Source organism: Rathayibacter sp. AY1H3, from assembly GCF_002932015.1.
On record NZ_PSUU01000021.1, the window covers coordinates 1 to 55,666 of the forward strand.

The window sequence follows — 55,666 nt, forward strand, 5'->3', positions numbered from 1 at the left end:
GGGAGGCCCCGCCCTCGTCGCGAAAGCCCTCCGCCGTGTCCGCTCCCGCCCTCCCGTCTCCCGGCGCCCCCGCGCAGAAGCGCCCGAGCACGCTGCAGACCCTGCTGCGCCTCGTCCCCTTCGTCGGCGACTCCCTGCCCCGGCTGGTCGGCGGCATCGCGGTCGCGCTCGTGGCGAGCCTGGTGTCGCTGGTCATCCCGATCGTCCTGCAGCAGCTCGTCGACGGGCCGCTGGGGGACGGAGCGGCCTCCGCCGGCTCCGGCGACCTCGGGCCGCTGATCGGCCCGGTCGCCGTCATCCTCGTGCTCGGCGTCGTCGAGGCCGGTGCCATCGCGCTGCGCCGCCGGATGGTCCTCACCCCCAGCACGCGGATCGAGGCGCGCATGCGCTCGGCGCTCTACAGCCGCCTGCAGGACCTCCCCGTCTCGTTCCACGACCGCTGGCAGAGCGGGCAGCTCCTGTCGCGGGCGATGAGCGACCTCAGCCTCATCCGCCGCTGGATAGCCTTCGGCTTCGTCCTGCTCGTGGTCAACGCGCTGACGATCGTCGTCGGCTTCGGCGTCCTCGTCTACTGGAACCCGATCCTCGGCGTGCTCTTCGTCGTGTGCTCGATCCCGGTCTGGATCTACGGGTTCGCGTTCGAGAAGCGCTACTCGAGCATCGCGCGCCGCAGCCAGGACCAGGCGGGCGACCTCGCCACGACCGTCGAGCAGTCGGTGCACGGCATCCGCGTCCTCAAGGCCTTCGGCCGCCACCAGCACGCGCTGGAGAACTTCGCCGGCCAGGCCGAGAAGCTCCGCGGCACCGAGATCGACAAGGCCCGCGCCATCGCCGGGATCTGGCTCGTCCTGCTGCTGGTGCCGGACATCGCGTTCGCGCTCTGCCTGCTCGGCGGGGTCTGGCTCGCCGCGGCCGGCCAGCTGAGCGTCGGCGAGCTGTTCGCCTTCTTCGCCACCGCGACCGTGCTGCGCTGGCCGGTGGAGTCGATCGGCTTCCTCCTCTCGATGACCTTCGATACCCGCACGGCGGTCGACCGCTACTTCGAGGTGATGGACAGCCGGAACACCATCACCGACCCGGAGGACCCCGAGACGATCCTCGAGCCGCGCGGTCGGGTCCGCTTCCGCGACGTCCACTTCCGCTACCAGGACGCCCCCGAGCGCTACCGCGACCTCCTCGACGGCGTCGACCTCGAGGTCGAGCCGGGCGAGACGATGGCACTGGTCGGCATCACCGGCTCCGGGAAGACGACGCTCACCGCGCTGCTCCCGCGCCTCTACGACGTGACCGGCGGAGCCATCGAGCTCGACGGCGTCGACATCCGCCGGCTCCGCCGCGACGAGCTGCGCACGCACATCGGCATGGCGTTCGAGGACGCGACGCTCTTCTCCACGAGCGTGCGCGAGAACGTCCTCCTCGGCCGACCCGACGCGACCGAGGAGGAGCTGCTCGAGGCCCTCGAGATCGCGCAGGCCGACTTCGTCCACCGCCTCCCCGAGGGCCTGGACACGAAGGTGGGCGAGGAGGGGATGAGTCTCTCCGGCGGCCAGCGCCAGCGCCTGGCCCTCGCCCGCGCGGTGGCCGCGCGTCCGGCGGTGCTCGTCCTCGACGACCCGCTCTCGGCGCTCGACGTCGACACGGAGGCGCGCGTCGAGGCGGGGCTGCGCCGCGTGCTCGGCGACACCACGGCGATCATCGTCGCCCACCGCCCCTCGACGGTGGCGCTCGCCGATCGCGTGGCACTGATGGAGGAGGGCCGCATCACCGCGGTCGGCACCCATAGCGAGCTGCTCGCGAGCAGCCCGCACTACCGCTTCGTCATCTCGAGCCTCGAGGAGGACGAGCTGACCCGGCCCGCCGGGACCGAGCGCATCGGCTCCCGCCCCACGACGACCCACCAGGAGACGCGATCATGAGCACGCTCGGTTCCTCCGAGGAGCGCGACGACCTCAGCAGAGCGGAGTCGGCGGCCCTGCGCCGGCGCTCGCTGCGGCTGCTCGGCTCCCTGCTGCGGCCGCTCCGGCTGCGGCTGGTGCTCACCGCGGTCGTGGTCGTCGTCGCGACCGCTGCCCAGGTCGCGGGACCGGCGCTGATCGCGGCGGGCATCGACAACGGTCTGCCCGCGGTCCTCGCGGGGAACGCGGTCCCGCTGGCGGTCACGGTCGGCGCCTACATCCTCACCGGACTCGTCGGCGCGCTCCTGGTCGCCTGGTACACCGTGCTCTCCGCGAGGGTGAGCCAGGCGATCCTGATCGACCTGCGCAAGCGGGTCTTCCTGCACACCCAGAAGCTGAGCCTGGAGTTCCACGAGAACTACACCTCCGGCCGGATCATCTCGCGCCAGACCAGCGACCTCGACTCCATCCGCGAGCTGCTCGACTCCGGCATCAACCAGCTGGTGCAGGGTGCGCTCTACATGGGCTTCGTCGCGATCGCCCTGGTCTCCCTGGACGGCGTGAGCGGCATCGTGCTCGCCTGCGCCCTGGTGCCGCTCGCGCTGCTCACCCGCTGGTTCCAGAAACGGTCGCAGGCGCTGTTCCGCGGCACTCGCGTCGCCTCGTCGCGGCTCATCGTGCAGTTCGTGGAGTCGATGACCGGCATCCGCGCCGTGCAGACCTTCCGCACGCAGAAGCGCAACGAGTCCGTGTTCGGCGGGGTCGTCGAGCAGTACCGGCTCGCCTACAAGCGCGTCTTCGGAGTGTTCGGCACCTTCGACCCCGGGCTCGTGCTGATCGGCAACGTCACCGTCGCCGTGGTGCTGTTCATCGGCGGCGTCCGCGTGCTCGACGGCGGGCTCGAGATCGGCGCGCTGCTGGCGGTCCTGCTCTACACACGGCGCTTCTTCGACCCGGTGCAGGAGATGGCGATGTTCTACAACTCCTACCAGTCGGCGGCCGCCGCGCTCGAGAAGATCTCGGGCGTGCTGGCCGAGGAGCCGAGCGTCCCGGATCCGGCCCGCCCGGTCGACCTGCGCCAGGCGCGGGGCCGCCTCGGCTTCGAGGGCGTCCGCTTCGCCTACACCGCCGACCGCGAGGTGCTGCCGCGCTTCGACCTCGACATCCCCGCCGGGCAGACCATCGCCCTCGTCGGGTCCACGGGCGCCGGCAAGACGACGCTCGCCAAGCTGATCTCGCGCTTCTACGACCCGAGCGACGGCGTGGTGACCCTCGACGGCGTGGACCTGCGGCAGCTGCACCCGAAGGACCTGCGGCGCGCGATCGTGATGGTCACCCAGGAGGCGTACCTCTTCTCCGGATCCGTCGCCGACAACATCGCGATCGGGCGGCCGACCGCGTCCTACGACGAGATCGTCCGGGCCGCGCAGGCGGTCGGCGCGCACGAGTTCATCCAGGCGCTTCCGGACGGCTACGACACCGACGTGAACAAGCGCGGCGGCCGCGTCTCGGCCGGTCAGCGCCAGCTGATCTCGTTCGCCCGCGCGTTCCTGGCCGACCCGGCGGTGCTGATCCTGGACGAGGCGACCTCCTCCCTCGACATCCCGAGCGAGCGCCTGGTGCAGCAGGGCCTGCAGACGCTGCTGGCGGACCGCACGGCGGTCATCATCGCGCACCGCCTCTCGACGGTCGCGATCGCCGACCGGGTGCTGGTGATGGAGCACGGCCGCATCGTCGAGGACGGCACCCCGGAGGCGCTCATCGCCGGCGAGGGCCGCTTCGCCACCCTGCACGCGGCCTGGCGGGGCTCGCTCGTCTGATCGGCTGCTGCTCGCGACTCACGTCCCGGAGCCGCTCCCGGCTCAGGGGCGCCAGCGGGCGCTTCGCACGTCGACGCGCCAGCCGCCCGGCGTGACGACGAGGGGCGTGCCCTCGCGCTCGTACTCCCGGCGGGCGCGCTCCTCGTGGCCGACCGGGGGCGCTCCTCCCGCGCGGACGACGCGCCACCAGGCGGTGTCGGAGCCGTAGCGGGCCATCACCGTGCCGACCGCGCGTGCCGCACGCGTGCCGAGGACCGCGGCGATCTCGCCGTAGGCCATCACGCGGCCGGGCGGGATCGAGGCGACCACCTCGAGGACGGCGGAGACGAAGTCGGCCGGCTCCGCTGCCTCCGGCGCCGCGCTCAGAGCGTCAGCGCCCCGATGTTCTCGCCGTACTGCGTCTCGCCGACGACCTCGAAGCCGATCCAGCGGAAGAACTGCTCCGGGCCGTCCTCGCCGGACTCCCAGATCACCGTGAGGGTGTCGAAGCCGCGGGCGCGCGCTTCGTCGGCGGTGGCGCGGACGGCGAAGGTGCCCACGCCGCGGCCCTGCTTCGCCGCGTCGATGTTGATGCGCCAGATGCAGCTGCGGAACTCCTCCGCCGCCTCCGGGTCGAAGTGCGCGTGGATGAAGCCGACCAGCTCGTCGCCGTCCATCACGGCCCGCTGCCAGGAGGCGCCCGGGTCGATCACCGCGGCGGCGGCGGAGTAGGAGACCGGCGCGATGAACTGCTCCTGGCCGGGTTTGAGGCTCAGACCGTTCACGGCGGAGATGTTCGAGGCGGACAGCTCTTCCAGGCGGAGGTCACTCATGCCGTCACTGTACCGGCGGCGCAGGACGGCGGGCATCCTCCTGTCGGGCGACGTGCGCCGGCCCCGGCGCGGACGATCGAGAACTGTCTCGACATCGAGACAGTTCGGGCCTCGGGTAGGCTGGCGGAGGCCATCCGGAGCGGTGCAGAGCCGCCCGTCCCGCACAGGTGCGGGGTCATCGACACCATGGGAGAGCAATGTCCAAGATCAAGGTTGAGGGAACGGTCGTCGAGCTCGACGGCGACGAGATGACGCGCATCATCTGGCAGAAGATCAAGGACACCCTCATCCACCCGTACCTCGACGTGAACCTCGAGTACTACGACCTCGGCATCGAGTACCGCGACGAGACGGACGACCAGGTCACGATCGACGCGGCGCACGCCATCCAGAAGCACGGCGTCGGCGTGAAGTGCGCGACCATCACCCCCGACGAGGCCCGCGTCGAGGAGTTCGGCCTCAAGAAGATGTGGAAGTCGCCCAACGGCACGATCCGCAACATCCTCGGCGGCGTGATCTTCCGCGAGCCGATCATCATCTCGAACATCCCGCGCCTGGTCCCCGGCTGGAACAAGCCGATCATCATCGGCCGCCACGCGTTCGGCGACCAGTACCGCGCCACCGACTTCGTCTTCAAGGGCAAGGGCACGCTGACCGTCGAGTTCACGCCCGAGGACGGCTCCGAGCCGATGAGGTTCGAGGTCTACAAGGCCCCGGACGACGGCATCGCGCAGGTCCAGTACAACCAGGACGCGTCGATCCGCGACTTCGCCCGCTCGTCGCTGAACTACGGCCTCTCGCGCAACTACCCGGTCTACCTCTCCACCAAGAACACGATCCTCAAGGCCTACGACGGCCGCTTCAAGGACATCTTCGAGGAGATCTTCGAGACCGAGTTCAAGGAGCGCTTCGACGCCGCGGGCCTCACCTACGAGCACCGCCTCATCGACGACATGGTCGCCTCGGCCATGAAGTGGGAGGGCGGCTACGTCTGGGCCTGCAAGAACTACGACGGCGACGTCCAGTCCGACACCGTCGCGCAGGGCTTCGGCTCGCTGGGCCTGATGACCTCCGTGCTCTCCACGCCCGACGGCAGCGTCGTCGAGGCGGAGGCGGCGCACGGCACCGTCACGCGCCACTACCGCCAGCACCAGGCAGGCAAGCCCACCTCGACGAACCCGATCGCCTCGATCTACGCCTGGACGCGCGGCCTCGCGCACCGCGGCAAGCTCGACGGCAACCAGGAGCTCATCGACTTCTCGCTCACCCTGGAGGACGTGGTCATCAAGACGGTCGAGTCCGGGAAGATGACGAAGGACCTCGCCCTGCTCGTCGGCCCCGAGCAGGGCTGGCAGACGACCGAGGAGTTCCTCGCGACCCTCGATGAGAACCTGAAGGCCCGCATGTCGGCCTGATCACCGGCTTCAGCAGACGCGTCCGGCCCGCACGATCCTCGGATCCTGCGGGCCGGACGCGTCTCCGGGCCCGGTGGGACGCGCCCGGGCCGAGCGCCTCAGAGCGCCCGGGCGAGCTCCTCCATCGCGCGGAGCGGATCGGGCCCCGACGGCATCAGCACGACGCTCGACGCACCGGCCTCGTGCAGCAGGCCGATGCGGCGACGAGCGTCCTCGGGAGTGCCCACGACGGCCAGCTGGTCGACCCAGGCGTCGGGCAGGTCGCGGACGAAGGCGGCGCGGTCGGCGCTCTCGGCCCGCAGGCGGGCGAAGTCCTCGGCGAAGGGGAGCGGCTCGATGTGCGGCGCCCAGTCCGGCTCGCCGATCCACTCGAGTCCCGGCCGGACCGCGTCGCGCGCGGCGGCCGCATCGTCGTCCACGGCGGCCACGTTGTAGGCGACGATCCGTCCGGTGCCGCCCAGGTGGCCGCGGGCCGCCGCGAGGTACTCCGGAGTGACGGGCTCGGCCAGGACGACCCCGTCGGCGATCCGGCCCGCGAGCGCCAGCGACTTCGGTCCGCGGACGCCGGCCAGCAGCGGCGGCACGACGGCGGGCGGCGACTCCAGGACGAGGCCGTCCACGTGCACGTAGCGGCCGGAGCGGTCGGTGCGCTCGCCGGAGAGCAGCGAGCGGATCGCGTCGAACTGCTCCTCGAGCAGGGTGAGCGGGCTGCGCGGCCAGACGCCGAGGCCGCGCATCCAGTGCGGCATCCCGTGCCCGATGCCGGCGTGGACACGGCCGGGGAACAGTTCGCCGAGAGTGCCGAGCTCCATCGCGGTGAAGGCCGCCGTGCGCACGGCGGCGGGCAGGATGCCGATGCCGACGACGATCCGCTCGGTGGCGGCGAGCACCGCGCCGGCCTGGGCGATGCCGCCGCGGAAGCCGAGGTCCTCGACCACCCAGAGCTCGTCGAAGCCGAGCTCCTCGGCGCGGCGGGCGTAGACGAGCACCTCGGAGGCGGGGAGATCGCGGGGGAGCAGGACGCCGACAGCGGTGTCGGAGGAGGAGGCGCGCATCCGGCCAGCGTAGGGCGTGCGGACACGCGGAGGGCCCGCCCGCACGATCGCGGACGGGCCCTCGCTCGTCGTCCTACTCGGCGGCCGCCTCGCCGATCCGCACCTGCTCGGGGCGGGCGGTCGAGACGACCTCGATGCGGCGGGGGCGCGCCTTCTCGCTGACCGGGATGGTCACCGAGAGCACGCCGTTGTCGTAGGACGCGGCGATGCGCTCGGTGTCGACGCCCTGGCCGAGGCTCAGCTGGCGGACGAAGGTCGCCGACTGGCGCTCCCGGGTGATCCAGGTGACGTCGTCGCCGCCCGCGACGGTGCGCTGGGCGCGGATGGTGAGGAGCTGCCCGTCCACGTCGACGTCGACCGACCCGGGGTCGATGCCGGGGAGGTCGGCGGTGAGGACGTAGTGGTCGCCGTCCCGGTACAGGTCGATCGGCATCCGGCGGGGCCCCTGGCCGGAGCCGAGGAGGGCGGTGGCGAGGCGGTCCAGCTCGCGGACGGGGTCGTAGGTGACAGCCATGAGATCACTCCATTCAGTCGTGCAACGAAGAGTTCCAAGAGTTGAGCCGACCCGGCTCAACGCGATTAAATTAGCACTCGGGGAGGGGGAGTGCCAACGGATCGGCCCCCTTCAGCGTCGACTTCGTTACCTGTTCGTAACAAAGCTGGGCAATCGAGTTCGTAGGGTCGTTTCTGTGTGGAAACCGATCCGGTTCCCAGCGAATGTGAGTAAGGACATCGATTGCCGATCCACCTGTCCCACCGACCACCCGTCCGCCGCGCTGAGAGGCGCATCCTCGCGGGCCTCGCCGTCCTCGGAGTCGCCGCGACCGCGGCCTTCGCCACCACCGGCGCCAGTGCCGCCCCTCTCGCCGGCAGTGCCTCGCTCGTCGGCGGGCTCTCCGTCGGCCAGAGCTTCGACGACGGCGACTACGTCGTCACCCTCGTCGAGCCCTCCGCGGCCACCTACCAGGGCAGCGATGCCCGTTTCGCCCGCACCGCGCCCGTCGACGGTGCGCAGCTGCAGGCCGCCTCTGCTCCGGTGGAGGACTACTCCGCCCACCTCGAGCAGCGCCAGGAGGACGTCGCCTCCGCGGTCGACGCCGCCATCGGCTACCACTACACCGTCGCCCTCAACGGCTTCTCCGCGACCCTCTCGGGCGAGCAGGCGGGCGAGCTCGCGAGCCGCCGCGACGTCGCCCAGGTCCGCAAGGTCGAGAACCTGAAGGTCGACCGCGCCGCGCAGGCCTCGCCGCTCGCCGCGGCCGCCGCCGGTACCCCCGTGCCCGACACCGGACAGCAGCGCTCCACCGACTTCCTCGGCCTCGAGGGCGAGGCCGGCGTCTGGCAGAAGCTGGGCGGCATCGACAAGGCGGGCGAGGGCGTCGTCGTCGGCGTCATCGACTCCGGCATCGCGCCCGAGAACCCCTCCTTCGCAGGCGCGCCCCTGGCGACCTCGCCCGGAGCGGCCCCCTACACGGACGGCACCACCACCTCCTTCGTGAAGTCGGACGGCGGCACCTTCGTCGGCTCCTGCTCGCCGGGGCTCCCCGCCTCCGAGCAGTGGGACGGCGACGAGTGCAACCAGAAGCTCATCGGCGCACGCTGGTTCCTCGCGGACGAGGAGGTCGGCTCGACGGACAACCCCGAGTACCGCTCCCCGCGCGACGCCGACGGACACGGCTCGCACACCGCGAGCACGGCAGCCGGCAACAACGGCGTCGAGGCGAGCGTCGACGGCTACGACTACGGGAAGATCTCCGGAGTCGCCCCGGCCGCCAAGGTCGCCGCGTACAAGGTCTGCTGGAACGGACCCGACGAGGGCACCGACGACGACGACTTCTGCTCCGGAGCGGGCATCCTCGCGGCCATCGACGCCGCGACCAAGGACGGCGTCGACGTCATCAACTTCTCGATCGGCGGCGGCTCGGCCACCTCGACCCTGACCGCGATCGACGAGGCGTTCCTCAACGCCGCCGCCGCCGGCGTCTTCGTCGCGGCCTCGGCCGGCAACTCGGGTGCGGGCGCCTCCACGCTCGACCACGCGTCGCCCTGGTACACCACGGTCGCCGCGTCCTCCATCCCGACCTACACCGCGACCGCCGCTCTCGGCGACGGCCAGAAGTTCGTCGGAGGATCCATCTCGGTCCACGAGGACGTCACGGGACCGCTGGTGAACAGCGCCGACGTCGTCCGCTCGGGCGCCGAGAACCCCGCCATCTGCGAGACCGGCACCCTCGACCCCGACAAGGTGAAGGGCACGATCGTCGCCTGCACCGCGGGCGTCACCGCGCGCGTCTCCAAGTCGGCCGAGGTCGAGCGGGCCGGCGGCATCGGCATGCTGCTGCTCAACCCGACCCCGAACGCCCTGCACGTCGACGACCACTCGGTCCCGAGCATCCAGATCGACTCGCAGGCCTACCAGGCGATCACGACCTACGCCGGCACCGCCGGTGCGACCGTGACCCTCTCCGAGGGCAACTCGTCCGGAGCCTCCATCCCCGTCCCGCAGGTCGCCGGCTTCTCGTCGCGCGGACCCGCTGAGGCGGACGGCGCCGACGTGCTGAAGCCCGACCTCACGGCGCCCGGCGTCGCGATCCTCGCCGACAGCTTCAACGCCGAGGGTGACGACCCCGCCTTCGCGTTCGAGTCCGGCACCTCGATGTCGTCGCCGCACGTGGCGGGCCTCGGCGCGCTGATCCTCGGTGCGACCCCGAAGGCCTCGCCGTCCGCGGTGAAGTCGGCCATGATGACCTCCGCCTACGACAGCGTCGACCAGTCGGGCGCCGCGTCCGAGGACGTCTTCGCCCAGGGCGCCGGACACGTCGACCCTGCCGCGTTCCTCGATCCCGGACTGCTCTACCAGAGCGGCACGGAGGACTGGATCGCGTTCCTCAAGGGTGCGGGCTACGTCTTCACCTCGAACCCGGTGATCGACCCGATCGCCGCGATCGACCCGTCCGACCTCAACCAGGCCTCGATCGCGATCGGCGCCCTCGCGGGCACGCAGACTGTGACCCGCACGGTCACCTCGACCGGCGCGGGCACCTACACCGCCTCGGTCGACGGCCTCGCCGGGATCGACACCGTCGTCTCGCCCTCGACTCTCTCCTTCACGGGTGCGGGCCAGACGGCGGAGTACACGGTCTCCTTCACCACCGGCTCGGCGGCGCTCAACCAGTTCGCCACCGGCTACCTGACCTGGGCGAGCGCGGAGCACGACGTCCGCAGCCCGATCGCGGTGCGCCCCGTCCTGCTGGACGCGCCCTACGAGGTCTCCGGCACCGGCTCGACCGGCACCGGCACGGTGACGGTCACGCCCGGCATCACCGGCGCGCTGCCGCTCACCGCGAGCGGTCTCGCCGAGGGTGTCCTCGCCGAGGACGCCACCGCCGCCGACGGCCACTCGGCGACGCTCCCCACGGGGAAGTCGCTGACGACCACCGTCGTGGTGCCGGAGGGCGCCGAGTTCGCCCGCTTCGACCTCGACTCGCTCGACGACGCGGCCGACCTCGACCTCACCGTCACCAGCGAGAGCACCGACAAGGTCTTCACCTCGGCGACCGGCTCGGCCGACGAGCGCGTCGACATCGCCGACCCCGCTCCGGGCGAGTACACGGTCCAGGCCGATGTCTACTCGACCGCTCCGGGATCCTCGACCGTCACGTTCGACTTCCGCAGCTTCGTCATCACTCCGGAGAACGGTCTCGGCTCGCTGAGCACCGACCCCGCCGTGGTCGACGCCGTGCAGGGCGAGCCGATCGCGTACGCGGTCTCCTGGTCGAACCTGGCGGGCCCGGCCCGCTACCTCGGCCGTGTCGCCTACACCGACTCGGGACTCGCGACGCTCGTGAGCGTCGACGTCACCGAGGCGGTCACCCCCACCCCGACGCCGACCGCGACTCCGGAGCCCACGGGCACCCCGGAGCCGACCGCGACGCCGACGGCCGGTCCCACCGCCGGACCGGGGGAGCCCACCTCCACGCCGACCGCCGGACCGGGGGAGCCCACCTCCACGCCGACCGCCGGACCGGGCGCGCCCGGCCACGGCGCCGGCGGCCTCCCGTCGACGGGCTTCGACGGCGGTCTCCTCGGAGCCGCCGCCCTCGCCCTCCTCGGTGCAGGTGCTGTGATCACCGGCCTCCGACGCCGCGCCCTGGCGCAGCGTGAGGCGGGCGCCGCGGAGTAGTCCTCCGCGACCGCCGCGAACGGCCGTCCCCCTGCTCCTCCCGGAGCGGCGGGGGCGGCCGTTCGCCGTTCCCGGTCGGGGAGGCGGAGACGGGGCGAATCGTGGTGCGGGCCGGGAGCAGGACCGGCCGGGCTGCGTGGGGAACGGCTCGAGAGGGGAGGCGGGAGCGGGTCGGGGAGAGATCGACGATCAGGCGGGGCGGAGCATCTCCGACTGGGGCCCCGGCAGTGCGATCGGCCCGGGATCCCGCTGCGGTGGCGCACCCCCGGAGGTGCATCGACGGGAGAGCGCGATGGCGACCTGCCGCTGCGAGTCGGGACGCCGCCTACGGTTCCGGTCCGAGGCGGCGGTGATCGCACGGGGACAGCGGTGCACCCTCGGGGACAGCGGTGGACGGCTCCGAGCGAGCGCCCCCTCGGCCTGAGCGGCCGCCGTCAGGATCAGAGGGAGCGGCGTCCCGCGATGACGCCGGAGACGACGGCGAGGACGCCGAAGACGATCGCGACGACCGGCTGGCCGAGGTCCAGCCACGCCAGTGCGGCGGCGCCCATCACGAGCAGCTCGATCAGCGAGCGGCCGTAGACGTCGATCGCGAGGACCGCGCGCGGCGAGAGGAAGAGCGCCCAGATCAGCGCGGCGACCACCGGAGCGCCGATGCCGAGGACGATGTTCCACGGGAGGTCCCACGACGCGAAGCCCCAGAGGGCGAAGGTCGCCAGCGCGACGAGCTCCAGGAGGAACCGGAGGATCGCGTTCGGGCCGATCCTGATGTCGGTGCCCGCGGTGTCCGCTCCTGCTCGATTCACGCCGACCATGCTAGCCGCCGGAGGTCAGCGGAAGATGATGGTGCGGGCCCCGTCGAGGAGCACCCGGTCCTCCGCGAACCACTTGACCGCCTGCGTGAGCGTGCGGCTCTCCTCGTCCTGCCCGATCGCCACGAGCTGGGCGACCGAGTGCGAGTGGTCCACGCGCACCACGTTCTGCTCGATGATCGGCCCCTCGTCGAGGTCGCTGGTCACGAAGTGCGCGGTCGCCCCGATCAGCTTGACGCCGCGGGCGTGCGCCTGCTTGTACGGGTTCGCGCCCTTGAAGCCCGGCAGGAACGAGTGGTGGATGTTGATGGCGCGACCGGCCAGTCGCGCGCAGAGCTCGGGGGAGAGGATCTGCATGTAGCGCGCCAGGACCACGAGCTCGACGTCGTGCTCCTCGACGACCTCCAGCACGCGCTCCTCGAACCCGCGCTTCGACTCCGGCGAGACCACGGGGCGCGACTCGAAGGGCACGCCGTAGAACTCGGCGAGGTCGCGCAGGCTGCCGTGGTTGGACAGGATCATCGGGATGTCCACCGCGAGCTGCCCGGCGCGCTGGCGGAAGAGCAGGTCGTTGACGCAGTGCGCGGCGGTGGAGGCGAGGACGAGGGTGCGCAGCGGCCGGCCGACGACGTCGAGGCGCCAGGTCATCCCGTAGTGCTCCGTGATCGGCAGCAGGGCGGCGGCGAACTCCTCGCGGCTGATGGGCGACTCCACCTGCAGGCGCATGAAGAAGCGGCCGGTGTCGGCGCTCGAGAACTGCTGGCTCTCGGTGATGTTGCCGCGGGCCTGGACGACGGCACCGGACACGGCGTGCACGATGCCCGGCTGGTCGGGGCAGGCGAAGGTCAGGGTCCAGTGGTTTCCCGCGGGCCGGGCGCCGGACCACGCGGCGTCGCTGCCCGTCGGACGGGTGCTCACGGGGGCGGGCCGGGGAGTCGCGGACGCGGCGGGTTCGGGCTGCATCCGCCCAGGATAACGGTGGGGCACGGGGCGGTCCGCGCGCCTCAGCCCGCATCGACGGACACGGCGGCGACGGGTCCCGTCCGCCCGTCCGGGGAGGAGTAGCGGACGCCGATCGTGTGCCTCCCAGGACCGACCTCCAGGGTCGCGGCGAGGACGGGGGCTCCGGGAGCGAGGGACCGCACCTGCCCGCCGTCGACCAGGAGGTCGAGGCCGTCCGCGTCGGGATCGGCGAGCACGAGCACGCCGACCGCGCCCCCGCTCGACGCGGCCCGGGCGAGGAGCACCGGAGCGCGCAGGTCGACCGTCTCGGGGGCGCTGACTCCTGCAGCGGTGCGCGCCAGCACCGTGGTCGTGCCCGCGGGGAGGGGGAGCGCCGGCGCGGTCCAGGAGCCGTCGGCGTCGGCGGTGGCGGAGCCCACGCGGCGTCCGTCGGAGGCGTCCTCGAGGAGCACCTCGGCGCCTGGCGCGGCGGTGCCCCGGGCATCGGGCAGCAGCCGGCCGTCGGTGTCGAGCGCGAGGGTCGGTGCGGCCGGAGCGGGAGGTGCGGCCGGAGTGGGGGTCGTGACCGGTGCGGGAGTCGAGACCGGAGCGGAGGTGCTCGGCGCCTCTGTCGGGACCGGCGCCGGAGTGCTCGGTACGTGCGTCGCTGCCGGAGCCGGAGTGTCCGGTGGGGGAGTCACGGTCGGAACAGGAACAGGAAGAGGAACAGGAACCGGAGTGCTGGGTGCGGGGGTCGGGACCGGAACGGAGGGCAGGGCCGGGCCGTTGCCGATCGGGCCCGGCGCGGAGCTCCCGGTCGTGGTCCCCGGGGGCCCGGAGGGGGCCGGAGCCTCGGTGACGGCAGGGGAGGGCGCCGGTGCGGGGCTGCCGGTCACGGCAGGGCCGGACGGGGCGGGCTCGGCGGCAGGAGTCGGGGAGGCGGTCGCCTCGATCCCTCTCGACGCCGGTGCGCCGACGGGATCGTGGGACGGCTCCTGTTGCGGCGGGCGTCCCGTCCTCCCGGGGGTCGCGCGCGTCGCTCCGGCATCGTCCGACGCAGCCCGTCCGGCCACGGCCGGCACCGTGCTCCTCGGAGCAGCGCCGGAACCCCTGGACCGCCCCGCCGGATCGCCGTCCGCTGCACTCGTCCGGTCCGCGGCCTCCGGGTCCGTCTCCGGTCGGTCGGCGCTCGCCGCCGCTCCTCCGCTCGACGCCGGTGCAGCCGCCTCGGCCGTTGCGCGCTCGTCCACCCGCGCGGAGGCGTCCTCCGCCGCCACGAGCGCGCCGCCCCCGTTCCCGGACAGCAGCACCACCGCGCCGACGACTCCCGCGATCGCGAGTGCCGCCGCAGCGGACGCGGCGACGACCACTCCTGTTCCGCTGCCCGCTCTCGACGCTCGGACCGCCGATGCGCGGACCGCGCTCGACGCCCGGACCGCGCTCGGCAGCGGACCGGAGGCCGCGCCGGAGCCCCCGCCCGCCGCCCAGGCGGCTGCGCCGCTCACCCCGGCGGTCAGCGGCAGCAGCACCGACGCGAGGCGGCGCGCAGTGCTCTCGGCCTCCGCCAGCGCCTCCCGGCAGGAGAGGCACCCGTCCAGGTGCCGGTCGATGCGGTGCCTGTCCCGGACGGGGACGCGTCCTCGCGCGTACGTCCCCGCCCGCTCGAGCACCCACTCGCACTCGCCCGTCGCCGAGGCGTCCGCCACGTGCTCCCGGATCCACGCGGAGCGCAGCCCCTCCCGCGCCCGCACCCCGAGCGCTGCGACCGCGTTGGGCCGCAGGCCCATCAGCGGTGCGGCGGCGGCGGGGGACAGGCCCTCCACCTCCGTGTACCAGAGCACCTCCTGCCAGCGCGGCGGCAGCGCCCGGAACGCGCGCGCGCCCAGGTCGCGTTCGAGGGCGGCGAGGGCGTGCGCCTCGGGATCGGGGCCGGCAGAGGGGAGGGCGCGGTCGGCCTCGTCGAACGGCCGCTCGTGCCGGTCCCGCCGGGCCCAGGATCCCGCGACGTTGCGGACGGCGGTGAAGAAGTAGGGGCGGAAGGCGCCCTCGGGTCCGCCGCCGCGCTCGATCGCCCGCAGGACGCGGAGGAACGCCTCCGAGACCAGGTCGTCGGGGTCGGAGCTGCTCGCCCACGCCCGGGCCACGGTGCGCCCGGCCGAGGAGTGGCGGCGCCAGAGCTCGGAGACCGCGTCGGTGCTGCCCTCCCGGACCAGCGCGACGAGCTCCTCGTCGCTGCGGCCGTCGATGCGCTCGGAGCGGCGTCGAGGACTCACGGCGACGCCCTCCCTCCCGGTCCCGCGCCGGGACCGCCCGAGGGATCGTCGCACGATCGCGCGTGCCCGCCCCCGACTGGCGCGACTCCCGCGCCACCCGGCCCGCTTGCTAGAGTGAGCCCGCCGCGACTGGCGTTCGGATGGGTGACCATCAGGGAGCGGCACCTCCTCCGGGGCAGTGCCCCGGACACTTTTCCCGCCGCACGCCTGGGCTGGAACGGATACCGTAGATCGGGTCGCCCGAACGAGCCGTGTCGCGCCGCCGCGACCTGCCGGGCCCCTTCCGTTTCCCAGCCAAGGAGCGTCCGTGTCCTCTTCCCCCGCCAGCCCCGGCGTCGCCGCCTCGTTCGACCAGCCCGTGTCGGTGGTCGACCCCGAGATCGCCGCCGTGCTCCAGCAGGAGCTCGACCGCCAGCGCGGCTACCTCGAGATGATCGCGAGCGAGAACTTCGTGCCGCGCGCGATCCTCGAGTCGCAGGGCTCCGTCCTGACCAACAAGTACGCCGAGGGCTACCCCGGCCGCCGCTACTACGGCGGCTGCGAGTACGTCGACATCGCCGAGCAGCTCGCGATCGACCGCGCCAAGGCCCTCTTCGGCGCCGAGTTCGCCAATGTCCAGCCGCACTCCGGAGCCTCCGCCAACGCCGCGGCGCTCGCCGCGCTCGTGCAGCCCGGAGACACCATCCTCGGCCTCGAGCTCGCGCACGGCGGCCACCTGACCCACGGCATGAAGCTGAACTTCTCGGGCAAGCTCTACAACGCGACCGCGTACGGCGTCGACCCGCAGACCTTCCGCATCGACATGGACGCGGTCCGCGAGAAGGCCCTCGAGGTCCGTCCGCAGGTGCTCATCGCCGGCTGGTCCGCCTACCCCCGTCAGCTCGACTTCGAGGCGTTCCGCGCCATCGCCGACGAGGTCGGCGCGAAGCTCTGGGTCGACATGGCCCACTTCGCCGGCCTCGTGGCGGCGGGGCTGCACCCGTCGCCGGTGCCCTACGCCGACGTCGTGACGACCACCGTCCACAAGACGCTGGCCGGCCCGCGCTCGGGGCTCATCCTCGCGAAGCAGGAGTACGCCAAGAAGCTGAACTCGGCCGTCTTCCCCGGCCAGCAGGGCGGCCCGCTCATGCACGTGATCGCCGCGAAGGCGACCGCGTTCAAGCTCGCCGGCGAGCCCGAGTTCGCCGACCGCCAGGCACGCACCATCCGCGGCGCGCAGATCCTCGCCGAGCGCCTCACGGCGGCCGACTCGAAGGCCGAGGGCATCGACGTCCTGACCGGCGGCACGGACGTCCACCTCGTCCTCGCCGACCTGCGCGACTCGCCGCTGGACGGCAAGCAGGCCGAGGACCGCCTCCACGAGGTCGGCATCACGGTCAACCGCAACGCCGTGCCGTTCGACCCCCGCCCGCCGATGGTCACCTCGGGCCTGCGCATCGGCACGCCGGCGCTCGCGACCCGCGGCTTCGGCGACACGGAGTTCACCGAGGTCGCCGACGTCATCGCCGAGGCGCTCAAGCCCTCGGCCGACCTCGAGGCGCTGCGCGGCCGTGTCGCCTGCCTCACCGACGACTTCCCGCTCTACCCCGGGCTGTAGTCGATCCGCTGCACCACCCGCGCGGCGGAGGCCGGGAAACCGTCCCCCTCCGCCGCGCCACGACCGAGGAGCCCGAGATGACGGCACAGGTACTCGACGGCGTCGCGACGGCGACGGCGGTCAAGACGGAGATCGCGGAGCGGGTCGCCGCTCTGCGCGAGCGGGGCGTCGTGCCCGGGCTCGGCACGCTGCTGGTGGGGGACGATCCCGCCTCCCGCTCGTACGTCGCGGGCAAGCACCGCGACTGCGCGGAGGTCGGGATCGAGTCGATCCGCGTGGACCTCCCCGCGACCGCGTCGGCGGACGACATCCGCGCCGCCATCCGGCAGCTCAACGACTCGGAGGCCGTGACCGGGTACATCATCCAGCTCCCGCTGCCGAAGGGCATCGACGAGAACGCGATGCTCGAGCTCATGGATCCGGACAAGGACGCCGACGGCCTGCACCCCACCAACCTCGGCCGCCTGGTGCTCGGCGTCGAGGGTGAGCTGGACAGCCCGCTGCCCTGCACGCCGAACGGGATCGTCGAGATGCTGCAGCGCCACGGCATCCCGACCTCGGGCAGGCACGTCGTCGTCGTGGGTCGCGGGCTCACGGTCGGCCGACCGCTCGGGCTCCTGCTCACGCGGAAGGGCCTCGACGCCACCGTGACCCTCACCCACTCCCGCACGGCCGATCTCGCCGCGGAGGTGCGCCGCGCCGACATCGTGGTGGCCGCCGTGGGCGTGCCCGGGCTCATCCGCGCCGACTGGGTGAAGCCCGGCGCCGCCGTGCTCGACGTGGGCATCACGCGGGTCGAGAACCCGGAGACGGGCCGCGCGAAGCTGACCGGCGACGTCGCACCGGAGGTGGCGGAGGTCGCGGGCTGGCTCTCGCCCGTGCCCGGCGGCGTCGGCCCGATGACGCGCGCGATGCTCATCCACAACGTGGTGACGGCGGCCGAGCGCGCCCTGCGCTGACCGGTCCCGCGCCACGGGACCCGCGCCGGACCGCGCTCGGGGGCGACGTCCAGTCGCCTGCCGGTAGCGTGGCCCGGCGCTCTCGCGTCCCCCACTCCGTCGGACACGTCCTCGGAGCGCGCCCCGCCCCACGAGGAGAACCCATGCTCACCGTCACCGCCTACGCCGCCCCCTCCGCGACCGAGCCGCTCGTCCCCACCACCATCGAGCGCCGCGACGTCGGACCGCACGACGTGCTCATCGAGATCGCCTACTCCGGCATCTGCCACTCCGACATCCACACCGTCCGCGGCGACTGGGGTCCGGTGGCGTACCCGCTGACCGTCGGCCACGAGATCGTCGGCGTCGTCGCCGAGGTCGGCTCCGAGGTCACCAAGCACTCCGTCGGCGACCGCGTCGGCGTCGGCTGCATGGTGAACTCCTGCCGCGAGTGCGAGAACTGCCTCGCGGGCGAGGAGCAGTACTGCCTGAAGGGCAACACCGGCACCTACGCCTCCGTCGACCGCGACGGCACCATCACCCAGGGCGGCTACTCCACGCACGTCGTCGTCGTCGAGGACTTCGTGCTCCGCGTCCCGGAGTCGATCCCCTACGAGGCCGCCGCCCCGCTGCTGTGCGCGGGCATCACGACCTACTCGCCGCTCTCGCACTGGGAGGCGGGGCCCGGCAAGCGCGTGGCCGTCGTCGGCCTCGGCGGGCTCGGCCACATGGCCGTCAAGTTCGCGCACGCGATGGGCGCCGAGGTCACCGTGCTCTCGCAGACCCTCAGCAAGAAGGAGGACGGCCTCCGCCTGGGCGCCGACCACTACTACGCGACGCGCGACGAGGCGACCTTCACCGATCTCGCGAACACCTTCGACCTGATCGTCAACACGGTCAGCGCGCCCCTCGACCTCGACGCCTACCTGGGGCTTCTGCGCCGCAACGGCACGATGGTGAACGTGGGCGCTCCGGCCGAGGCGCTGCCGTTGCACGTCTTCACGCTCTTCGGCGCCCGTCGCTCCTTCGCGGGCTCGGGCATCGGCGGCATCCGCGAGACCCAGGAAATGCTCGACTTCTGTGCCGAGAAGGGCATCGCGAGCGAGGTCGAGGTCGTCTCGGCCTCGCAGATCAACGAGGCCTACGAGCGCGTTCTCGCCTCGGACGTCCGCTACCGCTTCGTGATCGACGCCTCCACGTTCGAGAAGTGAGCGCGGCCGGGGCGCTAGCCTCGGCGGCATGAGCGAACGGAGCCACCCGGCCGTCGACCGCGTCCTCGCCGACCTCGACCGGCACGGCGTGCACCCGACCGTGCGCTGGCTCGATTCGGCCGCGTCGACGGCGGCACTGGCGGCCGAGGCGCTGGGCGTCGACGTCGGCCAGATCGCCAACTCGCTCGTGTTCCTGATCGACGGTGCGCCGCTGCTGGTCCTGACCAGCGGCGGCCACCGCGTCGACACCGCCTGGCTGGGCGTGCAGCTGGGCGGATCGATCACCCGGGCGCCGGCCGCGGAGGTGAAGTCCGCGACGGGCCAGACGATCGGCGGGATCGCGCCGGTGGGCCATCCCGCGCCGCTGCGCACCGTGGTCGACACGGCCCTCGCCGCCTACGACGTGGTCTGGGCTGCGGCCGGGCACGCGCACACCGTCTACCCGACGAGCTTCGCCGAGCTGGTTCGGGTCACCGGGGGAGAAGCGCGCGCCGTCGTTCCGCCGGATCCGGCGCCGTAGCGGCTGGACGAGGAACGCCCCCTGCGACGCGAGGTCGCAGGGGGCGTCGACGGAAGCAGAGGTCAGAGCACCCGACCCGCGCCGTCGGCGGCCGTGACCAGGAAGAGCTCCGGAGTCGTGAAGCCCTTCTCGGCGAAGGCGGCGAGGACCGCGGCGCGGACCTCCTCCTCCTTCTCCACCGGGGTGAGGGCGATCGCGGAGCCGCCGAAGCCGCCGCCGGTCATCCGGGCGCCGATCGCTCCGGCGCGGCGCGCCGCCTCGACGGCGGTGTCGAGCTCGGGCACCGAGATCTCGAAGTCGTCGCGGAGTGAGACGTGGCCGGCGTCGAGCAGATCGCCGATCGCCCGGGGACCGTGCTCGCGCAGGGTGCGGACGGTCTCGAGCACGCGGGCGTCCTCGGTCACGACGTGCTTCAAGCGCCGGTAGGTGACGTCGTCGAGGAGCTCCTGGGCGCGCGGCAGGTCGTCGACCGTCAGCTCGCGGAGCGACGGCACGCCGAGGGTCGCGGCGCCGAGCTCGCAGGAGGCGCGCCGCTCGGCGTAGCCGCCGGTGGCGTGCGCGTGCTCGACGCGGGTGTCGACGACGAGCAGGACGAGCCCGGCCTCCTCGAAGCCGAGGGGGACGACCTCGGTGTCGAGGCTGCGGCAGTCCAGGAACACCGCGGCGTCGCGCTTCCCGAAGAGGGAGGCGGACTCGTCCATGATCCCGGTGGGGGCGCCGACCGCGACGTTCTCGGCGCGACGACCGACGCGGGCCATCGTCGCGCGGTCGAAGCCGAGGTGCCAGAGCTCGTCGAGGGCGACGGCCATCGCGCACATCAGCGCCGCCGAGCTCGAGAGCCCCGCGCCGACCGGCACGTCGGAGTCGACGTACGCGTCGAAGCCCGAGCGGGAGCCCAGGTCGACGCCGTACTCGGTGAGCGCCCAGACCACGCCGAGCGGGTAGGCCGACCAGCCGGTCACGGCGCCGGGGCCGAGCTCGTCGAGAGCGACCTCGACCACCTCGGGGGAGAAGGCGCTGCTGATCCGGATCAGGCGGTCCTCCCTGGGCGCGACGGCCATCGCCGTGGCGCGGTCGATCGCGAAGGGGAAGACGAAGCCGTCGTTGTAGTCGGTGTGCTCGCCGATCAGGTTCACGCGGCCGGGGCCGGCCCAGACGCCGGCGGCGGGGCGGCCGAAAGTGCGCTCGAAGGCGGCGGCCGCGCTCTCGGCGACGGCGGTCAGGGAGGCGGGAGCGGCGGTCATCGGTTCTCCTCGGCGATGTCGGCGGCGGTGGTGGCGGGAGTGGCGGCGCCGCCGGGAAGCGAGTCGTCGCTGTGTGCGGCGACCGGCAGGGCCGCGCCGGGGCGCTGTGCGATCCCGGCCTCGAGCACGGCCGCGTCGGACCGCTCGATCGCCGCGCGCAGGGCCGCGGCGCTCGTCTCGGGGGCGATGTCGCCGATCCAGGCGCCCATCGCGGCCTCGCTCCCCGCGAGGTACTTGAGCTTCGTCTCGGCGCGGCGGGGCGAGGTGATCTGGAGCATCAGGCGCACCTCGTCGCGGCGCTCGTGCACCGGGGCCTGGTGCCAGGCGGCGATGTAGGGCGTCGGGGTGTCGTAGAGGGCGTCGATGCCGCGGAGCAGGCGCTGGTACATCACAGCCAGCTCGTCGCGCTCCTCCGGGGTCGTCGCCGCCAGGTCCGGGACGTGGCGGTGCGGCAGGAGGTGCACCTCGACGGGCCAGCGCGCGGCGAACGGCACGAACGCGGTGAAGTGCTCGCCGCGGAGGAGGACGCGCTCGCCGGCCTGCTCGAAGGCGAGGACGTCGGCGAACATCGACGGCCCGTAGCTGTCGAGCGAGGCGAGCAGGCGGGTCGTGCGCGGCGTGACGTAGGGGTAGGAGTAGATCTGCCCGTGGGGGTGGTGCAGCGTGACGCCGATCGCCTCGCCGCGGTTCTCGAACGGGAAGACCTGCTGCACGCCGGGAAGGGCCGAGAGGGCGCCCACGCGGTCGGCCCAGGCCTCGACCACGGTCCGGGCGCGGGAGGCGCTGAGCGTGGCGAACGAGCCCTCGTGCTCGGGGCTGAAGCAGACGACCTCGCAGCGGCCGACGCTGGTCAGCGTCCGGCCGAGCCCGAGAGTGCGCAGGTCCTCCAGGGAGGCGGGCGCGTCCGCGTCCTCGAGGAGCGGGCCGAAGGAGGGGGAGCGGTTCTCGAAGACGGCGACGTCGTACCGGCTGGGCACCTCCGACGGGTTCGTCGGCGACGCCGGGGCGAGCGGATCGAGCTCGGCCGGCGGCAGGAACACGCGGTTCTGGCGCGACGCGGCGATGGAGACCCACTCGCCGGTCAGCACGTCCTGGCGCATCCGCGCGGTGGCGGGGCGGGGGTCGAGGTGGCGTGCGTCGGCGGCGCGCTCCGGGGGGAGGGTCGTGTCGGCGTCGTCGAAGTAGAGGAGCTCGCGGCCGTCGGCCAGCGTGTGCGGGCGCTTGACGACGCCGGCGGAGAGTGTGATCGCTTCGTTCATGGCAGGAGTCAGACTAGGGCCGCATCTTCGAAAAGGAAAGCTCGTTTTCCCTTTGACAAGTCCACCGGTCCGCGGGCACGATGGGCGGATGAGGACGGACGGCGAGCAGGAGTCCACGTCGGCGATCGAGCGCCGGCTGCGGCTGCGTCTGGCCGCCGAGAGCTCGGGCTTCGTCGGGGTCGCCCCGATGGCCGACATGCTCGGGGTCTCGGTCGTCACGGTCCGCTCCGATCTCGCCCTGCTCGCGAGCGAGGGCGTCCTCCAGCGGGTGCGCGGAGGGGCGATCCCGGCGCCGAGGCCCACCGGCGAGCGCTCGCTCGAGGAGGGCCTCAGCGCCGCCTCCGACGAGAAGGCCGCGATCGGCGAGGAGGCCGCCGCCTCCGTCTCCTCCGGGCAGAGCATCGTGCTCGACGTGGGCACCACCCCGCTCGCCATCGCGCACGCGCTCGTGGCGCGGGAGGATCTGCGCGACGTCACGGTGATCACGAACGGCCTCTCCACTGCGCTGGCGCTCGAGCCGGCCATCCCGCGCTTCACGGTCGTCGTCACCGGGGGCACTCTGCGGCCGCTGCAGCACTCGCTGGTCGAGCCGCTGGCGTCCGAGCTGCTCGAGCGGATCCGCGCCGACATCGCCTTCATCGGCTGCACCGGCGTGCACCCCGAGGCCGGCGTCACCAACGTCAATCTCCCGGAGGCGACCCTGAAGCGTCGGATGCTGCAGGCGGCGACCCGCCGGGTCGTGGTCGCGGACTCCTCGAAGCTCGGAGTGGTCGACCTCGGCCGGGTCGCCGCTCCCGACGAGTTCGACCGTCTGCTCACGGGGGCGGGCGCCGCCGACGGACTCGTCGCCGCTCTGGAGGAGGCGGGGCTCGCGGTCACCCGCTGCCGGGCGCTCGGCGAGCGCGTCAGTCCGTAGGATCGAGGAATGGCCGACTTCACCCCCGCCCCCGCCACCGGGCGCCAGTTCTCGCTCGACCTCACCGCTGAGGGACGCACCCTGCACGCCGTCGTGACGGAGGTGGCCGCAGCGCTGCGCCACCTCTCGGTCGACGGAGTGGAGATCACCGCCTCCTACCCGGAGAGCACCGTCCCGCCGTTCGGCTCGGGCATCGTCCTGATGCCCTGGCCCAACCGCGTGAAGGACGGGCGCTGGCACCACCGCGGCGAGACGCTCCAGCTCGCGATCACCGAGCCGAAGTACCACAACGCCATCCACGGCCTCCTGGTGAGCACCCCGTACCGCCTCGTCGACCAGGGCCCGTCCTTCGTCGAGCTGGCCGCGCCGGTCGTGCCGCAGGCGGGCTACCCGTTCCACCTCGAGACCTCGGTCCGCTACGAGCTGCAGGCCGACGGGCTGAAGGTCGTCCACCGCGTCGTCAACGTCGGAGCCGACGAGGCGCCCGTCGCCATCGGCACGCACCCCTTCCTCGCCATCGGCGACGTCCCGACCGACGAGCTCGAGATCACCGTCGACGCGGCGGTGCACATCGAGGTCGACGAGCGCCTCAACCCCACCGTGCAGAACCCGGTCGAGGGCACCGAGTGGGACCTCCGCTCCGGCCGCCGCATCGGCGACCTGGAGCTCGACGACGCCTGGGCCGACGTCCGGATGGTCGACGGCGAGAGCGTGCACGGCCTCCGCGCCGCGGACGGCCGCCGCGTGCTCCTCTGGGCCGACGCCTCGCACAACTTCATCCAGGTCTTCATCACCCGGATCTTCCCCGACGGCGACGACGTGAAGACCGCGATCGCCGTGGAGCCGATGACCGCTCCCGCAGAGGCCTTCAACAGCGGGCAGGGCCTGCGCTGGCTCGACCCGGGCGAGGAGTGGACCGTCGCGTGGGGCATCCGCCACGAGGGGTTCCCCACCGCGTCATGACCACCCTCGCGGCCGTCGGGCGCGACGACGAGGCCAAGCGCGTCGCCCTCGTCCGGATGAAGCGGCTCGCCACGGGCCTGCTCGTGGTGATGGCCGTCGTCTTCGCCGTGTCGTTCGCCCTGCAGGAGCGCTACCCGTGGCTGCAGTGGGTCCGGGCCGCGAGCGAGGGCGGGATGGTCGGCGCGCTCGCCGACTGGTTCGCCGTGACAGCGCTGTTCCGTCGGCCGCTGGGCCTGCCGATCCCGCACACCGCGATCATCCCGACCAAGAAGGACGAGATCGGCGCGAGCCTCGCGCAGTTCGTCGAGGAGAACTTCCTCCGCGGCGCCATCGTGCGCGAGAAGCTCGACTCCTTCGGGATCGCCCGGCGGGCGGGGCTGTGGCTCGCCGAGCCGGAGAACGCGCACCGGGTCGGCGGCGAGAGTGCCGCGGCCGTCCGCTCGGCGATCGCCCTGCTGGACGACTCCGACGTGCAGCGCGTGATCGAGGCGCTGGCGCGGCGCCACCTCCTCGACCCGCAGTGGGGCCCGCCGCTGGGCTCGCTGGTGGGCAGCGTGGTCGAGGCGGGCCACCACCGGCGCCTCGTGGACACGCTGGTGGAGCAGGCGGAGGCGTGGCTGACCGCGAACCCGCAGAGCTTCACCCGCATGGTCAGCGGCCGCCTGCCGAGCTGGCTGCCCTCCGCGGTCAGCCGAGCGGTGGACGAGCGGCTGTACCGCGAGGCGCTCGTCTTCGTCGCCGCGGTGCGCGAGGACCAGGTGCACCCGTTCCGGATCGCGATCGACGGCTACCTCGCCACGCTGGCGCAGGATCTGGGCACCGACCCCGACCTGATCGCCCGGGTCGAGGAGATCAAGAACCGCGCCTTCGACAGCCCGCGCGTCCGCGAGCTCGCCGGGGACGCCTGGGAGGCGACGAAGGCCTCCCTCCTCGGCGCGATGGACGACCCGTCGAGCCCCCTCCGCGGCAGCATCGAGTCGATCGTGGTCGATCTGGGCCGCCGGCTCTCGACCGACGCCGGTCTCGCGGCGACCGTCGACTCCTGGATCGGATCGGTCGCGGCCAACCTGGTCGACCGCTACCGCACCGACATCGCCAGCATCATCGGCGACACCATCCACCGCTGGGACCCGCGCGAGACGTCCGAGAAGCTCGAGCTGCAGGTCGGGAAGGACCTCCAGTTCATCCGGATCAACGGCACCGTCGTGGGCTCCCTGGCCGGGCTGGTCATCTTCACCGTCGCGCACGCGCTGCTCGGGTCGTGAAGCGGGGCGCCCGGGCCCGCTCCGCAAGCCCTCGTCGGCGTCGGTGGTCGGGCGTACGGTCGCACCATGAGCGATGACAACACCACCGATCCCGATGTCAAGACCGAGGGCGACGTCCTCGGCGCCCGTGCCGACGACGGCAGCGACACCAGCGCCAGCAAGGACCCGTCCGACTGGGTCACCGGCGACGAGCCGATGACCGGCCCGCAGCGCAGCTACCTCGACACCCTCGCGCGCGAGGCGGGCGAGACCCTGCCCGCCGACCTCACCAAGGCCCAGGCCTCCGAGCACATCGACCGCCTGCAGTCCTCCACGGGCCGTGGCGACGGCAGCAACGGGCACGACTGATCCCGCCGGGGCGCCCCGGGGCTGAGCATCAGTCCCCGTCGGCGCCCCCGTCCGGGGCGCGCACACCGCGCCCCGACGTCCCTAGGGTTCCGTCATGGCGATCTCCCGCACCACGCGCAACGCCCTCGACCTCATCGACGCGATCCGGATCCCCGGCCGCATCGATCCCCGTCTGGCCCGGCAGGTGACCCTGTCCCTCCGCCAGCTCCTCGAATCCGGAGCCTTCGGCCCGAGCGAGCGGCTCCTCCGCCGCCGCGCGAGGAGGCTCCGCTCCCGCACCCGCGAGGCGGCCGCGTTCCGGCAGACGCGCCCGGCCGGCTGCACCGTCCAGCCCTGAGCCCGCTGAACGGAGTCGCTCCGCTGTGACCGGCGACGGGACAGACACCGTCTGCGCGGTCGTCTAGAGTTCCTGGCATCCGGTCCGCCGGATGCCCGCCGCAGTCTCCCGGCCGGTCGACAACGGAGTCGTCCCGGCGCGGGTCATCCCCCCGTTCGCGCGTCGAACGCCCCGCTGGTTCCAGCACCCCGCTCCCTCCTCGAGAAGGGACTCCCGCGATGACGACCCGCGTCTCGCACACCGCGACGACCGTCCGCCTCGTCCGCTGGTACCGGATCGACTCCGACTGGCTCTCGGAGGTCGTCACCGGCCGCCTGCTCGAGCACCAGGACGGCCGCTGGCGCCTGCTCGTCGGCGAGAAGGTCCGCGACTACCCGGACGAGGTGTGGTCGCTCTGCCACGAGTGATGCCGTCGCGGAGCACCGCGGCCCGGACGAGCCGTCAGAGGTAGAGGTAGTACGTCTTCGCGCAGTCCGTCGAGCAGAACGGGTCACGGCGGCGGGCCGGCCGGACTCGGCACGCCTCGCACAGCCGAGGCCCGCGCAGGAGGACGCGGAGGACGGTCAGCACCTCTGCACGGTAGTGCGGCGACCTGGCTGCGCCCTGGCACTGTCCGGAAAGCGCGACCAGGCGGTCGTGTGGTGGGCCCCGTCGGGCTCGAACCGACGACCCGCGGATTAAAAGTCCGCTGCTCTGCCAACTGAGCTAGAGGCCCGCGCGCTCCAGGGTAGCGGGCCGTCGACGCCCCCCGGAGCAGGTGCGGCCCGGAGCAGGTGCGGCCCGGAGCGCGGACGATCCCGGAGCGGACCGCGTCCTCCGCGCGGGCATACCCGCCCAGCCGCGGGCGTTACCCTCCTCGAACCCCCTACGGAGCGCGAGCGCGAGAGCGTCCGCGCGCACGACCGCGGAAGGCGGCCCCATGACAGACGGCTTCCACAAGCCGACCAAGTTCCCCTCCCACGTCTTCGAGGCGTTCCAGGGAGGAGAGGACCCGGCGCAGATCAGCCGCGTCGCCCACGAGACCGCGATCGCGCTGCTGAGCCGTGTCCGGAACGACCCCGACCCGGTGGTCATCGACCGCCTGGTCGAGTACACCGACCACAACGGCATCGACGCGCTGGCCGAGCTCTGGGCGCGCTCCAGCGCGGCGAGCCTGCCGGGCGCCCTCTGGCGGATCTACCTGCTGCGGCTGGTCATCCGGCAGGACCCGGAGAGCACGAGCTTCCTCTACCAGCGCGGAGTCGAACTGTCCGCCACGATCGACCCGGTGGTCGCCGGAGCCAGCACTCCCACGGGGCCGGCCGAGATCACCGAGCTGGCCGACCGGATCCTCCGCGGCGTCTTCGACGGCGACTTCGCGGTGGCACTGGACCGCGCCGCGGCGTTCTGCCGCGTGAGCGCCTCCGGAGCCGTCTCGGTCGCCGACGATGTGGAGCCGGTGAACCCCGTCCGGGCGAGCGAGCTGACCACCCGCGCCCTGCGCCTCTCGACCACCGCGGCCGAGCTCGTGAGCTGCGCGCGGCTGTGGCGGAGCGACTCCCTGGAGTGACGCGCAACCCGCGTTCACCCATTGCGAACGCCGCTCGCCGCCACCGCGGAGGCCTTTGGTAGACTGGCGGAAGCCGGATCGCAGTAACCCCGGGCTCCACTTATAGCCGCTTCGAGCGGCCTCGCGCCGAGAGGCGTTCCTGCGGTCCGGCCCCTTCTCTGCTCGCATCGAGGCCACGGTGCGCGAGGCGAGGGCCCAGGAGGAGTCGATCCTCGCCCGAGTCCCCACAGACAGGCGCCAGCGGAATGAAGAACAGCAGAGCTCTCCGGATCGGCGCGCGCGTCTGGGCGGGGACGGGGCTGCTGGTCGTCGCCGCCCTCTACCTCCTCGCCGCGCCGAGCGTCGACGACGCGGAGGGCGCCCAGTTCGCCGCGGGGGTCTCGCTCTCGCAGGGCACGGTGATGCGCGTCCTCGCGGTCCTCGACGTGCTCGCCGGGCTCTGGGTCCTCATCCGCCCGCGCAGCTATCCGGGCATCACCGCTGCGGCGGTGGCCGTGATCTCGCTCTGGCTGGCCCCCCGGCTGGGCGAACCCGCGCTCGTGCCGATCGGCGCGTTGGCGCTGGATGTCCGATTCGTGACGCATCCGATCGAGGTGTCGGTCGTCGTTGCAGGCCTGGCCGTGACAGCCTTCTGGATGACGCGGAATCTTTCAGCCCGGGCGCGGGCGAGGCGGGGCTGATGACGGACGACACCACAGCGGAGGCGGCTGTCCTCCTCGAGCGCATCGCCGGGGGAGAGCAGGCCGCGTTCGCCGCGCTCTACGACCAGATGGCCGGCCGGGTCCTCGGCCTGATCATCCGCGTCCTCGTCGACCGCTCCCAGTCCGAGGAGGTGGCCCAGGAGGTCTTCCTCGAGATCTGGCAAACCGCTGGGCGTTTCGCTCCGAATAAAGGAAGCGCGACGACCTGGATCCTCACGATGGCACACCGCAGGGCCATCGACAGGGTCCGCGCGGCTCAAGCCGGCCGTGATCGGGACATGCGCATCGGAATCCGAGACCTCGGACGCGACTACGACCAGGTCTCCGAGCAGGCGGAGGTGTCCCTCGAGCACGAGAAGGTCGCGGCCGCCATGGGCCGCCTGACGGAACTGCAGCGGCAGGCGCTGCAGCTCGCTTACTACGGCGGATACTCGCACAGCGAGATCGCGGGGATCCTGCAGTGCCCCGTGGGAACCGTCAAGACACGCCTGCGTGACGGAATGATCAGACTTCGAGAAGAGATGGGGGTGGCCCTGTGAACGATGTGCGACTCCCCGACGGGATGGACGACCCGCGCGATCTCGCGGCGGGTCACGCACTGGGCATCCTGACGCCCGAGGAGCAGGAGCGCTACGAGCGCTTCCTCTCCGAGCACCCGGAGGCGCGCGGCGAGGCCGACGCGTTCGCCGAGGTGGCGGAGGCGCTGGTCGCCGACGCACCCGCCGTGGAGCCTTCGCCGGGCTTCAAGGCCGACCTGATGGCGCTCATCGCCACCACTCCGCAGCTGCCGCTGGAGGAGCCCGACGAGGACCACGAGGTGCCCTCCGCGCCCCGTCTGGTCCCCGTCGCCTCCGAGGGCGAGCGGAGCGGTCCGACGGCTCGCCGGGACGGTGGCGGCAGCGCCGCGAACCGCGCACGGAGCCGCTGGTTCGCCCGCCCCGCGGTCTACCTCTCGGCGGCCGCGGCCGCCGCGGTGATCGTGGTCGGCGGAGTGACCCTTCCGCCGCTGCTCTCGTCCGGCCCCGGCCAGACGCAGCAGCAGACGGCTCTGGAGCAGATCCGCAGCGCCCCCGACGCGCAGGAGACGACCGGCACGGTCGCCACCGGCGAGCAGGCGACGCTGGTCTGGTCGAGCTCGCTCGGCCGCTCCGCCCTCGTGGTGGACGACCTGGCGCCGCTGCCGGAGGACAAGACCTACGAGCTCTGGTACATCGGCTCGTCCGGTCCGGTCGCCGCAGGGACGTTCGATGGGGGAGAGGGCAGCACCGTGGCCCCGCTCGAGGGGAGCCTGACCGAGGGCGGAGTCGTCGCCGTGACGGTCGAGGACGCCGGCGGCTCGCCGACTCCGACCACCGATCCGATACTGGCGATCGACATCGCCTGACGGCCCGAGCACGAGAAGAGCCGCACTCCCCTCACGGAGTGCGGCTCTTCTCGTTCCCGGAGGGCACGCGGTGGAACGAGAGCGAGCCGCGACCCCGGAGGGACGCGGCTCGCTCTCGCCTGCGGCGGATCAGCCGAAGCGGCCCGAGACGTAGTCCTCGGTCGCCTGGACGGACGGGCGCGAGAACATCGTCGCGGTGTCGTCGTACTCGATGAGCTTGCCCGGCTTGCCGGTGCCCGCGATGTTGAAGAACGCGGTGCGGTCCGAGACGCGCGAGGCCTGCTGCATGTTGTGGGTCACGATGACGATCGTGTAGTCGTTCTTGAGCTCCTCGATGAGGTCCTCGATCGCGAGGGTCGAGATCGGGTCGAGGGCCGAGCAGGGCTCGTCCATCAGGAGGACGTCGGGGGAGACGGCGATCGCGCGGGCGATGCACAGACGCTGCTGCTGGCCGCCGGAGAGACCGGAGCCGGGCTTGTCGAGGCGGTCCTTCACCTCGTTCCAGAGGTTCGCGCCCTGGAGCGAGCGCTCGACGAGCGCGTCCGCGTCCGACTTCGAGATGCGGCGGTTGTTGAGCTTCACGCCGGCCAGCACGTTGTCCCGGATGGACATCGTCGGGAACGGGTTGGGGCGCTGGAAGACCATGCCCACCTGCCGACGGACCTGCACCGGATCGACGCCCGGGCCGTACAGGTTGTTGCCGTCGATCAGGACCTCGCCCTCGACGTGCGCGCCGGGGATGACCTCGTGCATGCGGTTGAGCGTGCGGAGGAAGGTCGACTTGCCGCAGCCGGACGGGCCGATGAAGGCGGTGACCGTGCGGGGCTCGATGGCGAGCGAGACGCCCTCCACCGCGAGGAACTGGCTGTAGTAGACGTTGAGGTCGTTGACCTCGATGCGCTTGGACATTGCTTCCTTCGGGGATTCCGGCCGGAGCCGAGTGGTGGGTGTCAGCGGCCGAGCTTGGGGGCGAAGATCTTCGCGATCAGGCGGGCGACCAGGTTCAGCGCCATGACGATCAGGATGAGGGCCAGCGCGCCGGTCCAGGCCCGGTTGAGGAACGCCTCGGCGTCGGGGCCCTGGTTCGCGTACTGCGTGTAGACGAAGACCGGGAGGGTCATCATCCGCTCGCTGAAGAGGTCGTAGTTCATCGACGCGGTGAAGCCGGCGACGATGAGCAGCGGGGCGGTCTCGCCGATGACGCGGGCGATCGCGAGGGTGATGCCCGTCGTGATGCCGGCGATGGAGGTCGGCAGCACGATCTTGACGATGGTCAGCCACTTCGGCACGCCGAGGGCGTAGGACGCCTCGCGCAGCTCGTTCGGGACCAGCTTCAGCATCTCCTCCGACGAGCGGACGACCACGGGGATCATCAGCACGGCGAGGGCGATCGAGCCGGCGAAGCCCATCCGGACGCCGGGGCCGAGGAGCAGCGCGAAGAGCGCGTAGGCGAACAGGCCCGCGACGATGGAGGGGATGCCCGTCATCACGTCGACGAAGAAGGTGATCGCCCGGGCGAGGTGGCCGCGGCCGTACTCGACGAGGTAGATCGAGGTGAGCAGGCCGATCGGCACCGAGATCAGCGCGGCCATGGCCGTGATCTCGAGCGTGCCGATGATCGCGTGGAGGGCGCCGCCGCCCGCGTCGATGACGTTGCGCATCGACGAGGAGAAGAAGAGCGGATCGAACCGCGCGACTCCATTGGAGACGACCGTGTAGAGCAGGGAGATCAGCGGGAGCAGCGCGATGATGAACGCGGTCGCGACCAGCGAGGTCACGAGGCGGTCGACAGCCTTGCGGCCGCCCTCGACCAGGCGCGAGACCACGTAGATGGCGACGTCGAAGAGGACGGTGCCCCAGAAGATCGCGCCGACGAGGCTGAAGTCATTCATCATGCCGGCCGCCTGGAGGATCAGGAAGACGGCGGCGAACACGACCCAGCTGCCGACGAGCAGCATCCAGGGGGTGCCCTTGGGCAGCTTGCCCGCCTGCAGCGAGAAGGGCATCGACGAGGTGGCGGCGGACATCAGTTGGCTCCCGAGAAGGCCTTGCGGCGGTTGACGATGAACCGCGCGACCGAGTTCACGACGAGGGTGATGACGAAGAGGATGAGGCCCGAGGCGACGAGGACGTTGACGCCGACTCCGCTCGCCTCCGGGAACTGCAGCGCGATGTTCGCGGCGATGGTGTTCGAGTTCTGCGAGGTGAGCAGGAGGAAGGAGACGACCGTCGCAGGCGAGAGCACCATCGCGACGGCGAGCGTCTCGCCGAGGGCCCGGCCGAGGCCGAGCATGGCGGCCGAGACGATGCCCGGAGCGCCGAAGGGCAGGACGGCCATGCGGATCATCTCCCAGCGGGTCGCGCCGAGCGCGAGCGCCGCCTCCTCGTGCAGGCGCGGGGCCTGGAGGAAGATCTCGCGGCAGACCGCGGTGATGATCGGGATGACCATGACGGCCAGCACCACCGAGGCGGTGAGGATCGTCTTGCCGGTGCCCGACGCCTGGCCGCCGAAGAGCGGGAACCAGCCGATGTTCACGTTGAGGAAGAGGTAGAAGGGCTGCACCATCGGCGCCAGCACGGTCGCGCCCCAGAGGCCGAAGACCACCGAGGGGACGGCGGCGAGGAGGTCGACCACGTAGCCGAGGGCCATCGCGATGCGGCGCGGCGCGTAGTGCGAGATGAAGAGGGCGATCGCGATCGAGAGCGGCAGGGCGATCACCAGGGCGATCACCGCCGACCAGACCGTGCCGAACACCAGCGGGCCGACGTAGGCCCAGAAGCTCGTCGCGTCGCCGGGGAGGCTGCCGGCCGGCGCGGTGAACGCGGGGATCGACTGCGCGATGAGGAAGATCGCGACGGCGGCGAGGACGAGGAGGATGAGGGAGCCGGCGGCGACGGTCGAGATCGAGAAGACCCGATCTCCGACACGCACCTTCGCCTTCGGGCGGACGACGGTCTCAGTTGCCATTCCAGGGGACTCTCTTCAGACGAGGGGGTTCGGCGGGGCGCACAGGGAGATGCTAGGGCTCGGAGGGGCGTCCGGTGGGTCGAGCCCGGCACAGGCGGGGCCCGTCCCGCGGATCGTGCTGCGAGACGGGCCCTGCCGGTGGGACTACTTGATCGACTCGATCGCGGTGGCGACGGTCGAGGCGAGCTCGGAGCTCAGGGGAGCGGAGCCGGCCTGAGCGGCGGCGGCCTCCTGGCCCTCCTCGCTCGCGACGTAGGAGGCGAAGGACTTGACGACCTCGCCCTTGTCGGCGTCCGCGTACTCCTGGCACACGATGAGGTAGCTGACCAGGACCATCGGCCAGGCGTCCGCCTCGGTGCCGGTGCGGTCGATCTTGATCGCGAGGTCGTTGTCCTCGCGGCCGTCGGCGATGGGCGAGGCGGCGACGACCGCCGCGGCTCCGTCGGCCGAGATGGTCGAGAACGCGTCGCCGACCTTCAGCTGGGCCATGTCCATGCCCTGGGCGCCGGACTCGTCGGCGTAGCCGATCGTGTTGGTGCCGTTCTTGACCGCGTCGACGACACCCGAGGTGCCCTTGGCGCCGTCACCGCTCTGGTACGGGAAGGTCTGCGCGGCGGGAGCGTCCCAGACGTCGCTCGCGGTGGCCGCGAGGTAGTCGGTGAAGTTCTGCGTGGTGCCCGAGTCGTCCGAGCGGTGCACGGAGGTGATGTTCGCCGACGGGAGGGTCGCGTCGGGGTTCAGGGCCGTGATCTCCGGGGCGTCCCAGGAGGTGATGGTGCCCTTGAAGATGCCCGCGATGGTGGCCGCGTCGAGCTTGAGCTCGTCGACGCCCTCCACGTTGAAGATGACCGCGATCGGCGAGATGTAGACCGGGAGGTCGATCGCCTTGGTGTCGGGGGCGCAGGCGGCGAAGGTGCCCGCGAGCTCCTCGTCCTTGAGCGCGGAGTCGGAGCCGGCGTAGTCGGCGGCGCCGTCGATGAAGTTGGTGCGGCCGGCGCCGGAGCCCTGCGGGTCGTAGTTGACCGTGACCTCGGGGTTCGCGGTCTGGAACGCGGCGGCCCAGGTGGTCTGCGCGGTGCCCTGAGCGGACGAGCCGATCCCGGTGATGGTGCCGGAGAGCGTGGAGGTGGTGGCGGAGCCGGAGCTGCCGCCTGCGGCCGGTGCCTCGTTGGCAGCGCAGGAGGTCAGCGTGATCGCTGCGACGGCGGCGACGACGGCCGCCTGGCCGAGACGCGAGAATCTCACAAGTATCCCTTTCGGGTAGGAAAGCGTGGAAAACAGAACAGGGCCTGGTGCAGCCCGCGAGCGAGAGTACGGAGGGGTCGTGTCCTGGCACCGACCGCTCGGTGAACGCGCGGTGAACGGGTCCGCCTCGGGGATTGCGGAGCGACGGGGCGGCGGGGAAGGCGCGGTGCGTCGGGCGCGTCCCGGCGGCGCGACCGGCCCGGTCCGGAGGGACCCGTCGAGCCGGCCGCGCAGCGCCCGGGCGGGTCAGGCCAGCGGCGTGTGCGTCTCGATCGCTACGATGCCGGATCCGGGATGACCGGTGGAGAGGTGCACCACGGCGAAGCCCCCGGTCGGGAGCGCTGCCGCCTCGTCGAGGTAGGCGCCGAGAGGGGTCGCCGTGGCGAGGGCGATCTCGCGCAGGATCTCGGGGATCACCGGCCGGTGGCTGCAGAGGACGGCGGTGCGGCGGGCGCGGACCCGCTTGCCGACCAGGGCGCGGACGTCGGCGGTGCCCTGCTCGTGCGCCTCCTGGCTGAGGTCGTCGCGCAGCTTGACCGGCTTCCTGACCAGACCGGACAGCGGGGCGATGGTCGACCGGCAGCGCTTGGCGGTGCTCGAGACGAGGCGGCGCGGGCGCCAGGCGGCCACGGCCTGAGCGGCGGCAGCGGCCTCGACCCGGCCGCGCCCGGTGAGGCGGCGGGTGGAGTCGCGGCCGTCCCAGGAGGAGGCGGGCACCGCCTTCGCGTGCCGCAGGACCACGATCGCGAAGGTCTCGAGCGCACCGCGTGCGGCTATCCGGGCGAACTCGTCGACGATCGTCACGTCGTGCGGATAGGTCAGGTAGCTCCGGGCCCGCTTGAGCGTCACCCACTCGAGCGCCTCGACCTCGTCGTTCGGGAGGAAGTCGGACGCCAGGACGGCCTTCTCGGTCACCTGCGCCGCCCAGTAGTAGACGGCCTTCGGGCGCCCGCTCGGCAGCGTGTACTCGGTGCACCCCAGCGGCACCCCGAGCGCCACCGAGAGCCCGGTCTCCTCGCGGATCTCGCGGACCGCGGTCTCCGGGAGGGACTCGCCCGCGTCGACCTTGCCCTTGGGCAGGCTGACGTCCCGGCGGTGCGGCCGGTGGATCACGAGGATGTGCGGGCGGCCCTCGATGATCCGCCAGCACACCGCTCCTGCTGCGTAGACGGTGCCCGTCACGGGCGTCAGCGGCTGGAGGCCCGGTTGGCGGACCGTGTCGCCGCGCGCTTGCGATGGGTGATGTGCTGCATCAGCTGGTTCTGGAGGTCGGCGAGCGGAGCGCCCTCCTCATCGAGGTGGTGCCGCGTCCAGTCGCCGTCCGGGCCGAGCCACCAGGAGGCGGTCCGCTCGTCCATCGCCCGCTCGAACATGTCGTCGATCTCGCTGAGGTGCGCCGGCTCGACGATCCGCACCAGAGCCTCGACGCGGCGGTCGAGGTTGCGGTGCATCATGTCGGCGCTGCCGATGAAGACGTCCGGCTCGCCGCCGTTGACGAAGCTGAAGATGCGGGAGTGCTCGAGGTAGCGGCCGAGGATCGAGCGCACGCGGATGGTCTCGGAGAGCCCCTCCTGGCCTGGCTTCAGCCCGCAGATGCCGCGCACCCAGACGTCGACCGGCACGCCGGCCTGGCTGGCGCGGTAGAGCGCGTCGATCACGGACTCGTCGACGATCGAGTTGACCTTGATCCGGATGCCCGAGGGCCGCCCCGCGCGGGCGTTCTCGGTCTCGGCGGCGATCCGCTTGAGCAGGCCCTTCCGCAGGTGGCGCGGCGCGACGAGCAGGCGCTTGAACTTCTTCTCGATCGCGTAGCCCGAGAGCTCGTTGAACAGACGCGTGAGGTCCTTGCCGACCTCGGGGTCGGCCGTCAGGAGTCCGAGGTCCTCGTAGATGCGCGAGGTCTTCGGGTTGTAGTTGCCGGTGCCGATGTGGGAGTAGTGGCGGAGCACTCCGCCCTTCTCCTGGCGGATGACGAGCGCGAGCTTGCAGTGGGTCTTCAGCCCGACGAGCCCGTAGACCACGTGCACGCCCGCCTTCTCGAGCTTGCGCGCCCACGAGATGTTCGCCTGCTCGTCGAAGCGCGCCTTGATCTCGACCAGGGCGAGCACCTGCTTCCCCGACTCGGCCGCGTCGATGAGCGCCTCGACGATGGGGGAGTCGCCGGAGGTGCGGTAGAGCGTCTGCTTGATCGCGAGCACGTCCGGATCGGCCGCCGCCTGCTCGAGGAACGACTGCACGCTCGTCGCGAAGGACTCGTAGGGGTGGTGCAGGAGCACGTCGCCGCGGGAGACCGCCTTGAAGACGTCCTGCCGCTGGTTGGGCTCGCTGGGCGAGAGCTGCACCGCCGTCGTCGGGACGTGATTGGGGTACTTCAGGTCCGGGCGGTCGATCTTCTGCAGGCTGAAGAGCCCGCTGAGGTCGAGCGGGGCCGGGAGCTTGTAGACCTCCTGCGTCGTGATGTCGAGCTCGCGGACCAGCAGGCCCAGCGTCTCGTCGTCCATGTCGTCGGTGACCTCGAGGCGGATGGGCGGACCGAACCGGCGGCGCAGCAGCTCCTTCTCGAGGGCCTTGATCAGGTTCTCGGTCTCGTCCTCGTCGACCTCGACGTCCTCGTTGCGCGTCACCCGGAACACGTGGTGGTCGAGGATCTCCATGCCGGGGAACAGGTCGTCCAGCTGGTTGGCGATCAGGTCCTCGAGCGAGATGAACCGCATCGGCTCGCCCGGCGCCGCGACGCCGGCGATCCGCACGAAGCGGGGGAGCATCTGCGGCACCTTGAGGCGCGCGAACTCGACCTTCTGCGTCTTCGGGTTCCGCACCCGCACCGAGAGGTTGAGCGAGAGGCCGGAGATGTAGGGGAACGGGTGCGCCGGGTCGACCGCGAGCGGCATCAGCACCGGGAACACCTGGGCCGAGAAGTAGTCGTCCAGCACGGTGCGCTCGGCGTCGCTCAGCTCGTCCCAGCGGACGAGGTCGATGCCGCCGTCGCGCAGGGCGGGCTCGACGAGCTCCTTGAACGCTCGGGAGTGGCGCTGCTGCAGCAGGTGCGCCTTCTCCGAGATGTCGGTCAGCACGTCGACCGGCACGCGGCCGATGTTCGTCGGCAGGGCGAGCCCCGTGAGGATGCGGCGCTTGAGGCCGGCGACCCGGACCATGAAGAACTCGTCGAGGTTGGACGAGAAGATCGCGAGGAAGTTCGCCCGCTCGAGCGCCGGAACCAGCGGATCCTCCGCGAGCTCGAGCACGCGCTGGTTGAACGCGAGCCAGCTCAGCTCCCGGTCGAGGTAGCGGTTGTCGGGGAGGAGCGGGTCCGAGTGCTCCTCCTCGTCGTCGAAGTCGTCGTCGAGGTCATCGCTGAGACCGTCTTCGAGAAGCAGGTTGTCGCCGTCCATGCGACCATCCTGGCACCGCGTCCGTCCGCTCCGCGCCGCCGCTCGTGAATGCCGGATGAACGGGGCCGGGGGAGGCCCTGTGGAGGAGTGCCGGTTCAGCGCAGCGGCGCGGCCCGCTGCAGGTACTGCACGTCGACGGAGGCGTCCGTGAACCCGAGCGAGCGGTAGAGCGCCACCGCCGACCGGTTCTCGGCCTCGACGTAGAGGTCGGCCGTGGTGCAGCCGCGCTCGAGCATCCGCGCGAGCCCGGCGTTCAGCAGGATGCGGCCGAGTCCCCGTCCGGCCGCCTCGGGGGCGACACCGAGGACGTAGATCTCGCCGGTCGTCGATCCGGGCTCGATCTTGAGCCAGTCGTAGCCGAGGAGCGTGCCGTCGGCGTCGCGGAGCAGGAGGAAGTCGCCCTCGTCGAACCACGGCTCGGCGCGGCGGGCCGCCAAGTCCTCCTCCGTCATCCGCCCCTGCTCGGGGTGCGCGGCGAAGATCCGCGCGTTCAGGGCGATCCACTCGGCCGGAGCGAGGTCGCGGGCGTCCGAGAGGACGACGCCCTCGGGGACGCGGACCTCGGGGGCGGCGAGCGGCTCGAGCTCGAGGTGCAGGAGGGTGCGAACCGGTGCGAAGCCGTGGGAGGCCGCGAGGGCCCGGGCGGCGGGGTGGTCGCCGTGCGCCCAGGCGAGCAGGCCCGTCCGGCCGCTCGCGAGGACCTGCTCCAGGGTCGCGGTGCCGAAGCCGACCCCGCGCCACTCCGGATCGACGACGAACTCCAGCTCGCCCTGCCCGAGGATCGCCGCCGCCACGACCACGTCGGCGCGCAGCCCCACGAGGAGGGTGCGCGAGCCGGCCCGGGCGTCGACGAGCGTCTGGTCGCTGAAGGGGGGCTGGTGGTCGAACCAGGCGGCGCGCCCGATCAGGTGCTCGAGGCCGGCCGCCACCGCGGGATCGGCCAGATCCTCAACGGACAGATTGAGCGACTCGCTCATTGTCCTCTTCGTACACGTTGAAGCGGTATCCGACGTTGCGGACCGTGCCGATCAGCGACTCCAGGTCGCCGAGCTTCGCGCGGAGGCGCCGCACGTGCACGTCGACCGTGCGGGTGCCGCCGAAGTAGTCGTAGCCCCACACCTCGCTCAGCAGCTGCTCGCGGGTGAAGACGCGCGAGGGGTGCGTGGCGAAGAAGCGGAGGAGCTCGAACTCCTTGAAGGTGAGGTCGAGCGGGCGCCCGTGCACCTTGGCGGAGTAGCTGGCCTCGTCGATCACGACGCCCGACGCCTGGATGCGCGAGGTCGACTGCTCCTGCGCCAGCCGGCCGATCACCAGGCGGATGCGGGCGTCGACCTCGGCGGGGCCGGCCGAGTCGAGGATGACGTCGTTGACGCCCCAGTCGGCCGAGACGGCCGTGAGCCCGCCCTCCGTGAGGATCAGGATGAGGGGGACGTTGATGCCCGTGGTCGTGAGGATCTTGCAGAGCGACTTGGCGCTGGCGAGGTCCTGCCGCGCATCGACCAGGATCAGATCGCAGCTCGGGGCGTTCACGAGCTGGGCGGGCTCCGCGGGGATCTGCCGGGTCCGGTGGCTGAGGAGCCCCAGTGCGGGGAGCACCTCGGCGCCTCCCGCCGAGGTCAGTATCAACAACTGCGCCACGGATCCTCCAGAACTGGTCTGCCCGCAATACTAGCGGCGGGCCGGGAGGGGCGTCCGCCTGGGGCACAATTGTCGGATGGGCAGGGATAGGGTGGGCATCGGAGTCGTCTGGGCGCTCGCACTCGCGGGCTCCGTGCTGACGCTGGCGATCGCCGCTCCGGAGTCCCGGCAGCTCTGGCTCGCGCTGACGTTCGGCGGCTGCGTGCTCGCGACCTTCGCGGTGCAGCTCGCCGTGGCCCGCGCCGAGGGGTACCTCCTCCGCGCGATGACGAGCATCGTCGGAGCGATGGCCGTGGTCGCGGTCGCGAGCGGGATCGCCCTCCTCCTCCCCGCCTGAGCGGTCGCGCCCTCCCGTCCCGAGCGCCCGGATCCGCACCGCCTGAGCGGCCGCGTCGGCCCCGCCCCTGCGTCGGAGGCGGCGGGTAGGATGAGCGCATGCTTCTCGCCCTGGAACTCTTCTACCTCGGTCTGCTCGGGCTCGCCTCCCTCGCCATCGCGTGGGTCTCCGGCGTGGTCGTCTACAAGCTCTACCGCGGCCAGCGCTAGCCGCCGCCGGAGCCCGAGTGATCTCGCTTCCGTCGGGCCTGCCGCCCGAGCTCGTCCCCCTGTCCTGGCTGCTCGGCGTCTGGGAGGGCTCGGGCGTCATCGACTACACGATCGGCGACGACTCCGTCCAGGCCGAGTTCGGCCATCGCATCAGCTTCAGCTACGACGGCCTCCCGTACCTCAACTACAACTCCTACACGTGGCTGATCGAGGAGGGCGCCGAGGAGGCGCCCCGGCCCCTGGTCACCGAGACAGGCTACTGGCGCCTCAGCCGCGCTCTGACCGACTCCGACGCCGGCCCGGGAATGCTGCCCGGCCGCGGCGCACCCGCCTTCCCCGACGCGGAGTCCGTCGAGACGCTGCGCAACGCCGCCGGCGGCTTCGACATCGAGGTCTCGCTCGTGCACCCGGACGGGGTCAGCGAGCTCTACCTCGGTCAGGTCAAGGGGCCGCGGATCGACCTCGCGACCGACGCGGTGATGCGCACCGCCGCGGCGAAGGACTACGCCGCCGCCACGCGCCTCTACGGCCTGGTCGACGACCACCTGCTGTGGGCGTGGGACATCGCCGCGCTCGGCCAGGGCCTGCGGACCCACTCCTCCGGACGGCTCGCCCGTGTCGACTGACGTGCTCTCCCCGCTCCTGGCCGCCCCGGGCGCCGTCGCGACGACGAGCGCCGCCGAGCCCGGCGTCGCCGCCCACTACGGCGAGCCCTTCCGCGAGCAGCGCGCTCTCGCCGCGGGCACCGCGCTCGTCGACCTCTCCGGCCGCGGCGTCGTGACCGTCACGGGGCCGGACCGCCTCACCTGGATCGACTCGCTCACCAGCCAGGCCGTCTCGCGCCTCGCTCCCGGCGCGTCCGCCGAGACGCTCCTGCTCGACCCGACCGGCCGGATCGAGCACGTCATCCGCCTCGTCGACGACGGCGAGACCGCCTGGCTCCTGCTCGACCGCGACGAGACGGCCGGCCTGGCCGCCTGGCTCGACCGGATGCGCTTCATGCTCCGCGTCGAGGTCGCCGACCGCACCGACGACTTCGCGACCCTCGCCGCCCTCGGCGACGGGCCGGCCCTGACGCTCGCCCTGTCCCTGGCCGAGGAGCCCGTCGTCTGGAGCGACCCGTGGTCGCAGGTCCAGCCGGGCGGCTGGCAGTACGCGCTGACCACAGAGCACCCCGGGGCCTCCTGGGAGCTCCGCGAGGTCCTGGTCCCGCGAGCGGCCCTCGAGGCCCTCGCGGAGACGGCCGTCGGGGTGGGAGTGGCCCTCGCCGGGGTCGACGCCCTCGAGGCCATGCGCATCGCCGCCTGGCGCCCGCGCCACGCGACCGAGGTCGACGAGCGGTCCATCCCGCACGAGCTCGACCTCCTCCGCTCGAGCGTGCACCTCGCCAAGGGCTGCTACCGGGGCCAGGAGACGGTGGCGAAGGTGCACAATCTCGGCCACCCGCCCCGGCGCCTGGTCCTGCTGCAGCTCGACGGCTCCGACTCGGTCCTCCCCGCCCACGGCGACGTCGTCACGGCGCTCAAGGGCGGCGAGCCGGTCGACGTCGGCACGGTCACCTCCAGCGCCTGGCACTACGAGGACGGACCGGTCGCTCTCGCGGTCGTCAAGCGGAGCGTCCCGGTGGATCTCGAGCTGACCGTGCTGGCCGGCGACTCGCGCGTGGCCGCGGCCCAGGAGGTCGTGGTCCCGCCCGGAGCCGGAGCGGAGGCGGGAGTGCCCCGCCTGCCCCGCCTTGGGGCGACGACCAGGTAGGCCACGCCGTGGTGGCCGCACGTCCCGCCGAGCGGGGCCGGGCGGCCGAGCGGCTGCGCGGTCTCGTCCGGACCCCCGAGCTGAGTCCCGCGCGCGCCCTCGCCCGCGCGGGGGCGTCGCTCCCCGCCGTGCTGCAGATCGTGCTCGCGGCGACCCTCGCCTACTCCGTCGCGCACTTCGTCCTCGGGCACCCCGCGCCGGTGCTGGCGCTGACGGCCACGATCTCGAGCCTCGGCATCGCGCGCGACACCCGCCCCAAGCAGGTGGCCGAGACAGCGACGGGGATGCTCATCGGCATCACGGCCAGCGAGGTCCTGCTCCTGCTGTGGGGGAGCGGCGTCTGGCAGCTCGCCGTCGTCCTCGCGATCGTCTTCACGCTCGGCCGGGCCCTCTCGCCCTCGCCGGGGTTCGCCGTGGCCGCCGGGACCCAGGCGATGCTGGTGATGGTCCTCCCTGCGCCGGACGGAGGCGTCTTCACCCGGAGCGTCGACGGCCTGATCGGCGGGCTCGCGGCGCTGCTCTGCACGGCGATCGTGCCCCGCCCGCCGCTGCGCACAGCGCGGGCCGAGGCGCACCGGCTCCTCACCGCGCTCAGCCGGACCGTGGAGGAGCTGGCCGAGGCGCTCCGCCGGGGCGACTCCTCGGCGTCCACCGCAGCCCTCGAGCGGATCCGCGGGACGCAGCCGGTCATCGACGGCTGGACCGCGGCGCTCGACTCCGCGACCGGCGTCGCCCGGATCTCGCCGTTCGTCCGCCGGCACCGCGGCGAGCTCTCCCGCCAGGCCGTGATGCTGTCCGCGCTGGACCTCGCGACCCGCAACCTGCGCATCGTCGCGCGCCGCACCGACTTCCTCGTCCGGGACGGCGCCCCGCGGCCGGAGCTCGCCGGAGCGGTCGCCGCCCTCGGCCCGGGCATCGCGCTGCTCGGCCGCGCGGTCGCCGATCCGTCGGTGCTCGCCCTGGCGCGTCAGGACCTCGTGCTGCTCGCGACCACGCTCGACCCCCAGCGGCTGATCCCGGAGGCGCGCCTCGCCGAGAAGACGGTGCTCGTCCTGCTCCGCCCGCTCGTCGTCGACCTGCTCACGGCGACCGGCGCCGCTCCCGCCGAGGCGCGGGCCGCCCTGCCCCCGCTCGCCTAGGGCTCAGGAGGTCCGGTGCTCAGTCGGGCGCTCAGGAGGAGGGGGCGACCGCCTCCCACGCGACCGTCACCTCGCCCAGGCGCCAGCGCCGCGGCCCGCCGAGGACCGGCCACTCCGGCCGGAGGTCCCGGACCGCCGCGATCCAGCGCTGACCCGGACCGTAGACGGCGAGAGGGGCGTTCAGCGTCCACGCCCGCTCGAGGGAGGAGAGGAAGGCGTGCACGCCCTCGCCGGGCACGTTGCGGTGGATGAGGGCCTTCGGCAGGCGCTCGGCCGCCGTCATCGGCGAGGGGATCGCCGCGAGCCGGAGCGAGAGGGTCAGCGAGCGCGGGCCCTCCCGGCCGACCTCGATCCAGGTGCAGATGCGGCCGATCTCGTCGCAGGTGCCCTCGACCAGGACGCCGTCGGGCTGCAGACGGTCCGTCATCGTCGCCCAGGCTCCCTCCACCGCGTCCTCGTCGTACTGGCGGAGCACGTTGAAGGCGCGGATGACGCCCGCCCGCCGCCCCGCGGGCAGGGGCACCTCGAAGCCGCCGCGCTCGAAGCGCACGCGCGCGTCCGCGGGGAACGGCGTGCCGCCCTCCCTCACCCGGGCGAGCTGGCGCCGAGCGGTGTCGACCCGTGCGGGCTCGATCTCGAGGCCGAGCACCTCGACGTCGGGCGCGGCCCGGACGAGCCGGCGGTGCAGCTCGAGCGTGGTGACCGCGCTCGCCCCGAAGCCGAGATCGACGACGAGCGGGGAGGCGGTGCTGCGCAGGACGGGCAGCTCGGCGAGCCGGCGGTCGACCCGGCGGAGGCGGTTCGTGCCCGTCGTTCCGCGGGTGACGGCTCCGATGGGCATGCTCTCCAGCGTATCCGCGGGCGAGGGGGCCGCCTCTAAGCTGGACGCATGTCCGAGACCTACACCCTCATCCTCGTGCGCCACGGCAACAGCGAGTGGAACCAGAAGAACCTCTTCACCGGCTGGGTCGACGTGCGCCTGACCGAGCAGGGAGTCGCGGAGGCCACCCGCGCCGGCGAGCTGCTGACCGAGGCGGGCCTGCACCCCGACATCGTCTACACGTCGCGCCAGACGCGTGCGATCCAGACCGCCAACATCGCCCTCGAGGTCGCCGACCGCCTGTGGATCGACGTCAAGCGCTCCTGGCGCCTCAACGAGCGCCACTACGGCGCCCTGCAGGGCAAGGACAAGGCGCAGACCCTCGCCGAGTACGGCCCCGAGCAGTTCCAGACCTGGCGCCGCTCCTTCGACGTGCCGCCGCCCCCGCTCGACGACGACGACCAGTACTCGCAGGCGCACGACGAGCGCTACGCCGACCTCGGCGACGCCCTGCCCCGCACCGAGTCGCTGAAGCTCGTGATCGAGCGGATGCTCCCGTACTGGGAGTCCGACATCAAGCCGGACCTCGCCTCGGGCAAGACCGTCATGATCACCGCGCACGGCAACTCCCTCCGCGCGCTGGTGAAGACCCTCGACGGCATCTCGGACTCGGACATCGCGGAGCTCAACATCCCGACCGGGATCCCGCTCGTCTACGAGCTGAACGAGGACTTCGAGCCCATCGGCGAGGCGCGCTACCTCGACCCCGAGGCCGCGGCCGCCGGTGCCGCCGCCGTCGCCGCCCAGGGCGCCAAGAAGTAGCACCGCCCCGCACGCGCGAACGGCCCGCCCGAGTCCTCGACTCCGGCGGGCCGTTCCCGTAGCCCCGGAGGCGGAGCGCACGGACACGTCCGGCCCGCAGGAGACGCTCGTTCCTGCGGGCCGGACGGTGAGACGGGCCGGAGCCCGAGGTGTCGACTAGGAGTAGTCGCCCGAGATCAGGTACTGGACCTTCTTGGCGATCGACACGGCGTGGTCGGCGAAGCGCTCGTGGTAGCGGCTGGCGAGGGTCGCGTCGACGGTGTCGGCGGCCTGGCCCTTCCACGCCTCGCTGAGCACCTTGTCGAAGACGCTGACGTGCAGCTCGTCGATCTTGTCGTCCTCGTCGCGGATCTCCTCGGCGATGCGCGGGTCCTGCGAGCGGAGCAGGTCGGTCAGCTTGTGTGCGACGACCACGTCGAGGCGGCCCATCTCGACGAACGTCGGACGCAGGCTCTTGGGGACCACCTTGTCGGGGAAGCGGTAGCGCGAGAGCTGGGCGATGTGCTCGGCGATGTCGCCCATCCGCTCGAGCGACGCGCTGATGCGCAGCGCCGAGACGACGATCCGCAGGTCGCGGGCGACCGGGTTCTGCCGGGCGAGGATGTCGATCGCGAGCTCGTCGAGGCTGATGGCCAGCTCGTCGATGCGCGCGTCGCTCGCGATGACCTCCTCCGCGAGGGTGACGTCGGAGTGGTTGAACGCCTGGGTCGCCTTCTCGATGGCGATCTCGACGAGTCCGGAGATCTCGACGAGTCGTTCCTGGACCTCGGCCAGCTCCTGCTGGAAAACTTCGCGCATCTGTGTTCGACCCTCTCTACGGCGCGCGCGGACGACGGCGCCGGATCTGCGGCGAGCACCTCGCACGCCGCTGCGACTGCACTCCGTGGGCGCAGGCGCAGTCATGATGACCACGGCAGGTTAACGGACGGTGCCGGGCGTTTGAACAGTACTCGACCCCCGGAGGATCGACGGGAGTCCGGTAGGGGGACGCCCGGTGGATGGTTAGCCTGGGTCCGTGGATTCGGGCTTGATCGTGGTTCTGTCGCTCGTTCTCGGTGTCGCGATCGGGATCCTTCTGACGACCGTGCTCACGCTCGCCGCCCGCCAGGGCCGCATCGCGCAGGACGTGATCTCGGTCGGGCTCCCCGAGGGGATCGAGGCGATCATCGACGCCGTCGGCTCGCCCGCCTTCGTGACCGACCCGTCTCACAACGTGCTGAAGGCGTCCACCCGCGCCGTCGCGCTCGGCCTGGTCTCGCAGGACACGCTGCTCCACCCCGACCTCGCCGCCATCGTCGACCGCGTCCGCCGCTTCGGCGACGACATCGTCCAGGACCTCGAGCTCGCGACCAGCCCGCTCTCCGACGCCGCCGTGACGCTCGTCGTCCACGCGACCCGCCTCGGCTCCCGCTACGTCCTCGTCATCGCCGAGGACCACACCGAGGCGCGCCGGCTCGAGGCCGTCCGCCGGGACTTCGTCGCCAACATCTCCCACGAGCTGAAGACCCCGATCGGCGCCGTCGGCCTGCTCGCCGAGGCCCTCGACTCCGCCGCCGACGACCCCCAGCAGGTGCGCCGCTTCGCGCACCGGCTGACCCAGGAGTCGCACCGCCTCGCGAAGATCACCCGCGAGATCATCGAGCTCTCCCGCCTCCAGGCCGCCGACGTCGCCGGCTCCGCCGAGATCATCCGCGTCGACGACGTCGTCACGGCGGCGCTCGAGACCACCCACGTCATGGCGGAGTCGCACGACGTCACCCTGGTCAAGGGCGGGATGAAGAAGGCCTACGTCGTGGGGCAGGAGAAGATGCTCGTCTCGGCGCTGCACAACCTCCTCGCCAACGCCATCCAGTACTCGCCCGCCGGCTCCCGCGTGGGCATCGGCGTCCGCTCCACCGGCGGAGTCGTCGAGATCGCCGTCACCGACCAGGGCATCGGCATCCCGGAGGAGGACCTCGACCGGGTGTTCGAGCGCTTCTACCGTGTCGACCAGGCCCGCTCCCGCCACACCGGCGGCACCGGCCTCGGCCTCAGCATTGTCAAGCACGCCGTGCAGAACCACGGCGGCGACGTCCGCGTCTGGTCCAAGCCCGGCCGCGGCTCCACCTTCACCATCCGGCTCCCCGAAGCCGACCCCGCCCGGACGCCCTTCGCGGCGACCGCCCCGATAGGAGAACACGCGTGACCAGCATCCTGCTCGTCGAGGACGAGAGCGCCCTCAGCGAGCCCCTCAGCTACCTGCTCGAACGCGAGGGCTACGACGTCACCGTCGCCGAGGACGGCAACCGCGCCGTCGCCGCCTTCGACGAGAGCGACTACGACCTGATCCTCCTCGACCTCATGCTGCCCGGCATGCCCGGCACCGAGGTCTGCCGCGAGATCCGCACCCGCTCCTCCGTCCCGATCATCATGGTCACCGCCAAGGACTCCGAAGTGGACATCGTCGTCGGCCTGGAGCTCGGCGCGGACGACTACGTCACCAAGCCCTACTCCACCCGCGAACTGCTCGCCCGCATCCGCGCCGTCCTCCGACGCCGCACCGAGGAGCCCGGCGAGGAGCGGATCGTCGTCGCCGGCCCCGTCCGCATGGACATCGAACGCCACACGGTCGAAGTCGACGGCGTCGAGACCCCGATGCCCCTCAAGGAGTTCGAGCTCCTCGAGATGCTCCTCCGCAACGCGGGCCGCGTCCTCACCCGCGGCCAGCTCATCGACCGCGTCTGGGGCAGCGACTACTTCGGCGACACGAAGACCCTCGACGTCCACGTCAAGCGCATCCGCTCGAAGATCGAGAAGACGCCGAAGGAGCCGGTGCTCCTGGTTACTGTCCGCGGCCTCGGCTACCGCTTCGACGCTTGATCGCGGGCCCTGGCGGGGCGATCTGCGGCGTTGTCGTCGGTTGCGATACCGCTGGTATCGCGTCCTCCTCCGCCTTGCAGCTCACCCCGCCAGGACCCGCGATCAACCCTGTACTGGAGGGGTGGGGGACGAGGCCGTCGCTGCGCGACGAGCCAGGTGGGGTGGGCCGTCGCTGCGCGACGAGCCGGGCAGGGGTGTCGCTCAGGGCGTGGTGCTCGAGTGGTCGGCGTATCGAGACGCGCGCAGCCGGACGTCGCGCGAATGGTGGTCGAGTGGCCGACGGAGTCGGCGGATCGTGACCTGCGGGGACGACGAAGGGCCGCCCACCGGGGTGGACGGCCCTCGAGGGCGGAGGGGGCTACTCGGCGGTGGGAGCGTCGACGCCGGGCTCGGCGGTGGGAGTGGGGAGCGCGGTCCGGGCGGGGTCGGCCGTCGGGGTGACGGTCGGCGTCGCGGAGGGAGCGGGGGTCAGCGTCGAGTAGGCCTCGAGGGCGTTCGTCAGGACGGGGACGAGGAGCTCCTTGCCCTGCTCGGAGCCGTACTGGAAGTAGACGGGGAGCAGGCCGCCGGGGATCGTGTCGATGTCGTCCATCTGGACGGCCTCGGTGCTGTCGGGGCGGACCTCGGTACGGCCGGGGACGGCGTCGACGGTGTCGCTGGTGCGGCCCGCGGAGCCCTCGTACTGCACCTCGACGCTCAGCGCCTCATCGGTGGAGTTCACGAGCGTCACGATCAGAGTGCCTGCCTCGCCGTCGTCCGAGACGATCATCGCGTTGCGGATGGCGAGATCGCCGATCGTCGCGCCGACTCCGTCGCTCGGGTCGTAGATCTTGCGCGTCGCCTGCGGGGCGACGAGGTTGCAGCCGGCGGTAGCGAGGGCGACGCCGACCGCGAGAACGACGGATGCAGCGATACGCGCCTTCACAGGAACCTCCAGATCGTCGGCCCCGCTCGCCCCGGACAGGGCGACTTCACTGTGCACGAGCCGACACCAGGCTAGCGTAGCGAGCACCGCGGCTCCGCCCGTCCGGACTCCCGTCCCGCTCGGCGCGCATGGTAATCTGTCCGCCGCTGAAAGGACGTCGCATGCAGTTCGAGGTCGGAGAGACGGTCGTCTACCCCCATCACGGAGCCGCCACGATCGCCGAGGTGAAGACCCGGACGATCAAGGGCCAGGAGAAGACGTACCTGAAGCTCCGCGTCGCGCAGGGCGACCTCGTCATCGAGGTGCCCGCCGACAACGTCGACCTGGTCGGCGTCCGCGACGTCATCGGCCGCGAGGGCGTCGAGCGCGTGTTCGAGGTCCTGCGCGCCGAGGTCGTCGAGGAGCCGACCAACTGGTCGCGCCGCTACAAGGCCAACCTCGAGAAGCTCGGGTCCGGAGACGTCGTCAAGGTCTCCGAGGTCGTCCGCGACCTCACCCGCCGCGACCGCGACCGCGGCCTCTCGGCGGGGGAGAAGAGCATGCTCGCCAAGGCCCGCCAGATCCTCGTCTCCGAGCTCGCCCTGGCCGAGAAGACCGACGAGGACGCCGCCTCCGTGCTCCTCGACGAGGTCCTCGCATCCTGAACGGTCCGGCCGGCGCGCCGACCGCGGCCGTCGTCGTCGTCGCCGCCGGCAGCGGCACGAGGCTCGGCCGCGAGCGCCCCAAGGCCTACGTCGACTGCGCGGGGAGGACGATCCTCGAGCGCAGCCTGCGCACGGTGCTGCTGCTCGCGGAGCCGGTCCAGATCGTCGTCGTGGCTCCCGCCGCCCTCCTCGAGGAGACGGCCGCTCTCGCGCACGCCGCCGGAGCCCCGGACGGCTCCGTCAGCGTCGTCGCCGGAGGCGCCAGCCGCCAGGAGTCGGTCGCTCGAGGGCTCCGGGCGCTCGGTCCGGCCGTCGAGACGGTGCTCGTGCACGACGCCGCCCGCGCCCTCACGCCCGTCGACCAGTTCGAGCGGGTGATCGCGGCGGTCCGGGAGACGCGCGGTGGAGTGATCCCGGGTCTGCCGGTCACCGACACGATCAAGCGCATCCGCGCCGACGGCGGGATCCTCGGCACGGTGGACCGCTCCGAGCTCGCCGCGGTGCAGACGCCGCAGGGCTTCCCGCGCGCGCTCCTCGACGAGGCCTACGCCTCGGCGGAGGAGGACTTCACCGACGACGCGGCGCTCCTCGCCTCGCGCGGCGGCCCCTCGATCGTCGTCGCCGGCGACCCGCTCGCCTTCAAGATCACCACCCCCTGGGACCTGGCCCGCGCCGAGCAGGTGCTCGCACCGCCGCCCGTCGTCGTCGTGCCGCGCGTCGGCATCGGCACGGACGTGCACGCCTTCGACGACGCGTCGCCGCTCTGGCTCGCCGGGCTGCACTGGCCGGGGGAGCGGGGCCTGTCCGGGCACAGCGACGGCGATCCGGTCGCCCACGCGATCTGCGACGCGCTCCTGGCGGCGGCGGGTCTCGGCGACATCGGCTCCCGCTTCGGCACGGCCGACCCGCGCTTCGCGGACGCCCACGGCGAGGTCTTCCTCCGCGCGACCCGCGAGCTGGTGGAGGCCGCCGGCTTCGCCATCGGCAACGTCTCGGTGCAGCTCATCGGCAACCGCCCGAAGTTCTCGCCGCGGCGCGAGGAGGCGCAGAGGCTGCTCTCGGACCTGCTCGGCGCACCGGTCAGCGTCGCCGCCACCACCTCGGACGCGCTGGGCTTCACCGGCCGGGGCGAGGGGGTCGCCGCGACCGCGACGGCACTCGTCCTCCCCACCCCCGCTGTCGCCCGGTAGTCCCCGGGCGGAGCCGCCGACCCGGCCGGGAGCGGTCCGCCCGGTAAACTCGCCCGCGTGACTCTGCGACTGCATGACTCGAAGGCCCAGGCCCTCGTCGATTTCGTCCCCCTCCGCGAGAACGAGGTCGGGATGTACGTCTGCGGACCCACCGTTCAGTCCTCGCCCCACATCGGGCACCTGCGCTCCGCCCTCGCCTACGACCAGCTGCGCCGCTGGCTGGCGTACCGCGGCTTCCAGGTCACCCTGGTGCGCAACGTCACCGACATCGACGACAAGATCCTCGCCATCGCCGAGGACGCGCGGCGTCGGGTGCCCGAGGGTGCGCCGGTCGAGCAGTGGTGGGCGCTCGCCTACCGCGTCGAGCTCGAGTTCACCGCCGCGTACACGGCCCTCGGCATCCTCCCGCCGACCTACGAGCCGCGCGCGACCGCGAGCATCGCCGAGATGATCACCCTCATCCAGACCCTGATCGAGCGCGGTCACGCCTACCCGGCGCCCGACGACTCCGGCGACGTCTACTTCGACACGCGGTCCTGGCCGGACTACGGCTCGCTCACCCACCAGCGCCTCGAGAGCATGGAGGCGGCGACCGACGCCGACCCGCGCGGCAAGCGCGACCCGCACGACTTCGCTCTGTGGAAGGGCGCCAAGCCGGAGGAGCCCGAGTCGGCCGCCTGGGCCTCGCCGTGGGGCGCCGGGCGCCCCGGCTGGCACATCGAGTGCTCCGCGATGTCGACGAAGTACCTCGGCACCCAGTTCGACATCCACGGCGGCGGGCTCGACCTGCGCTTCCCCCACCACGAGAACGAGCTCGCCCAGTCCAGCGCCGCCGGCCACGCCTTCGCCAGCTACTGGCTGCACAACGGTCTCGTGTCCGTCATCGGCCAGAAGATGAGCAAGTCGCTCGGCAACTCGGTGTTCGCCTCCGAGCTGCTCGAGGCGGCCCGCCCGCTCGTCGTCCGCTACTACCTCGGCTCGGCCCACTACCGCTCCACCCTCGAGTTCCACGACGGGGCCCTCGAGGAGGCCGAAGCGGCGCTGGAGCGGATCGAGGGCTTCCTCGAGCGCTCCCGCCGCCGCCTCGACGGCACGCGGTTCGCCGCGCTCGGCGAGCCGGTGGTCCCGGAGGAGTTCGCCGAGGCGATGGACGACGACCTGTCCGTCCCGCAGGCCATCGGCGTCCTGCACGAGACCGTGCGCGCCGGCAACGCCGCCCTCGACGCCGAGGACCTCGGCTCCGTCTCGGCCCTGCGCACCCAGGTGCTCGCGATGGCGGCCGTGCTCGGCATCGACCCGGAGGCGCCCGAGTGGGCGCGCTCCGACGACGAACCCTCGTACCGCGCGCTCAGCGTGCTGGTCGACCGCCTGGTCGCCGAACGCCAGACCGCGCGCGAGCAGCGCGACTGGGCGAGCGCCGACCGCATCCGAACCGATCTCGCCGCGGCGGGAATCACGATCGAAGACACCCAGACGGGTGCGCATTGGAGTCTCGATGGCGAATAAGCCCGGCCGCCCCGGAGCGGTCCGAAAGAAGAGCAAGGGCAAGGCCGTCGGTTCCGGCGGTCAGGGCCGTCAGGCCCTCGAGGGCAAGAAGCCCACGCCCAAGGCCGAGGACCGGCCCTACCACCCCGCAGGCAAGGCGAAGCTCGCGCGCGAGCGCTTCGTCGCCGCAGGCGGCAAGGGCCGCCCCGGCGGAGCCCTCTCCGCGGCCGCCCGCGGACAGGGGCGCCCCGCTCCGTCGCGCAAGCCCAAGAGCGGCGACGACTTCGAGATGGTGACGGGCCGGAACTCGGTCCTCGAGGCGCTGCGCGCCAGCATCCCGGCCACCACCCTCTACCTCGCGACCCGCATCGAGATGGACGACCGGGTCAAGGAGGCGCTCAAGATCGCCACCGCCCGCGACCTTCCCGTGCTCGAGGTCATGCGCCCGGAGCTCGACCGCCTCGCCGGCCCCGACTCCGTGCACCAGGGCCTCGTGCTGAAGGTGCCGCCCTACGAGTACGCCCACCCGAGCGACCTGCTCGAGCGCAACGTCTCCCGCGGAGCGGTCCCCCTCCTCGTCGCCCTCGACGGCATCACCGACCCGCGCAACCTCGGAGCGATCATCCGCTCCGTCGCCGCGTTCGGCGGACAGGGCGTCATCGTCCCGCAGCGCCGCTCCGTGGGCCTCAACTCCGCCGCCTGGAAGACCTCCGCCGGAGCCGCCGCACGCATCCCCGTCGCGATGGCGTCCAACCTCACCGCCATGATCAAGGACTTCAAGCGCGCAGGCGTCTTCGTCATCGGACTCGACGGCGACGGCGACGTGATGCTGCCCGGCCTGGAACTCGCCGACCGGCCGCTCCTCGTCGTCGTCGGCAGCGAGGGCAAGGGCCTCTCCCGCCTCGTCACCGAGCAGTGCGACGCCGTCGTCTCCATCCCGATCAGCTCCGCCACCGAATCCCTCAACGCCGGGATCGCGGCGTCGGTCGCGCTCTACGAGATCTCCAAACTCCGCTCCGCCTCCGAGTAGCGCGGGCGCCGGCACGGTGATCTGCGGCGTTGTCGTCGGGCGCGATACCGCCGGTATCGCTTCCTCCTCCGCCTTGCAGCTCACCGCGCGGGCACCGGCGTGGCGATCTGCGGCGTTGTCGTCGGGCGCGATACCGCCGGTATCGCTTCCTCCTCCGCCTTGCAGCTCACCGCGCCGGCACCCGCGCTCCAGGTCTGGATGTCAGGGGCGCCGCCTTCGGCGAGCGGACAGGGGCGCCGCCTGCGGCGAGCGGACCGAGTGCGCCGCCTGCGTTGAGCGAGCCGGGGGGATGCGAAGAGGGCCCGTGCTGACAGCACGGGCCCTCTTGCGGTGGTGGGGGTCAGACGTTCTTCGTCCAGTCGACGTCGGCGTCCTCGTCGGTGAGCTCGGCGTCGCCGGACTCGTCGAGGACGAGGTTCGGGAGGGTCAGCGCCTCGGTGGGAGGAGCGATGACCGTCGCCTCGTCGCGGCGGTGACGCAGGATGTCGTTCACATAGGCGGTGACCGCCTCCGCCAAGGGGACGTCGCGCGCCTGCTGCTGCGACATGAACCAGCGGTGCTCGAGCAGCTGGTGGAACATCTCGGCCGGCTCCAGGCGGCCCTTGAGATCACGGGGGATCGAGCGGATGACCGGCTCGAACACCTGCGCCAGCCACTCGTGCGCCACCATCTCCTCGTCCAGGCCCTGCTTGTCGTAGGTCGCCGTGTACGAGTCGAGGTCGTTGAGCAGGCGCCGCGCCTGGTTCTCCTGCGCGTCCAGCCCGGTGAGACGGAGCAGCCGCCGCTGGTGGTGGCCGGCGTCGACCACCTTCGGCTGGATCCGCACCGTGGACCCGGCCTCGTCGGTCCTGATCGCGAGCTCCTCGATGTCGAAGCCCAGCTCGTTCAGCCGGTTCACGCGGTCGTTGATCCGCCAGCGCTCCGAGGTCGCGAACGACTCGGCACCGGTCAGCTCCTTCCAGAGGCTGCGGTACGCCGCGACGATGCCGTCGGAGACCGTGATCGGATCGAGGTCGTCGTCGACGCGACCGCCGGCCTCGAGGTCGAGCAGCTCGCCGGCGATGTTGACGCGGGCGATCTCCAGATCGTTCTCGCGCTGGCCGTTCGAGAGGCCGCCCGAGTAGAGCTGCCCGGTTTCCGCATCGACCAGGTAGGCGGCGAAGGCGCCGGCATCGCGCCGGAAGAGAGTGTTCGAGAGCGAGACGTCGCCCCAGAAGAAGCCGATCACGTGCAGGCGGACCAGGAGGAGCGCCAGCGCGTCGACCAGGCGGGTCGCCGTGTCCGGCCGCAGCGTCTGCGAGAAGAGCGCGCGGTAGGGGAGCGAGAACTTGAGGTGACGGGTGACCAGCACGGCGGGCAGGGCCTCGCCCTCGTCGTCGGTGCGGTTCGTGATCACGGCGCCCGGCACCACGCACGGCACGTCGAGGCGCTGCAGCGTCTTCAGCATCTCGTACTCGCGCCGCGACATCTCGGCGGTCGTCTCCTTGACGGCGACGACGTGACCGGAGAGGTGGGCGAAGCGGACCGTGTGCCGCGAGATACCCTTCGGCAGGGCGGCGATGTACTCGTCGGGCCAGTCGTCGAGCCGCAGGTTCCACGGCAGGTCGAGCAGGGCCGGGTCGACGGTGGCCGAGGTGATGTTCAGGGAGCCGGACATGGTGCGCCGTTCGTGTCGCGTGTCGGACGGTGGGGGAGCCGCAGACGACGCTGCCGCCGCCCTGGAGGGGACGGCGGCAGCGTGCGGTGCAGGAGGAGGCTCAGGAGAGACGCTCGCCCGACTCCGCGTCGAAGATGTGCACGCGGTGGTTCGCGGTCACGTACACGCGGTCGCCCGCGGTGGGGTGCACGCGGCCGTCGACGCGCGCGACGATGTCGGTGCGGCGGCCCTCGACCTCGGTGTGGCCGTAGAGGTAGCCGTCCGAGCCGAGCTCCTCGATGAGGTCGACCTCGATCGGCAGTCCGCCGGGCTGGGTCGAGACGGTGACGTCCTCGGGGCGCACGCCGAGCGTGACGACCTTCTGGCTCGTCTTCGCGAGCGCCTCGCGGGCGATCGGGAGGACGGTGTCGCCGAACTTGACGCCGCCGTCGGTGACGTCCGCGTGGAACAGGTTCATCGCGGGCGAGCCGATGAAGCCGGCCACGAAGACGTTGTTCGGGTTCTCGTACAGGTCGCGGGGCGAGCCGACCTGCTGGAGGAGGCCGTCCTTGAGGACCGCGATGCGGTCGCCCATGGTGAGCGCCTCGGTCTGGTCGTGGGTGACGTAGACCGTGGTGATGCCCAGGCGGCGCTGCAGCGTGCCGATCTGGGTGCGGGTGGACACGCGGAGCTTGGCGTCGAGGTTCGACAGCGGCTCGTCCATGAGGAAGACCTGGGGCTTGCGGACGATGGCGCGGCCCATCGCGACGCGCTGGCGCTGGCCACCGGAGAGCGCCTTCGGCTTGCGGTTCAGGTAGGGCTCGAGGTCGAGCATCTTCGCGGCCTCGAGGACCCGCGCGGCGCGCTCGTCCTTGTTGACGCCGGCGATCTTGAGCGCGAAGCCCATGTTCTCGGCGACCGACATGTGCGGGTACAGCGCGTAGTTCTGGAAGACCATCGCGATGTCGCGGTCCTTCGGCGGAACGTCCGTGACGTTGCGGTCGCCGATGAGGATCCGGCCCTCGTTGACCTCTTCGAGGCCGGCGAGCATGCGCAGGGAGGTGGACTTGCCGCAGCCGGAGGGGCCGACGAGGACGAGGAACTCGCCGTCGCCCACCTCGAGGTTGAGCTTGTCGACGGAGGCGCGAGTGGCCCCGGGGTAGACGCGGGACGCGTGGTCGAAAGTTACGGACGCCATTGTTCTTGCTCCTTCACCGGCAGGTACGTGCCGGACGATCCGAGTGAATGGAAGTGATGGTCATCATCGCGTGGGCGACTCCGACCAACCGTCACAGTATGCCACGGGGCCGACAGTCGTCGGTCGGGCACCGCGTATCCGTCGTTTGGAGGTTTCCCAGGGCTCGCGCGTAGGATTCCGGCGAGTCGCGCCCGGCGACCCCCTTCTTCCCCCTCTCTCATTCGGAGCGTTCTTGTCATGACCACCGGCGGAGCCAACGACCGTCTCTCGAAGAACCAGCGACGAGAGGCCGCCCGAGAGAAGGCGCGCCGCCTGCGCGAGCAGCAGAAGCGCCGCGACCGCGTGAGCCGCTTCGCCCTGCAGGGCGGGCTCGCCGCCGTCGTGATCGCGGTCGTCGTGATCGTGGTCTTCGCCGTCACCTCGAGCATCCGCCCCGCGGGTCCGGGCCCGGCGAACATGGCGAGCGACGGTGTCGTCATCGGCGAGAACATGGTCGCGCAGACGAGCGGCGCCGTCGCCGCCGACGGGACGCCCACCCCCAGCGCGCTCGACACCTCGGCCGGCACGGTCGACATTCGGGTCTACCTCGACTACCTCTGCCCCTACTGCGGCCAGTTCGAGAAGACCAACGGCGACCAGATCAAGGAGTGGGTGACCAGCGGTGCCGCGACGGTCGAGATCCACCCGATCGCCATCCTCACGACCCGCTCCAACGGCACCAAGTACTCGGAGCGCTCGGCCAACGCCGCCGCGTGCGTCGCGGACCGCTCGCCCGACTCGTTCTTCGACTTCAACTCCCTGCTGTTCGCCGACCAGCCGGCGGAGGGGACCGACGGACTCTCGGACGACCAGTTGAAGGACTACGCCTCGCAGGCCGGCGTCGAGGACACGGCGGCCGTGAACACCTGCATCGACGACCAGAGCTTCGTGAGCTG

The 55,666-nt window shown here is 72.2% G+C and carries 52 protein-coding genes and 1 tRNA gene (1 of these 53 cut by a window edge); 30 read left to right on the forward strand and 23 right to left on the reverse strand.

All coding sequences use genetic code 11. The features are described from left to right. Positions 1–35: 35 nt before the first annotated feature. Both C5C33_RS09680 and C5C33_RS09685 read left to right on the forward strand, forming a co-directional pair. On the forward strand, positions 36–1,916 hold the full coding sequence (locus C5C33_RS09680; RefSeq protein WP_104227288.1) for an ABC transporter ATP-binding protein: 1,881 nt from the start codon (positions 36–38) through the stop codon (positions 1,914–1,916). Beyond that, positions 1,913–3,715 carry an ABC transporter ATP-binding protein gene (locus C5C33_RS09685; protein WP_104261000.1) on the forward strand — a complete coding sequence of 601 codons (1,803 nt, stop codon included), beginning with the start codon at positions 1,913–1,915 and terminating at the stop codon, positions 3,713–3,715. Before C5C33_RS09680 ends, C5C33_RS09685 begins: the two co-directional genes overlap by 4 nt. Positions 3,716–3,757: 42 nt before the next feature. On the opposite strand, the gene C5C33_RS09690 is transcribed toward C5C33_RS09685, so the two are convergent. Beyond that, positions 3,758–4,081, reverse strand: a complete 324-nt coding sequence (locus tag C5C33_RS09690) for an MGMT family protein (protein WP_104238475.1) — start codon at positions 4,079–4,081, stop codon at positions 3,758–3,760. Continuing rightward, the gene (locus tag C5C33_RS09695; RefSeq protein ID WP_104224946.1) at positions 4,078–4,527 is read right to left on the reverse strand and encodes a GNAT family N-acetyltransferase; all 450 of its coding nucleotides are present in this window, start codon (positions 4,525–4,527) and stop codon (positions 4,078–4,080) included. The genes C5C33_RS09690 and C5C33_RS09695 overlap by 4 nt, the downstream gene beginning before the upstream one ends. A gap of 197 nt (positions 4,528–4,724) precedes the next feature. On the opposite strand from C5C33_RS09695, the gene C5C33_RS09700 reads away from it, so the two are divergent. After that, positions 4,725–5,942, forward strand: coding sequence for an NADP-dependent isocitrate dehydrogenase (locus C5C33_RS09700; protein WP_104224939.1), 1,218 nt, complete (start codon positions 4,725–4,727; stop codon positions 5,940–5,942). Positions 5,943–6,040: 98 nt separating this feature from the next. Here the strand turns inward: C5C33_RS09700 and C5C33_RS09705 are convergent, their stop codons facing one another. Together C5C33_RS09705 and C5C33_RS09710 are read right to left on the reverse strand one after the other, a co-directional pair. Then, complete coding sequence (locus tag C5C33_RS09705) at positions 6,041–6,997, reverse strand: LLM class flavin-dependent oxidoreductase (protein WP_104261001.1); 957 nt, start codon at positions 6,995–6,997, stop codon at positions 6,041–6,043. Positions 6,998–7,070: 73 nt separating this feature from the next. Beyond that, positions 7,071–7,511, reverse strand: coding sequence for an Hsp20/alpha crystallin family protein (locus C5C33_RS09710; RefSeq protein WP_104227284.1), 441 nt, complete (start codon positions 7,509–7,511; stop codon positions 7,071–7,073). A gap of 222 nt (positions 7,512–7,733) precedes the next feature. On the opposite strand from C5C33_RS09710, the gene C5C33_RS09715 reads away from it, so the two are divergent. Continuing rightward, positions 7,734–11,180, forward strand: coding sequence for a S8 family serine peptidase (locus tag C5C33_RS09715; RefSeq protein WP_104261002.1), 3,447 nt, complete (start codon positions 7,734–7,736; stop codon positions 11,178–11,180). A 440-nt stretch (positions 11,181–11,620) separates the two neighbouring features. Here C5C33_RS09715 and C5C33_RS09720 read toward each other — a convergent pair whose 3' ends face one another. The 3 genes from C5C33_RS09720 to C5C33_RS09730 are packed head-to-tail and all read right to left on the reverse strand — an operon-like array spanning position 11,621 to position 15,207. Beyond that, positions 11,621–11,986: a YrdB family protein gene (locus C5C33_RS09720; RefSeq protein ID WP_104276971.1), complete on the reverse strand. Its 366-nt coding sequence runs from the start codon at positions 11,984–11,986 to the stop codon at positions 11,621–11,623. A gap of 24 nt (positions 11,987–12,010) precedes the next feature. Beyond that, positions 12,011–12,955, reverse strand: a complete 945-nt coding sequence (gene purU / locus C5C33_RS09725; RefSeq protein ID WP_104247704.1) for a formyltetrahydrofolate deformylase — start codon at positions 12,953–12,955, stop codon at positions 12,011–12,013. 41 nt (positions 12,956–12,996) lie between these two features. Further along, a complete protein-coding gene (locus C5C33_RS09730; RefSeq protein WP_146085770.1) occupies positions 12,997–15,207 on the reverse strand; it encodes a sigma-70 family RNA polymerase sigma factor in 2,211 nt (736 codons plus the stop codon). 307 nt (positions 15,208–15,514) lie between these two features. Here C5C33_RS09730 and glyA point away from each other — a divergent pair, with 307 nt between their 5' ends. From glyA to C5C33_RS09750, 4 genes are all read left to right on the forward strand, one after another. Further along, complete coding sequence (glyA, locus tag C5C33_RS09735; protein WP_104261004.1) at positions 15,515–16,804, forward strand: serine hydroxymethyltransferase; 1,290 nt, start codon at positions 15,515–15,517, stop codon at positions 16,802–16,804. A gap of 77 nt (positions 16,805–16,881) precedes the next feature. Further along, on the forward strand, positions 16,882–17,763 hold the full coding sequence (locus tag C5C33_RS09740; RefSeq protein ID WP_104227279.1) for a bifunctional methylenetetrahydrofolate dehydrogenase/methenyltetrahydrofolate cyclohydrolase: 882 nt from the start codon (positions 16,882–16,884) through the stop codon (positions 17,761–17,763). Positions 17,764–17,906: 143 nt separating this feature from the next. After that, entirely contained in the window at positions 17,907–18,953 is a 1,047-nt protein-coding gene (locus C5C33_RS09745; RefSeq protein ID WP_104233905.1) for an NAD(P)-dependent alcohol dehydrogenase, read from the forward strand. Positions 18,954–18,981: 28 nt separating this feature from the next. After that, positions 18,982–19,473 carry a YbaK/EbsC family protein gene (locus tag C5C33_RS09750; RefSeq protein ID WP_104224720.1) on the forward strand — a complete coding sequence of 164 codons (492 nt, stop codon included), beginning with the start codon at positions 18,982–18,984 and terminating at the stop codon, positions 19,471–19,473. Positions 19,474–19,535: 62 nt separating this feature from the next. Here C5C33_RS09750 and galK read toward each other — a convergent pair whose 3' ends face one another. Continuing rightward, positions 19,536–20,717, reverse strand: a complete 1,182-nt coding sequence (gene galK / locus C5C33_RS09755; protein WP_104261005.1) for a galactokinase — start codon at positions 20,715–20,717, stop codon at positions 19,536–19,538. Next, positions 20,714–21,976: a galactose-1-phosphate uridylyltransferase gene (galT, locus tag C5C33_RS09760; protein WP_104261006.1), complete on the reverse strand. Its 1,263-nt coding sequence runs from the start codon at positions 21,974–21,976 to the stop codon at positions 20,714–20,716. The genes galK and galT overlap by 4 nt, the downstream gene beginning before the upstream one ends. Before the next feature lie 88 nt (positions 21,977–22,064). Between galT and C5C33_RS09765 the strand changes: the two genes are divergently transcribed. From C5C33_RS09765 to C5C33_RS09790, 6 genes are all read left to right on the forward strand, one after another. After that, a complete protein-coding gene (locus tag C5C33_RS09765) occupies positions 22,065–22,892 on the forward strand; it encodes a DeoR/GlpR family DNA-binding transcription regulator (protein WP_104227275.1) in 828 nt (275 codons plus the stop codon). Between the two features lie 9 nt (positions 22,893–22,901). Then, positions 22,902–23,855, forward strand: a complete 954-nt coding sequence (locus C5C33_RS09770; protein ID WP_104247697.1) for an aldose 1-epimerase family protein — start codon at positions 22,902–22,904, stop codon at positions 23,853–23,855. Further along, positions 23,852–25,120, forward strand: coding sequence for a DUF445 domain-containing protein (locus C5C33_RS09775; protein ID WP_104224715.1), 1,269 nt, complete (start codon positions 23,852–23,854; stop codon positions 25,118–25,120). The genes C5C33_RS09770 and C5C33_RS09775 overlap by 4 nt, the downstream gene beginning before the upstream one ends. A 66-nt stretch (positions 25,121–25,186) precedes the next feature. Next, positions 25,187–25,468, forward strand: a complete 282-nt coding sequence (locus C5C33_RS09780) for a DUF3072 domain-containing protein (protein WP_104224714.1) — start codon at positions 25,187–25,189, stop codon at positions 25,466–25,468. Positions 25,469–25,562: 94 nt separating this feature from the next. Beyond that, on the forward strand, positions 25,563–25,805 hold the full coding sequence (locus tag C5C33_RS09785; protein ID WP_104256416.1) for a hypothetical protein: 243 nt from the start codon (positions 25,563–25,565) through the stop codon (positions 25,803–25,805). Between the two features lie 218 nt (positions 25,806–26,023). After that, complete coding sequence (locus tag C5C33_RS09790; protein WP_104224712.1) at positions 26,024–26,212, forward strand: hypothetical protein; 189 nt, start codon at positions 26,024–26,026, stop codon at positions 26,210–26,212. A gap of 232 nt (positions 26,213–26,444) precedes the next feature. Here C5C33_RS09790 and C5C33_RS09795 read toward each other — a convergent pair. After that, positions 26,445–26,520: transfer RNA gene (locus C5C33_RS09795), tRNA-Lys, on the reverse strand. A gap of 204 nt (positions 26,521–26,724) precedes the next feature. On the opposite strand from C5C33_RS09795, the gene C5C33_RS09800 reads away from it, so the two are divergent. The 4 genes from C5C33_RS09800 to C5C33_RS09815 all read left to right on the forward strand — a co-directional run bounded on the left by C5C33_RS09800 (position 26,725) and on the right by C5C33_RS09815 (position 29,439). Beyond that, positions 26,725–27,354, forward strand: a complete 630-nt coding sequence (locus C5C33_RS09800; RefSeq protein WP_104261007.1) for a DNA-directed RNA polymerase subunit beta — start codon at positions 26,725–26,727, stop codon at positions 27,352–27,354. A gap of 245 nt (positions 27,355–27,599) precedes the next feature. Then, positions 27,600–28,034: a hypothetical protein gene (locus tag C5C33_RS09805; RefSeq protein WP_104261008.1), complete on the forward strand. Its 435-nt coding sequence runs from the start codon at positions 27,600–27,602 to the stop codon at positions 28,032–28,034. Continuing rightward, entirely contained in the window at positions 28,034–28,594 is a 561-nt protein-coding gene (gene sigK, locus C5C33_RS09810; RefSeq protein ID WP_104224709.1) for an ECF RNA polymerase sigma factor SigK, read from the forward strand. Before C5C33_RS09805 ends, sigK begins: the two co-directional genes overlap by 1 nt. After that, positions 28,591–29,439, forward strand: a complete 849-nt coding sequence (locus C5C33_RS09815) for an anti-sigma factor domain-containing protein (RefSeq protein ID WP_146079388.1) — start codon at positions 28,591–28,593, stop codon at positions 29,437–29,439. The genes sigK and C5C33_RS09815 overlap by 4 nt, the downstream gene beginning before the upstream one ends. A 129-nt stretch (positions 29,440–29,568) precedes the next feature. On the opposite strand, the gene pstB is transcribed toward C5C33_RS09815, so the two are convergent. From pstB to C5C33_RS09855, 8 genes are all read right to left on the reverse strand, one after another. Then, entirely contained in the window at positions 29,569–30,348 is a 780-nt protein-coding gene (gene pstB, locus C5C33_RS09820; protein ID WP_104224707.1) for a phosphate ABC transporter ATP-binding protein PstB, read from the reverse strand. 41 nt (positions 30,349–30,389) lie between these two features. Then, positions 30,390–31,466, reverse strand: coding sequence for a phosphate ABC transporter permease PstA (gene pstA / locus C5C33_RS09825; protein WP_104224706.1), 1,077 nt, complete (start codon positions 31,464–31,466; stop codon positions 30,390–30,392). Then, positions 31,466–32,407 carry a phosphate ABC transporter permease subunit PstC gene (pstC, locus tag C5C33_RS09830; protein WP_104227270.1) on the reverse strand — a complete coding sequence of 314 codons (942 nt, stop codon included), beginning with the start codon at positions 32,405–32,407 and terminating at the stop codon, positions 31,466–31,468. The genes pstA and pstC overlap by 1 nt, the downstream gene beginning before the upstream one ends. Positions 32,408–32,551: 144 nt before the next feature. Beyond that, a complete protein-coding gene (pstS, locus tag C5C33_RS09835) occupies positions 32,552–33,652 on the reverse strand; it encodes a phosphate ABC transporter substrate-binding protein PstS (RefSeq protein ID WP_104227269.1) in 1,101 nt (366 codons plus the stop codon). 246 nt (positions 33,653–33,898) lie between these two features. Then, positions 33,899–34,834, reverse strand: coding sequence for an NUDIX domain-containing protein (locus C5C33_RS09840; protein ID WP_104224703.1), 936 nt, complete (start codon positions 34,832–34,834; stop codon positions 33,899–33,901). Between the two features lie 5 nt (positions 34,835–34,839). Next, entirely contained in the window at positions 34,840–37,044 is a 2,205-nt protein-coding gene (locus C5C33_RS09845; protein ID WP_104224702.1) for an RNA degradosome polyphosphate kinase, read from the reverse strand. Positions 37,045–37,139: 95 nt separating this feature from the next. Beyond that, the gene (mshD, locus tag C5C33_RS09850; RefSeq protein ID WP_104261009.1) at positions 37,140–38,021 is read right to left on the reverse strand and encodes a mycothiol synthase; all 882 of its coding nucleotides are present in this window, start codon (positions 38,019–38,021) and stop codon (positions 37,140–37,142) included. Then, a complete protein-coding gene (locus C5C33_RS09855; RefSeq protein ID WP_104261010.1) occupies positions 37,993–38,682 on the reverse strand; it encodes a winged helix-turn-helix domain-containing protein in 690 nt (229 codons plus the stop codon). Before C5C33_RS09855 ends, mshD begins: the two co-directional genes overlap by 29 nt. A gap of 76 nt (positions 38,683–38,758) precedes the next feature. Between C5C33_RS09855 and C5C33_RS09860 the strand changes: the two genes are divergently transcribed. The 4 genes from C5C33_RS09860 (at position 38,759) to C5C33_RS09875 (ending at position 42,122) form a co-directional block, all read left to right on the forward strand. After that, positions 38,759–39,019, forward strand: coding sequence for a hypothetical protein (locus C5C33_RS09860; protein ID WP_146076503.1), 261 nt, complete (start codon positions 38,759–38,761; stop codon positions 39,017–39,019). A 226-nt stretch (positions 39,020–39,245) separates the two neighbouring features. Then, positions 39,246–39,854, forward strand: a complete 609-nt coding sequence (locus tag C5C33_RS09865) for an FABP family protein (protein ID WP_104224698.1) — start codon at positions 39,246–39,248, stop codon at positions 39,852–39,854. Further along, positions 39,844–40,983, forward strand: coding sequence for a folate-binding protein YgfZ (locus C5C33_RS09870; RefSeq protein WP_104261011.1), 1,140 nt, complete (start codon positions 39,844–39,846; stop codon positions 40,981–40,983). Before C5C33_RS09865 ends, C5C33_RS09870 begins: the two co-directional genes overlap by 11 nt. Positions 40,984–40,991: 8 nt before the next feature. After that, entirely contained in the window at positions 40,992–42,122 is a 1,131-nt protein-coding gene (locus tag C5C33_RS09875) for an aromatic acid exporter family protein (RefSeq protein ID WP_104261012.1), read from the forward strand. A gap of 31 nt (positions 42,123–42,153) precedes the next feature. On the opposite strand, the gene C5C33_RS09880 is transcribed toward C5C33_RS09875, so the two are convergent. Continuing rightward, positions 42,154–42,963, reverse strand: a complete 810-nt coding sequence (locus C5C33_RS09880; RefSeq protein ID WP_104261013.1) for a class I SAM-dependent methyltransferase — start codon at positions 42,961–42,963, stop codon at positions 42,154–42,156. 48 nt (positions 42,964–43,011) lie between these two features. On the opposite strand from C5C33_RS09880, the gene C5C33_RS09885 reads away from it, so the two are divergent. Continuing rightward, the gene (locus C5C33_RS09885; protein WP_104224694.1) at positions 43,012–43,764 is read left to right on the forward strand and encodes a phosphoglyceromutase; all 753 of its coding nucleotides are present in this window, start codon (positions 43,012–43,014) and stop codon (positions 43,762–43,764) included. Between the two features lie 156 nt (positions 43,765–43,920). On the opposite strand, the gene phoU is transcribed toward C5C33_RS09885, so the two are convergent. Then, on the reverse strand, positions 43,921–44,562 hold the full coding sequence (gene phoU / locus C5C33_RS09890) for a phosphate signaling complex protein PhoU (RefSeq protein ID WP_104224693.1): 642 nt from the start codon (positions 44,560–44,562) through the stop codon (positions 43,921–43,923). A gap of 217 nt (positions 44,563–44,779) precedes the next feature. On the opposite strand from phoU, the gene C5C33_RS09895 reads away from it, so the two are divergent. Continuing rightward, positions 44,780–45,949, forward strand: coding sequence for a cell wall metabolism sensor histidine kinase WalK (locus C5C33_RS09895; RefSeq protein ID WP_104224692.1), 1,170 nt, complete (start codon positions 44,780–44,782; stop codon positions 45,947–45,949). Then, positions 45,946–46,623 (forward strand): response regulator transcription factor, encoded by a 678-nt coding sequence (locus C5C33_RS09900; protein ID WP_104261014.1) that lies wholly within the window; start codon positions 45,946–45,948, stop codon positions 46,621–46,623. The genes C5C33_RS09895 and C5C33_RS09900 overlap by 4 nt, the downstream gene beginning before the upstream one ends. Positions 46,624–46,981: 358 nt before the next feature. On the opposite strand, the gene C5C33_RS09905 is transcribed toward C5C33_RS09900, so the two are convergent. Continuing rightward, a complete protein-coding gene (locus tag C5C33_RS09905) occupies positions 46,982–47,605 on the reverse strand; it encodes a hypothetical protein (protein WP_146076504.1) in 624 nt (207 codons plus the stop codon). A 104-nt stretch (positions 47,606–47,709) separates the two neighbouring features. On the opposite strand from C5C33_RS09905, the gene C5C33_RS09910 reads away from it, so the two are divergent. Genes C5C33_RS09910 through rlmB form a run of 4 tightly spaced genes read left to right on the forward strand, consistent with a single transcriptional unit; the run spans position 47,710 to position 51,897 of the window. Further along, positions 47,710–48,192, forward strand: a complete 483-nt coding sequence (locus C5C33_RS09910) for a CarD family transcriptional regulator (RefSeq protein ID WP_104224589.1) — start codon at positions 47,710–47,712, stop codon at positions 48,190–48,192. Then, entirely contained in the window at positions 48,186–49,382 is a 1,197-nt protein-coding gene (gene ispD / locus C5C33_RS09915) for a 2-C-methyl-D-erythritol 4-phosphate cytidylyltransferase (protein ID WP_104261017.1), read from the forward strand. Before C5C33_RS09910 ends, ispD begins: the two co-directional genes overlap by 7 nt. A gap of 57 nt (positions 49,383–49,439) precedes the next feature. Then, positions 49,440–50,888: a cysteine--tRNA ligase gene (gene cysS, locus C5C33_RS09920; protein ID WP_104258202.1), complete on the forward strand. Its 1,449-nt coding sequence runs from the start codon at positions 49,440–49,442 to the stop codon at positions 50,886–50,888. Continuing rightward, positions 50,878–51,897 carry a 23S rRNA (guanosine(2251)-2'-O)-methyltransferase RlmB gene (gene rlmB / locus C5C33_RS09925; protein WP_104261015.1) on the forward strand — a complete coding sequence of 340 codons (1,020 nt, stop codon included), beginning with the start codon at positions 50,878–50,880 and terminating at the stop codon, positions 51,895–51,897. Before cysS ends, rlmB begins: the two co-directional genes overlap by 11 nt. A gap of 340 nt (positions 51,898–52,237) precedes the next feature. Here the strand turns inward: rlmB and C5C33_RS09930 are convergent, their stop codons facing one another. Together C5C33_RS09930 and C5C33_RS09935 are read right to left on the reverse strand one after the other, a co-directional pair. Then, positions 52,238–53,554 (reverse strand): DUF4032 domain-containing protein, encoded by a 1,317-nt coding sequence (locus C5C33_RS09930; RefSeq protein WP_104224592.1) that lies wholly within the window; start codon positions 53,552–53,554, stop codon positions 52,238–52,240. Positions 53,555–53,654: 100 nt separating this feature from the next. Next, positions 53,655–54,731, reverse strand: coding sequence for an ABC transporter ATP-binding protein (locus C5C33_RS09935; RefSeq protein ID WP_104224593.1), 1,077 nt, complete (start codon positions 54,729–54,731; stop codon positions 53,655–53,657). Between the two features lie 237 nt (positions 54,732–54,968). Here C5C33_RS09935 and C5C33_RS09940 point away from each other — a divergent pair, with 237 nt between their 5' ends. After that, positions 54,969–55,666: the 5' portion of a thioredoxin domain-containing protein gene (locus C5C33_RS09940; protein ID WP_104261016.1), read on the forward strand. Its footprint extends 334 nt past the window's final position; the window shows 698 of its 1,032 coding nt (coding positions 1–698); its start codon is at positions 54,969–54,971; its stop codon lies off the right edge, out of view.

Coding starts and splice junctions, on each gene's coding strand:
- C5C33_RS09685 (WP_104261000.1), top strand. CDS start 1,913: ATGAGCACGCTCGGTTCCTCCGAGGAGCGCGACGACCTCAGCAGAGCG.
- C5C33_RS09695 (WP_104224946.1), bottom strand. CDS start 4,527: ATGAGTGACCTCCGCCTGGAAGAGCTGTCCGCCTCGAACATCTCCGCC.
- C5C33_RS09700 (WP_104224939.1), top strand. CDS start 4,725: ATGTCCAAGATCAAGGTTGAGGGAACGGTCGTCGAGCTCGACGGCGAC.
- C5C33_RS09705 (WP_104261001.1), bottom strand. CDS start 6,997: ATGCGCGCCTCCTCCTCCGACACCGCTGTCGGCGTCCTGCTCCCCCGC.
- C5C33_RS09710 (WP_104227284.1), bottom strand. CDS start 7,511: ATGGCTGTCACCTACGACCCCGTCCGCGAGCTGGACCGCCTCGCCACC.
- purU (WP_104247704.1), bottom strand. CDS start 12,955: ATGCAGCCCGAACCCGCCGCGTCCGCGACTCCCCGGCCCGCCCCCGTG.
- C5C33_RS09740 (WP_104227279.1), top strand. CDS start 16,882: ATGACGGCACAGGTACTCGACGGCGTCGCGACGGCGACGGCGGTCAAG.
- C5C33_RS09745 (WP_104233905.1), top strand. CDS start 17,907: ATGCTCACCGTCACCGCCTACGCCGCCCCCTCCGCGACCGAGCCGCTC.
- C5C33_RS09750 (WP_104224720.1), top strand. CDS start 18,982: ATGAGCGAACGGAGCCACCCGGCCGTCGACCGCGTCCTCGCCGACCTC.
- galK (WP_104261005.1), bottom strand. CDS start 20,717: ATGACCGCCGCTCCCGCCTCCCTGACCGCCGTCGCCGAGAGCGCGGCC.
- galT (WP_104261006.1), bottom strand. CDS start 21,976: ATGAACGAAGCGATCACACTCTCCGCCGGCGTCGTCAAGCGCCCGCAC.
- C5C33_RS09765 (WP_104227275.1), top strand. CDS start 22,065: ATGAGGACGGACGGCGAGCAGGAGTCCACGTCGGCGATCGAGCGCCGG.
- C5C33_RS09770 (WP_104247697.1), top strand. CDS start 22,902: ATGGCCGACTTCACCCCCGCCCCCGCCACCGGGCGCCAGTTCTCGCTC.
- C5C33_RS09775 (WP_104224715.1), top strand. CDS start 23,852: ATGACCACCCTCGCGGCCGTCGGGCGCGACGACGAGGCCAAGCGCGTC.
- C5C33_RS09780 (WP_104224714.1), top strand. CDS start 25,187: ATGAGCGATGACAACACCACCGATCCCGATGTCAAGACCGAGGGCGAC.
- C5C33_RS09785 (WP_104256416.1), top strand. CDS start 25,563: ATGGCGATCTCCCGCACCACGCGCAACGCCCTCGACCTCATCGACGCG.
- C5C33_RS09790 (WP_104224712.1), top strand. CDS start 26,024: ATGACGACCCGCGTCTCGCACACCGCGACGACCGTCCGCCTCGTCCGC.
- C5C33_RS09800 (WP_104261007.1), top strand. CDS start 26,725: ATGACAGACGGCTTCCACAAGCCGACCAAGTTCCCCTCCCACGTCTTC.
- C5C33_RS09805 (WP_104261008.1), top strand. CDS start 27,600: ATGAAGAACAGCAGAGCTCTCCGGATCGGCGCGCGCGTCTGGGCGGGG.
- sigK (WP_104224709.1), top strand. CDS start 28,034: ATGACGGACGACACCACAGCGGAGGCGGCTGTCCTCCTCGAGCGCATC.
- pstB (WP_104224707.1), bottom strand. CDS start 30,348: ATGTCCAAGCGCATCGAGGTCAACGACCTCAACGTCTACTACAGCCAG.
- pstA (WP_104224706.1), bottom strand. CDS start 31,466: ATGTCCGCCGCCACCTCGTCGATGCCCTTCTCGCTGCAGGCGGGCAAG.
- pstC (WP_104227270.1), bottom strand. CDS start 32,407: ATGGCAACTGAGACCGTCGTCCGCCCGAAGGCGAAGGTGCGTGTCGGA.
- C5C33_RS09845 (WP_104224702.1), bottom strand. CDS start 37,044: ATGGACGGCGACAACCTGCTTCTCGAAGACGGTCTCAGCGATGACCTC.
- mshD (WP_104261009.1), bottom strand. CDS start 38,021: ATGAGCGAGTCGCTCAATCTGTCCGTTGAGGATCTGGCCGATCCCGCG.
- C5C33_RS09860 (WP_146076503.1), top strand. CDS start 38,759: ATGGGCAGGGATAGGGTGGGCATCGGAGTCGTCTGGGCGCTCGCACTC.
- C5C33_RS09880 (WP_104261013.1), bottom strand. CDS start 42,963: ATGCCCATCGGAGCCGTCACCCGCGGAACGACGGGCACGAACCGCCTC.
- C5C33_RS09885 (WP_104224694.1), top strand. CDS start 43,012: ATGTCCGAGACCTACACCCTCATCCTCGTGCGCCACGGCAACAGCGAG.
- phoU (WP_104224693.1), bottom strand. CDS start 44,562: ATGCGCGAAGTTTTCCAGCAGGAGCTGGCCGAGGTCCAGGAACGACTC.
- C5C33_RS09910 (WP_104224589.1), top strand. CDS start 47,710: ATGCAGTTCGAGGTCGGAGAGACGGTCGTCTACCCCCATCACGGAGCC.
- rlmB (WP_104261015.1), top strand. CDS start 50,878: ATGGCGAATAAGCCCGGCCGCCCCGGAGCGGTCCGAAAGAAGAGCAAG.
- C5C33_RS09930 (WP_104224592.1), bottom strand. CDS start 53,554: ATGTCCGGCTCCCTGAACATCACCTCGGCCACCGTCGACCCGGCCCTG.
- C5C33_RS09935 (WP_104224593.1), bottom strand. CDS start 54,731: ATGGCGTCCGTAACTTTCGACCACGCGTCCCGCGTCTACCCCGGGGCC.